Source organism: Roseomonas aerilata DSM 19363 (assembly GCF_000711725.1).
Taxonomy (GTDB): domain Bacteria; phylum Pseudomonadota; class Alphaproteobacteria; order Acetobacterales; family Acetobacteraceae; genus Roseomonas; species Roseomonas aerilata.
The window spans coordinates 1-56,508 of the sequence record NZ_JONP01000021.1; the positions used below are offsets into that span (position 1 = coordinate 1).

The window sequence follows — 56,508 nt, forward strand, 5'->3', positions numbered from 1 at the left end:
GAGACGGGCTGAATGTGCGGACTGACCGGCTTCTGGTCGCCGGCACACTTCGGCAGCGAGGCCGTGGCCCGCGGGATCGTCGAAGCGATGCGCGACCGCCTCACGCATCGCGGGCCCGACGATCACGGCACCTGGATCGATGCGGAGAGCGGCATTGCCTTCGGCTTCCGCCGCCTCTCCATCATCGACCTCTCTCCCGCCGGCCATCAGCCGATGGCCTCCGCGGACGGGCGCTTCGTCGCTATGATGAACGGCGAGATCTACAACTTCGCCGAACTTCGCGCCGAGATCGACGCGGCGCGCGGCGGGCATCCCTGGCGCGGGCACTCCGACACCGAGGTGCTGGTCGAGGCCATCGACGAATGGGGACTCGAGCGCGCGCTGGGGCGCGCCAACGGCATGTTCGCGATCGCCGTCTGGGACCGGCGGGAGAACTCCCTCCTCCTCGCGCGCGACCGGATCGGCAAGAAGCCCATGTATTACGGCTGGATGGGCGGCCATTTCCTCTTCGGCTCCGAGTTGAAGGCCCTGCGGGCCCATCCCGCCTTCGACGGCCGCCTCTCGACCGAGGCGCTCTCGGGCTTCCTCCAGATCGGCTACGTCGTCGGGCGTCAGACGATCTTCGCGGGCCTCTCCAAGCTGCCCGGTGGCCATATCCTGCGCCTCGACGCCCGGGCGGCGGGGCGCCGGGAATCCCCTGAGCCCAGCCCCTACTGGGATCTCCGGGGCGTGGCGGAGGCCGGGCTGGACGCCCAGGCCGCCGGACGCCTGGCCCGGCAGGAGGAGTTCGAGGCGCTGCTGCGGGACTCGGTCGCGCTCCGCATGGTCGCCGACGTGCCCGTGGGCTCCTTCCTCTCGGGCGGCATCGACTCGAGCCTTGTCACGGCGCTCATGGCCAAGGGCTCGGCCGGCGCGGTCCACAGCTTCGCCATCGGCTTCAACGTGCGCGAGTGGGACGAGGCGCCGCACGCGCGCGCCGTGGCCGAGCATCTCGGGACGCAGCACGAGGAGGCCTATCTCGGCGCCGCCGACATCCAGGACATGATCCGCGACATCGCCGAGGTCTGCGACGAGCCCCTGGCCGACGACTCGATCGTGCCCACGACCCTGCTGTGCCGGCTGGCGCGCCGCCAGGTGACCGTCGCGCTCTCGGGCGATGGCGGCGACGAGCTGCTGGGCGGCTATGCCCGCTACGCCGCGGTGAACGAGTGGCTGGAGCGGCGGCGTGGCCTGCCGCGGCCCGTGCGGGCCCTGGCCGGTCTCGTCTCGGGAGGGCTGGCGCCGGCGGCCGAGCGGCTGGGGCAGATGCGCATGGCGCGCCGGCTGCGGCTGCTCGACTGCCTGATGGGTTCGGGCGACCCGGACGAGGTCCACCGGATGCTCGTCTCGCAGACGCTCGAGGCGGATTCGCTTCTCGCCAGCCCCGCCGGGCTGCCGAACCCGCTGGAGGATCCGCGCTACCTCCTCGGCCGCTCGACCCCGATCGACCGCATGGGCTTCACCGACCTCGCGACCTACCTCACGGACGATATCCTGGCGAAGGTGGACCGGGCGAGCATGTCCACCTCGCTCGAGGTGCGCTGCCCCCTGCTCGACTACCGCGTGATCGAGATGTCCTGGCGCTTCCCGACGGCCGAGAAATACGCAGCCGGGGAGGGCAAGCTTCCGCTTCGGCAATTACTCTACCGGCACGTGCCGCGCGCGTTGGTGGACCGGCCGAAGCGCGGCTTCGGGGCGCCTGTGGAGGTCTGGTTGCGGTCCGAGTTGCGCGACTGGGCGGAGGCGCTGATGAGCCCGGCGGCCCTGGCCCGCCACGGCCTGCTCGACGTGCGCGCCTGCCGCAAGCTCTGGGAGGATTTCCTCTACCGGAACCACTCCTTCAACCGCGTCATCTGGAACCTGCTCATGTTCCAGGCCTGGCACGCATCGCTCGACCACGCGCGGCCGGAGCCCTTCAGCGGGCAGGACCCGTGGCGGCCAGATGCGCCAGATGCTCGTGCAGCTGCCGACCGTTTCGTTCCCAACTGAAGCGTTCCGCGCTCTCCCGCACAGCGGCCTGGGGCGGCGGGTCGGTCAGGATGTCCCGGATGGCGGCGGCGATGGCGGCCGGCGTCCGCTCGCGCAGCAGGCGCCCGGCCGCCGGGCGGTCGATGGCCTCCGCGGCCCCGTCCACGTCCGGCGTCACCACCGGGGTGCCGCAGGCCAGCGCCTCCACCCAGGCATTGGCCAGCCCCTCGCTCTCGGAGGCGAGGGCCATGACATCGGCAGCAACCAGGATTCCCGGCAGCTCGGCGTGGGGGCGGTTGCCGAGGAGCCGCACCCGGTCCCCGAGTCCGCGCTGGCGGACGAGGCGTTCCAGCCGTTCGCGCTCAGGCCCTTCGCCGACAACGAGGAGAGTGGCGCCCTCGACGCCCGCCATGGCCTCGATCACCAGCTCGTGCCCCTTGCGTGGGATGAGCGACCCGAGGCTGACAACCAGCGGCCCTGTCACGCCGAGATCGCGCTTCGCCGCCGCGCGATCGTTAGGGCGGAAGCGCTCAAGGTCGCAGCCGGTGTAGTGCACGGCGATCTTGGCGGCATCCATGCCCATGCCCGCCATGTCCCGCGCGAGGGACTGCGAGACCGCGAGGAGGCGGCCAGCCCGGGCGGCAGCCCTCATGATCCCCTCCCGGCAGCCGCGGCGCGCGCCCCAGTAGTGGATGTCCGCACCCCGCGCCTTGACCAGCAGCGGCACCCCGAACTCGGAGGCCAGCCGCTCGGCGGCGGGGCCGTCGGGATAGAAGAACTGGGCGTCGATCACGTCGAAGGCGAAGCCCTCGTCCCGCCAGCGCGCGATCACGGGGCGGGCCGCCCGGGCGAGCAGGGCCGGGTTGAAGCGGCCGCTGAGGCCCGGGATCGTCAGCATGCGCGGCCGTGCGACGCGGATGCCCTTCCAGCTCTCTTCGGCCGGCAGGTCGCGCAGCGGCCGGTAATGCGGGTGCAGATCGAGCGGAAAGGGGGGCAGGCCGATCGGGTTGACCACGCGGACCTCCACCCCCTGCCGGGCGGCGAGGGCGCGGGTCTGGTGCTCCACGAAGACGCCGAAGGTCGGCCGCACCACGTTCGGGAACAGCGTGGAGATGGTGAGCACGCGCAGCATTCGGGCCCCCAAACCTCTCCGTCCCAAGTCGCGACTCGCGACGGGGCGCAACCTGACGGCCCTCGGGCCCGGCGTCTAGTAGCCGAGGGACGGCCGCCGGCTCGGGGCGGGGACGATACGCGGCCGTGCGCCCTTGCAACGAGCCCGCCCGCATGCGTTCTGCCTCCCTGGCCGAGAGGGCGCGTCGCCTCGCCGGCCCCGGATCGGGGGGCCGGCTCCAACCCCGGCACGGGAGTCCTGGTTTGAGCAGAGTGAGACCGATTCACGCGCTCACCTCGCTGCGCGGCGTCGCGGCCTGGTGGGTGGTGCTCTACCACTTCCGGGAGTTCTTCCCCGCGGGCACGCCCTGGGCCATCCAGGCCTTCACCGCCAAGGGCTACCTTGCGGTGGACCTGTTCTTCGAGCTGAGCGGCTTCGTCATCGCCCTCAACTATGCCAGCCGGATGGAGACCTTCCGCCTCGGGGACAGCATCCGCTTCCTCCTGCTGCGGCTCGCGCGGATCTATCCGCTGCACCTCTTCATGATGCTCGTCTTTCTCGCGAACCCCATCGCGCTGAAGTTCTTCTCGACCCAGGGCACGATCGACCACCGCTACGACCCCGCCTACTACGTGATGAGCCTCTTCCTCGTGCAGAACTGGGGCCTGACCGACGACATTCGGTGGAACATCCCGGCCTGGTCGATCAGCACCGAGTGGGCCTCCTACCTCGTCTTCCCGATCCTCACCCCCCTGCTCGTCCCGGCCTACCGAAGGCGGATTCTCGTGGTCGGCGGGGCGATCCTGCTGCTCGTGCTCCTCGCGGTGCTGACGGCGGCGAATGGCGGGGAACTCGGCGGCGAAATCCCGCGTCTCGGGCTGATGCGCTGCCTGATCGAATTCCAGACGGGCGTGCTTCTCTGCCACTTCACCACCCTCTGCCCCGCGCGCGGCCCGTGGCGGAGCGGGATCGCGGCGGGCCTCGCTCTCGCCCTCTTCGCGGCCTATGCCCTGCTGCCGGTGCCGGATTACGCCGTCATGCCCGCGGGCTTCCTGTGCCTGATCTACGCCCTGACCGACGAGAACAACCCGCTGGCGCGCGCGCTCCGGGTTCCAGTGCTGGAGTGGCTCGGCGACATCTCCTACTCGACCTATCTGGTCCATTACTTCGTCAAGGACTGGGTCAAGTTCCTCATCGTGGGGCCCGACACGCCGGTGCTGGCGATCCTCGGCACCTATGTGCTCGTCACCGGGGCTCTGTCGGTCGTTCTCTACCGCCTCATCGAGCGGCCGGGGCAGCAGGCCGTGCAGACCCTACTACGGAGCCGCCCCCTGCCCGGCTCGGGTGCCTCGACGCAGCCCGGCCCCCGCTGAGGGAGGGCCGGGCTCTCATCCCTTGACCGGGAGGTCGCCTTCCATTCTCGCCGGCGCGGCCCGTCTGCGCCAGCCAGCATCCCGGGGCCCCGCCAGGGCGGGGGCGGCGGCGAGCGTCGCGCTTCCCGTCGCGGGGCGGTTGCGCCAGCCCGGCTGGCGGGTGGGCACGGGCGGCTTGTAGGCGGGTCCGCCCGCCAACCCCTTGGCCGCGGGCGCCGCGCGCCAGCCGCCGCCCGCGGCCACCGCCGGCTCGGGCAGCGCAGGGCCTGCGGGCTTCGGCAGGGTGAGCCGATCCCGCCAGCTGCGCTGCTGCTTCGCCGCGTCCGCCGCCCCCTTCTTCAACCGTTGGACATGGTGGGCGAGGCAGGCCGAAAGGGCGAACATGTAATAAAGCATCGGCTGGAAGGCGACGCCGATGAAGGAACCGCAGGCGAGCAGCGTGATCAGGGAAACCTGCAAGGCGTAGGCGAGTTCCCGCAGCCACTCCATCCCCGGCGTCTTCTTCGCCCATCGCGAGGTCCGCTGGAGCGAGAGGAAGGCGGTGACGATCAGCGCGCCAAACAGGGCAAGGCCCGGCCAACCATGCTCTCCCAGCACCTCGAAGTAGATGCTGTGGAAGGCCTTGCCCCTGAAGACATCGTCCTCCAACCCGCCATCCGCGGCGGGGAAGCGGATCTCGTTCACTTCAAAGGAGTTGAACCCGCCGCCCAGCGGGTTGTGGGCGACGAAGTCGAGAGTCCACTTCCAGACGAGAATGCGCCCGAGGGCCGAGCCCTCGGTCTGGTAGGTGTTGATTGTGGAAATTCGTTCGTTCCAGGCGCTCGAGGTGAAGAAGACGAGCGCCGCCCCCGCCACCGCGCCCATCAGGCCGTAGGTCACCTTATGCCGCGTGCGGAGCCACAGCCCGGTGCCGACGACGAGCATGCCAATGAGCCCGGTGCGGGCGTAGGTGCCAACCGCGCAGGTAATGGTCGCGACCGCGAGGCCGATATACATCAGGTTCGTGATCGGATGCTTCGGCACGATAATGGTGTGGTTGCGCAGGTAGAGGACGATCGGCAGCAGCATCAGGGCGACGGCTGCGAGGGTGCTTCCCTCCGCGAAGCCGGAATTGCCGCTCACCACGCCGAGGGCCATGCCGTAGCCGCCGCCGTTGATGATGGTTTTCAACCCAGTGGGTAGGACGTGGATCGCTAGCGAGAAGAGGTAGATCTGGAGGAAGGCTTCGATCTGCACGCGCGAGCGGAAGACGTAGGGGATAAAAGCGGAGAAGAGGATCGTCTTCACCGCCCAGTTCCACTTCGTCCAGGCTGACCAGGGCGAAACGGCGAGCACGGCGGTCGTGAAGGTCACCCAGCCCGCAAAGAGCACGGTGAGCACGAGGATGAGAGAGATGCCCGGCGGATCGCGGCGGTCCATCATCACGTAGCCGCCGATCGCCAGCAGCGCCATGATCAGCGAGACCGGAATCGAGGGAAGGATCGAGTAGGCGACGTTCTGCGGCGTGAAGGTATCGACCCAGACATAGCCGAGGCTGAACACGAAGGGCGCGGCCACCCCGAGCGTGACGAAGGCAATATAGATGAGGGTCAGGTAGACACTGCGCAGCATGGCGCCTTATCTCTCCCCACGCGCGGCGCTGGCCGTGCGCGCGTGCTTCCGGCGCCAGCCCTCATCCACTTCCTGCGGCTTCCCGGGTGCCTCCTCGGGTTGCGGCTGGCTGAACCAGGGAATTTTGCTGTCCAGAATCACGGCACGGACAGCAATGAAGACACAAAGAATTGTAGTAAACAAAATGGCACTAAGATCAAGCATGCCGCTCCCGCTCCACTCGTCCGCCACTGTATTCCTGGCGAAAACCCGGGCCGAATGAAATAGCCCAGGGAACGCAAGTTCATGATTGAACGCAACGTGATCCCGTTACGGTTGCATTGAGAAGGCCTTGCCAGCCAGATTTTCGTGGGATGGAAGGCTTGCAAGGACGACCTTGCTCAGCCGAGGCTGGATACTCCGTTGCCCTGAGGGCAGACTGAACAGTCCGCTGCCGACGCTTACGACGCTAATACCTCGCGAAGATCGGCGGCGGCAGAACCCACCTCACCAACCGGCACAATACGGGCGGCTAAGACAATGGCGGCGCAGGCTCAGCCGTGCCCAAGCCCACGAGGGAGCCTTCGTCAAACTGCCGCCGAACGGCAATCCTGGCCTTGCTCAGAGATGAAACTGGCGGACCCGACACGATTCGAACGTGCGACCTTTGCCTTCGGAGGGCAACGCTCTATCCAGCTGAGCTACGGGTCCCCGTGGGTTCAATAGCCCAGCCGCCCGCCGGGGGGAACCCCCGACGGGCGACCGCCTCACCGGCAGCCCGGCTCAGGCTGCAAGGCTCTCCGTCGCCCCTGTGCCCATCGCGATCGCGGAGGTTCCCCCCGCCGACATCCCCAAGGCCGCCTGGCGAGTGCCCTCCACCCGACGCGTCCAGCCCCGGCCGAAGGTCTGGAACCCGTCCAGGCCGCGGTAGTAGGCCATCCGTCCTGCTGCGAGCCGGCCGATGAGCTCCGCCCCGCGGCAGGCCCGGGCCGCGGCGAGGGTTATGGGCCCGATCGACCCGTCCGCTTTCACCCCAACACTGCCCTGAAGGAGACGAAGGCTCCGGCCTGGCCCGGCATTCACCCCGAAGTCGAAGACCATCAGGTCCACTCCGGGGGGCAGCTCGGCGCAGCGCATCGGGATCCAGTACCGAGCCCGATAGATCTCGCGCGCCTCGGCCCGGGTCAGGGCGCGAACATCCGCCTCGGTCGCCTCGACGTCACGGAAGTCAGAAAGGGTGCGGCGGGTAATGCCGAGGTTGGTGGCGCCACCGGGATCGGCCGGGTTGTTTACGAACCCACCTTCCGCTGCCAGCACATGGTCGAGACAGGCATCGAAGCGGTCCTCGGCCGGCCGCTGCGCGACGCGCGACACGAGGGAGAGCGCCGGCGCCGGCGGATCGGCGGAGATGGCCGCGCCCTGCGGGGCCTGTGGCGGGCCCTGCAACCGCGCCTGTAGCTGCACCTCCTGCAGCCGCCCCACCAGGGCATCCTTGTTGCGGGAGGATTGGGAGGAGCCGATCCAGAAATTCACCACCGCGGCGAAGGCGGCGCCGAGCGTGCCCACGGTGATGTTGATCACGCTGGCCACCTGGGGGTCGAAGCGGGGGCCGCCCTCGGCCGGCGGATTGATGCTCACCAGCAGCGCCAGCACCGAGAAGAAGCCCAGCACCACGAGGGTGGAGACCGTGACCGGCCCCCAGGCCGATGCGCCGCCCCGTGCCGCGCGGGCCGTCCCTCCTCCCGCAGAAAGACCCGCGAGGGAGGCCGCGCCCCGTCGTCCCTCACCCACCGGGCGGGTTTCCGCCGCAAGGCGGGCGCCCTGCAGGGCAATCTCCGTCAGCCGGGCGCGAAGGGCGGCCGCCCGCCCTGGATCGGCGGCCAGGGCTGCGCGGGCGGCTACGGGATCGGCGGTGCCGAGCACCTGATGGACGGCTTCGGCGGCTGCGGCCGCGACGAGGCCGGCGGGATCGGCGGCCACCAGCCGCAGGATGTCGGGCACCAGGGCGGCCGCGACGGGAATGAGCGATAGCGCCATGTGGGGGGGCTCCTACGGTGAACGGGACATCGGATCGCCAAGGGAATGTATACCTTCCTAACATAGGAAATCAAGCATTTTCCCGTTACCCGCCTTGTTTCCCCTGGCCCAGCCGGGCCATCCTGCGGCCACGCCCAAAGGTGCCCCATGAATAACATGTCCCCGCCGCGCCCGAACGATCTCGACTCGTTCTGGATGCCCTATTCCGACAACCGCTACTTCAAGACGAACCCGCGCATGCTCGCCCGCGCCGAGGGCATGTCCTACTTCACGCCCGAGGGGCGGGAGGTACTGGACGGCACGGCCGGGCTCTGGTGCTGCAACGCGGGCCACGGCCGGCGCGAGATCGTGGAGGCGATCCAGAAGCAGGCGGCGATCATGGATTTCGCGCCTACCTTCCAGCTCGGCCACCCCATCGCCTTCGAGGCCGCGGCACGGGTCGCGGAGATGACGCCCGCCGGCATCGACCGCGTCTTCTTCACCAATTCCGGTAGCGAGAGCGCGGACACGGCCCTCAAGATCGCCCTCGCCTACCAGAAGGCCCGTGGCCAGTCCCAGCGCGTGCGCCTCATCGGGCGGGAGCGCGGCTATCATGGTGTCGGCTTCGGCGGCATGTCGGTCGGCGGCATCGGCGGCAACCGCAAGCAGTTCGGCGCCATGCTCCCCTATGTGGACCACCTGCCCCACACGCATGACCCCGCGCGCAACGCCTTCACCAAGGGCATGCCGGAGCACGGCGCGGAACTGGCGAACAAGCTCGAGGACCTCGTCGCGCTGCACGGCGACACCATCGCGGCGGTCATGGTCGAGCCCGTCGCCGGCTCCACCGGCGTGCTGGTGCCGCCAAAGGGCTACCTGAAGCGCCTGCGCGAGATCTGCGACAAGAACGGCATCCTCCTCATCTACGACGAGGTCATCACCGGCTTCGGGCGCCTCGGCACCGATTTCGGGGCGGAGCGGCTGGAGGTGGTGCCGGACATCATGACTATGGCCAAGGGCCTGACCAACGCCGCCGTGCCCATGGGCGCCGTCGCCTGCTCCAACGCCGTCTACGAGGCGGTGGTGGAGGGCTCGCCCGCGGGGATCGAGCTGTTCCACGGCTATACCTATTCCGGCCACCCCCTCGCGTCAGCGGCCGCCATCGCGACGCTGGCCCTGCACCGGGAGGAGGACCTGCCCGGCCGGGCGCGAGCCATCGAGCCCTACTGGGAGGAGGCGGCGCACTCCCTCCGCTCCGCCCCCGGCGTGATCGACATCCGCAATCTCGGCCTCATCGCCGGGATCGAGCTCGCACCGCGCGAGGGCAAGCCGGGCGCGCGCGCCATGGACGTGTTCCGCCGCTGCTTCGACGACGGCGTGCTGGTGCGCGTGACCGGCGACATCGTCGCCCTCTCGCCGCCGCTGATCATCGAGAAGCCGCATGTGGACCGGCTGATCGGCACCCTCTCCGACGCGATCCACGCGATCGCCTGAGGAGGATCGGGGGATGCGCTGGGCTCGCCGGCTGGCAATCGCCCTGGGTCTCGCGCTCGCGGCCACCGCGCCGCGCGCGCAGACCCTCACCTTCGGCAACAACGCCACCGTCACCAGCATCGACCCCCATTTCTACACCGCGACGCCCATCATCGAGGTGACGCGGGAGATCTTCGACGGTCTTACCGCCATGCGGGCCGACGGCAGCACCGGCCCCGCCCTCGCCGAGTCCTGGACCACCGTCGCGCCCGATATCTGGGAGTTCCGCCTTCGCCCAGGCGTCACCTTCCAGGACGGCACGCCCTTCACCGCCGACGACGTGGCCTTCACCATCGACCGCGTTCCGAACGTGCCGAACTCCCCGGGCTCGCTGGTGATCTTCACCGCCAGCATCGCCCGGGTGGAGGTAGTCAGCCCCCTTGTCGTGCGGCTGCACACCAAGGGACCGGACCCGCTGGTGCCCGCGAACCTCGCCTGGGTCGGCATGCTCAGCCGCCGCATCCACGAGGGCGCGACAACCGCGGGCTTCAACGAGGGCCGCCTCGCCATCGGCACTGGCCCCTACCGCCTCGTCTCCTTCACGCCGGGGGAGCGGGTGGAGTTGGCGCGAAACGAGACCTACTGGGGCCCGCGCCCGCACTGGGAGCGGGCGGTGAACCGCACGATCCGCAACGCCGCCGCGCGCACCGCCGCCCTCCTCTCGGGCGACGTGGACGTGATCAACGGCGTGCCGACCGCCGACCTCGCCCGGCTGCGCGCCGACCCGCGCCTCTCCTTGGAGGAGACCGTCGGGCTACGCATCGTCTTCCTCCACCTGGACAGCCTGCGCGACGAGACGCCCTTCGCCACCGGGCTCAACGGCGAGAAGCTCGCGGCCAACCCCCTCCGCGACCTCCGCGTCCGCCGCGCGCTCTCGATGGCGATCGACCGCAACGCCCTCACCGAGCGCGTGATGGAGGGATCGGCCGTTCCCTCCGCCCAGGTCGTCCGGGAAGGCCTGAGCGGCTACGTGCCAGGCCTGCTGCCCGTCTACGACCCCGCCGCCGCCCGCCGCCTGCTGGCCGAGGCCGGCTTCCCGCAGGGCTTCCGCCTGACCCTGCACGGGCCGAACGACCGCTACCCCAACGACGCCCGCGTGCTGCAGGCCATCGGCCAGATGTGGCAGCGCATCGGCGTGCAGACGGTCGTCGATGCCCAGCCCTGGACCACCTACTCCGCGCGCCAGGGGCGGCAGGAGTTCACGGCCTCGCTGATGGGCGGCACCGCCGTGACCAGCGAGGCCTCCTACCCGTTGCGCTCCATCCTCAACCTGCGGGACGAGGCGCGGACCAACCGCCGCTACGCCAACCCCGCCTTCGAGGCGGTGCTGGACGAGGCCGGCCGCACGCCCGACCCCGCGGCGCGGGAGCCGCTGCTGCAGCGCGCGGTACGGATGGCGATGGAAGATGTCGCCATCGCGCCGCTCTACATCCAGAAGGCCACCTTCGCCTCCCGGCGCGGGCTGACCTTCGAGCCGCGGGTGGACGAGATGCTCAGCATCTCCGCCGTGCGGCCCGCGCCATAAGCGCAAACCCAGGGGAACGGACGTGACGGGAACGAGGGACGGCGCCATCGCGCGCGCGCAGCAGGAATACGACGACGGCACCTTCCTCGACCGGCTGGCCAGCCTGGTCGCGGTGCAGACCGAGAGCCACCCACCCGAGCGGAAGTCGGAGCTGGAGCGCTACTGCCACCAGGTGCTCGGCCCCATGGTCTCGGTGCTGGGCTTCGAGACGCGGGTGATCGAGAACCCCGAGCCCATCCACGGCCCCGTGCTGGTCGCGACGCGCATCGAGGACCCAGCCCTTCCCACCGTGCTGTTCTACGGCCACGGCGACGTGGTGCGCGCCATGCCCGAGCGCTGGCGGCCCGGCCTCGATCCTTGGAAGCTCACCGTGGAGGGCGACCGCATCTACGGCCGCGGCACCGTGGACAACAAGGGCCAGCACCTGCTGGGCATCGACGCCATGGGCGCCGTGATGGACGAGCGCGGCGGCCGCCTCGGCTTCAACGCCAAGATCATGGTCGAGACGGGCGAGGAGGCGGGATCGCCGGGCCTGCTGCCCTTCATCCGCGCCCATCGCGACCTGCTGGCGGCGGATGTGTTCATCGCCCTCGACGGCCCCCGCGTCTCCCGCGTGGTGCCGGACATCATGCTCGGCACGCGCGGCGGGATCGCGATGGACCTCGTGATCTCGCTCCGCGAGGGCGGGCACCATTCCGGGCACTGGGGCGGGCTGCTGAAGGACCCTGGCGTCATCATGGCGCACGCCATCGCCTCCATCATCTCGCGCGACGGCCGCATCCTCGTGCCGGGCTGGACGCCCGCCCACGTGCCGGAAGCCGTGACAGCCGCCGCGCGCGCCGTCATCAGCGAGCCCCAGCCCGGCGCCCCCGTGCCCGAACCCGACTGGGGCGAGCCCGGCCTCTCCAACGCGGAACGCATCTATGCCTGGAGCAGCGCCATCGTCCTCGCCAGCATCTCCGGCCAGCCGGAGGGCCCGGTGAACGCCGTCGGCGGCACTGCCCGCGCCCGCATCCAGCTCCGCCACACCGTGGACGTGGACGGCGCCCAGGTTGTGCCCGCCCTCCGCGCCCATCTCGACGCCCAGGGCTTCCCCGAGGTGGAGGTGGTGCCGGTGACCGAGCGGGACATGTTCCTCGCCTCCCGCACCGACCCGAACGACCCCTGGGTGCGGACGGTGGAGGCCTCCTTCGCCCGCACGGTGGGCCGCCAGCCCAACGTCATCCCGACCATCGGCGCCTCCGGCCCCTCCGAGTTCTTCAAGCAGGAACTCGGCGTGCCGGTGATCTGGATTCCCCACTCCTACGGCGGCTGCGGCCAGCACGGGCCGGACGAGCACGGGCTGGGCACGCTTTTCCGCGAAGGCCTCGGCCTCATGGCCGGTCTCTGGTGGGACATCGGAGAGGGCCGGCAGTAGCCGCTTCCGCAAGGCGCCTCAGCAGAAAGAAGAAGATGGGTAGGCCCCTGGGGGAGAACTCCTTCTCTCCCCCGGGGCCGCCAGCGCCGCCTCTACCTCGGCAGCGAATCGTGCGCCGCGAGGCAGGCCATATCCAGAATGCCGTTCACCCCGGACGCGATGGACAGGATCTGCGCCGGCTTGGACAGCCCCATGAGCAGCGGCCCGATGGTAGTCGCGCTGGTCAGGCGCGGCGCGGCCTTGCTGAGGATATTGGCCGCGTGCAGGCCGGGCATGATGAGCACGTTGGCCGCGCCGGTCAGGCGGCAGAAGGGATAGAGCGCGCGCAGCGAGGGATCGAGCGCGACGTCCGCCGCCAGTTCGCCCTCGTATTCGAAGCCGACATCGCCGCGGGCATCGAGCAGTTCCACCGCGTGGCGCACGGTCTCCGGAATGACGCTGCCACGCGGGTCGCCGAAGGTCGAGAAGGAGAGGAAGGCGACGCGCGGCTCCAGCCCGAGGCGCCGGGCCTGGGCGGCGGACTGCACGGCGATCTCGGCCAGGGTCTCGGAATCCGGCCGCTCGTGGATGGTGGTGTCGGCGATCAGCACGGTGCCGGCGCGGCGCGTCAGCATCAGCGTGAGGCCAAACAGCACGCCCTCCCCGCCCTGGGAGGAGGGTGCGGGGTCGATCGCGAGCGTGATCTGCTTCAGCGCCGCGGAGTAGGAGCGGGTCGTGCCCGTCACCATGGCATCAGCGTCGCCGAGCGCCACCATGCAGGCGGCGAAGACGTTGCGATCGAGGTTCACGGCGCGCTGGGCGTCGCGGAACAGGAAGCCACGCCGCTGCATGCGGCCGTAGATGTACTCGGCGTAGCGGTGGTTGCTGTCCGAGAGCGCGGCATTGTGGATCTCGATCCCCTCGGGCAGCGGAATGCCCAGCGCCGCGACGGTCGCCGTCACGCGCTCCTCTCGGCCGACGAGCACGGGCGTGCCGTAGCCCGCGTTGCGGAAGGCGATGGCGGCGCGGATCGTCTTCTCCTCCTCGCCCTCGGCGAAGACGACGCGGCGGGGGCTGTGGCGAACGCGCTCGGTGATCGCCTCCAGTGCCCCGCCGGCGGCATCCAGCTTCTGCGCGAGGTCGCGCGCGTAGCGCTGCATGTCCAGGATGGGCTTGCGCGCGACGCCGCTCTCCATCGCGGCCTTCGCCACGGCCGGCGAGACGCGGGAGATCAGGCGCGGGTCGAAGGCGTGCGGGATGATGTAGTCGGGACCGAAGCGAAGCCCGAGCCCGCCGCCGGCGCCCGCCACCTCCTCCGGCACGTCCTCGCGCGCGAGCATCGCCAGCGCGTGGGCGGCCGCGATCTTCATCGGCTCGTTGATCGTGGTGGCGCGCACGTCCAGCGCGCCGCGGAAGATAAAGGGAAAGCCGAGGACGTTGTTCACCTGGTTCGGGTAGTCCGAGCGCCCGGTGGCCACGATGCAATCGGGGCGAACGGCCTTCGCCTCGTCCGGCGTGATCTCCGGGTCCGGGTTGGCCATGGCGAAGATGATGGGCTTGTCCGCCATGGCGCGGACCATGTCGGGCGTCACCGCACCCTTCTTGGAAAGGCCGAAGAAGGCGTCCGCGCCGGAAAGCGCCTCGGTCAGGGTGCGCGCGCCCGTGTCGACGGCATGCGCCGACTTCCACTGGTTCATGCCCTCGGTGCGGCCGCGGTAGAGCACGCCCTTCGTGTCGCACATGACGATGTTCTGCGGCCGCATCCCCATCGCGCGCAGCAGTTCCGCGCAGGCGATGGCGGCGGAGCCCGCGCCGTTGATGACAAGGCTCGTGTCGCGGAGGTCACGGCCCGTCAGGTGGCAGGCGTTGATCAGCCCGGCGGCAGCGACGATGGCGGTGCCGTGCTGGTCGTCGTGGAAGACCGGGATGTCCATGATCTCGCGCAGGCGCTGCTCGATCACGAAGCACTCGGGGGCCTTGATGTCCTCGAGGTTGATGCCGCCGAAGGAGGGCGCGAGAAAGCGGACGCAGTTGACGAACTCGTCCACGTCGGAGGTATCGACGCAGAGGTCGATGGAATCCACCTCGGCGAAGCGCTTGAACAGCGCCGCCTTGCCCTCCATCACCGGCTTGCTGGCCACCGCCCCGAGATCGCCGAGGCCGAGCACCGCCGTGCCGTTGGAGATGACGGCAACCATGTTGCCCTTGGCCGTGTAGTCATAGGCCAGCGACTTGTCCCGGTGGATCTCGAGGCAGGGCTCGGCCACGCCTGGCGAATAAGCAAGAGAGAGGTCGCGCGCGGTCGAGAGAGGCTTGGTGAGGCGGATCTCAAGCTTGCCGGGCTTGCCCTCGGCATGCATCGCCAGGGCCTCCTCCCGGGTGATGCGGGCGGTCCGGGAATCCCCGTTTCCGGTGCGGCGCGCGTCGTCCATGGTCATTTCTCCCGCTCTGGCGGCCTTATGCCCCGCCGGGTGCGAAGCGTGAAGCGCATCAGACCCGCCGGATGTTCCAGGGATAGGGCGTGCTGCCCTCCAGGAAATCCGTCAGGTTGCGGCGGAAGGCGGTGCGGATGGTGAACTGGCCGAGCGGGATGGTCGCAACCTCGTCCAGCGCGAGCCGCCCGAGGGCTTCCGCGGTGCGCGCGCGGGCCGCGTCGTCCGGAGCGTCCATCCATTCCGCCGTCAGCGCCTCCGCGCGGTCGCTCTTCCACCACCCGAACCACCCCGCCTCGCCCTGGCCGCGGATGAGCGGGGACATGGCGGGGCTGCCATAGGTGTTGGAGGAGCCGGTGGTGTGGAAGATGCTCCAGCCGCCGCGCTCCACCGGCTCGCGCGAGTTGCGGCGCTGGATCACCGTGCCCCAGTCGCTCTCGTCCAGCTGCACGTTCATGCCGATGCGGCGCAGCGCATCGTTAGTCACCTGCCCGAGCGGCCCGATATCCGGAAAGTCCGTGGGGTTGATGATGACAAGCTTGCCGTTGCTGTAGCCGGCCTCCTTCAGCGCGGCGCGCGCGGCGTCGAGGCTACCGGGCATGAGGTCGGGGTTGTCGCGGTAATAGGGCGTGCGGCGGGGATAAAGGCTGCGCGTCTCACTCCAGAGGGAGGTGTCGTCCCCCTGGGCGGCGCGCATGTAGCTGTCCTGGATGACGGAAAGCCGCACCGCCCGGCGCAGGCGCACGTCGTCGAAGGGCGGCTGGAGGCAGTTCAGCCGCATGAGCGCGAGCCGCCCCTCCACGTCCAGGATCTCCTGCCGGATCTCGCGGTTGCGGGTCAGCACCGGGCGCAGGTCCGACAGCGGGCGCTCCCACCAGTCGATCTCGCCGTTCGTCAGGGCCGCCGCCGCGGTGGAGGCGTCGGGGATGACGCTCCACTCGATCCGCCGCATCCGCGCGATCTTCCCGCCCGAGGCGCGCTCGGGCGGCTCCTGGCGGGGCACGTAGCCGTCGAACTTCTCATAAACCACGCGCGAGCCCGAGTTGTACTCGCCCGCCACGAAACGATAGGGGCCGGAGCCGATCATTTCGGTGATGGCGCGCGTCGCCTCGGTATTCGCCAGCCGTTCAGGCATGATGAAGCACACGCTCGCATCCGGCTTGGCCAGGGCATCGAGCATCAGCGGGAAGGGGCGGTTCAGCCGGGCCTCGAAGCTCCGGTCGTCAACCGCGCGCCACTCCGCCACCGCGCGGGCAAGGAGCTGGCCGAAGGGGTCGCGCACGCACCAGCGCTTGATGCTGGCGATGCAGTCGGCCGCGCGAACCGGTTCGCCGTCGTGGAAGCGCAGACCGTCCCGCAGGCGGAAGCGCCAGCGGCGGCCGTCGTCCAGCACCTCGTGCCCCTCGGCCATCTGTGGGCGGGGGCGGTTCGCGGCGTCCACCGCGTAGAGGGTGTCGAAGACGTAGTAGCCATGGTTGCTGGTGACGGTCGCGGTCGTCCAGACGGGGTCGAGGCTCGTCAGATTCGCCTGCGGCACGAAGCGGAGCGTCGCCGCGCGCATGTCCTGGCCCAGGGCTGGGGAGGCAAGCAGCGGGGCCGACGCGCCAGCGACCAAGGCCGCGCCGCTGCGAAGAAGGCTTCGACGATCCATCCGGTTCTCTCCCTCGGGGTCCTTGGCCGGCCCCTTGCCGAAAACCTGCGCCCGCCTCGCGGGGCTTTGCAAGCGCTGGACCGAACCCCGCGCCGCACTTAGGACTGAGGCCCATGAACGCCGTCCCGCCGTCGCCGAACGACATTCCCCGTGCCGAGGGCGCCACCCCCGCCATGGCGCAGTGGTTCGCCGCCAAGGCCGCGCATCCGGACGCGCTGATCTTCTTCCGCATGGGCGACTTTTTCGAGCTGTTCTTCGCCGACGCCGTCACGGCCGGGGAGGCGCTGGGCCTCGCCGTCTCCCATCGGGGGGAGCACGCGGGGCGGCCCGTGCCCATGGCGGGCGTGCCCGTGCACGCGATGGAGGCCTATCTCGCCCGCCTCATCCGCCGCGGCTACCGCGTCGCGATCTGCGAGCAGATGGAGACGCCCGAGGCCGCCAAGGCCAGGAAGGCCCCGGCCGTGCGGCGGGAGGTGGTGCGCGTCGTCACCCCCGCGACGGTAACGGAGGAGGCGCTGCTGGAGGGCGCCCACCCCTCCTGGCTGCTGGCCCTGGCACCCGAGGGCGGGGAACGGGTGGGCGCCGCTTGGCTGGATGTCTCGACGGGCCAGGTCTGCACGGAAAGCCTGGCAGCGGCCGAGCTGGGCGCCCTGCTGGCCCGCCTGGAGCCGGCGGAGGTGCTGGCCCCCGAATCCCTCACAGCCGGCGACCTCCTCACCCCGCTCGGCGGCGCGGTGCGCGAGACGGCCCCGCCCCGGGACGGCGGACGCGTCGCGGCAGAGGCCTGGGGGGTGGCCAGCCTCGCTGCCTTCGGGAGCTTTACCGAGGGCGAGACGGCGGCCCTGGCCATGGCGCTCGACTACGTGCGCGCGACCTCCGGCGGCACCCTCCCCCGCCTCGCCCCGCCGGAGTGCCGGGGCGGCGAGGGCACGCTGCGGATGGACGCGGCCACCCGGCGGAGCCTGGAAATCCTGCGCGCCGAGCGCGGAGGCAAGGACTGCCTTCTCGGCGCGGTGGACCGCACCCTGACCGCCGCCGGGGCGCGGGAGCTGGCGGCCCGGCTCTCGACGCCACTCGCCGAGGAGGCGCCTATCGCCGCGCGGCACGATGCCGTCTCCTTTCTCCTCGCGGCCGGCGCGGTGCGAACGGGGCTGAGGGAGGCGCTGCGCGGCGCACCGGACATGGCCCGCGCCCTCGGTCGCCTCTCGGTGGAGCGCTTCTTCCCGCGCGACCTCGCGGCGCTGCGCGACGGGCTGGCGCGGGCGGAGGCGATGCGCGCCGCGATCGCCGAAGCTGCGGGCGTGCCCCCTGTCCCGCCCCTGCTGCTCTCGGCCCTCGGGGCGCTGGTGCCGGAGGGATCGCCGCGCGAAGAACTCGCCCGCGCCCTGGCGGCCGAACTGCCGGCCCGGCTGGAGGACGGCGGCGTGGTCGGCCCCGGCTATGACGGGGAGCTGGACGCGCTGCGACGCCTCAGGGACGACGCGCGCGGGGCCATCCTCGCGCTGCAGATGGACCTCGCCCAGGCCTGGGGCGTCGCCAGCCTTAAGATCCGCCACCACCAGCAGCTCGGCTTCCTGGCGGAGGTGCCGGCGGCAGCGGGCGAGACCCTGCTCCGGGCCAAGCCCGCGCCGGGCCCCATGGCGCCGGTCCACCGGCAGAGCATGGCCAATGCCCACCGCTTCACCTGCGGGGCACTCTCGGACCTCGACCGCAAGCTCTCCCAGGCGCGGGACGAGGCGGCGCGGCGGGAAGGGATGGTGGTGCGCCACCTCCGCAAGCTCTGCCTCGATGCCGCCCCGGGCATCGCCGCCGCGGCGCGCGCCGTGGCGGAGTTGGACGTGCACGCGGCCTCGGCCGAGCTCGCGGCGGGTGGCGGCTGGTGCCGGCCGGAGATCCCCTCCCGCCCGGACTTCTGCATCACCCAGGGCCGGCACCCCGTGGTGGAGGCCGCGCTCCGCCGCAACCGTGGCCCCGCCTTCGTGCCGAACGACGCCGACCTCTCCCCCGGCCGCCGTCTCTGCTTGCTGACGGGGCCGAACATGGCGGGCAAGTCCACCTATCTCCGCCAGAACGCGCTGATGGTGGTGCTCGCCCAGGCCGGGCTCTTCGTGCCGGCGGAATCCGCCCGGATCGGGCTGGTAGACCGCCTCTTCTCCCGCGTCGGCACGGCGGACGACATCGCCGGCGGCCGCTCCACCTTCATGGTGGAGATGAGCGAGACGGCGGCGGTGCTGAACCAGGCCGGACCCCGCTCCTTCGTGGTGCTGGACGAGGTCGGGCGCGGCACGGCCACCTGGGACGGCCTCGCCATCGCCTGGGCAGTGCTGGAGGCGCTGCACGACCGCCTCCGCTCCCGCACCCTCTTTGCCACCCATTTCCACGAGCTGACGGCGCTGGCCGGCAAGCTGCCGGAACTGGCGCCGGCCGCGATGAAGGTGCGGGAGCACCGCGGGCAGGTTGTGTTCCAGCATCTGGTGGGGCCGGGCGCCTCGGAACGGTCCTGGGGCCTGCACGTTGCCCGCCTGGCAGGCGTCCCGCGGGAGGTGGTGGGCCGGGCCGAGACGGTGCTTGCCTCGCTTGAGGAAAGGGCGCGGGGGCTGGACCCCCTCTCCGGCGAGTTGCCCCTCTTCGCAGGCACACCGCCCCGGCCGCAACCAGGGGTAGAGCCGGACCCGCTCATTGCAGCGTTGAAAGAGCTGGACCCTGATGCGATGGCGCCACGAGAGGCGCTGGAGGCGCTCTACCGGCTGAAATCGCTCCTGCCCGGCCACGGGATGGCTGTTGCGCCGCAGAAGGACTCCTTATCTTCCGTCGGATGAACACCGCTGCCCTCGGCACCGCCGAAGCACCCTACGTGCCGCAGTTCGGGTTTGACGGAGCGGGTCTAGAAGGGCTTTGGTCCTCGCCGCCGCCGTCCCGGGACCTGGCGCTGGCCTCCCTGCGCCGTCACCTCAGCCGCATTCAGGGCGGCATGCAGGAGCGTTTTGAGCGTGAGAACCTCGCGGGGCTGGTCGCCGCGCGGGCACTCGCCAGCGAGATGGACGGACTGATCGCGGCCATCATGCGCTACAGCCTCGTCGCCACCGGGGTGCCGGCGGAGGCACCGCCCTTCGCGCTGGCCGCCACGGGTGGCTACGGGCGCGGCACCCTCGCCCCCTATTCCGACATCGATCTCCTCTTCGTCTCGGAGGCGCCATTGGAGGTGCCGGGGCGGCGGGCGGTGGAGTTCATGCTCTATCTCCTCTGGGACCTCGGGGTGAAGGTCGGCCATGCCACGCGCTCCATCGCCGAGTGCCTGGTGGACGCGAAGGCCGACACCACCGTGCAGACGGCGCTGCTCGACGCCCGCTTCCTGGAGGGCGACCGTGCCGTCTACGACCGCTTCCACGCGGCCTACGCGAAGGCGCGGGCGGAATGGGGCCTCGGGCAGTTCCTGCACTCCAAGCAGATCGAGCGCGGGCTGCGGCACGCGCGCTACGGCGACAGTCCCTATCTCGTGGAGCCTCACATCAAGGAGGGCCGCGGGGGCCTGCGCGACCTCCAGACGATGTACTGGCTTGCCCGCTACGCGTTCGACGTCGAAAAGATGTGGCAGCTCGTCGGGCCCGACAGCCCCGGTGGCGGCCTGCTGACGGCGCAGGAGGCGCGGGCCTTCCGCCGCGCCTGGTCCTTCCTCTGGACCGTTCGCTTTCACCTCCACTACGTCACGGGTCGTGCCGAGGAGCGGCTGACCTTCGACCTGCAGCCGGTGGTGGGCGCCCGCATGGGCTACACCCGCCACGGCAAGCAGGACGGGGTGGAGCGCTTCATGAAGCACCTCTTCCTCACCGCGAGGGAGGTGGTGCGGCTCAAGCGGCTGCTGGAGCCCGCGATCGAACGCGCGGCGCTCGGCATGCCCGCGCTCCAGCCCGCGCCCGATGACGCCATGAAGCGTGACGGGCTGACGCTGGCCGATGGCAAGGTCCTCTTTGCCCCCGACCACGACATCGCCGCTGATCCGGCGGTGATGCTGCGCCTGGTGCGCGCGGCGCGCGACCGGGGCATGGAGATCCACCCGCTCGGCCTCCGGGCGCTCATCCGCAATGCGCGCTACGCGACGCGGCTGCGCGGGCAGGCGGCGGCGAATACCCTCTTCCTCGACCTCCTCACGGGCAAGCAGAGCGCTCGCTGGCTGCGGGCGCTGAACGAGGCCGGGGTGCTGTCCAGCCTCGTGCCCGAATGGGCGCGCATCGTCGGGCTGATGCAGTTCGACACCTATCATGTCTTCACCGTCGAGGAGCACACGATCGAGGCGGTGGGCGTGATGAACGCCCTTGAGCGCGGGGAGCTGGACACGATCGCGCCGGTGGCCTCCGAGCTCGTGGGCCAGTTGCAGTCCCGCCGCGCGCTCTACGCCGCGATCCTGCTGCACGACATCGCCAAGGGCCGCGGCGGCGACCACTCCGAGATCGGCGCCGGCATCGCGCAGGAACTCTGCCCGCGCCTCGGCCTCTCGCCCGAGGAGACGGAGACGGTCTCCTGGCTCGTGCTGAACCACCTTCTCGTCAGCCAGACCGCCTTCAAGCGCGACATCGACGACCCCAAGACCATCCTCGACCTCGCGGAGGTCGTGCAGTCGCCCGAGCGGCTGCGGCTGCTGCTCGTGCTCACGGTCTGCGACATGCGCGCCGTCGGGCCGAAGGTCTGGAACGGCTGGAAGGCGACGCTGCTGCGGGAGCTCTACTGGCGCGTGGCCGAGGTACTGGCGGGCGGGCTCTCCGTGCCCGAGCGCGACGTGCGCGTGGCCCGCGCGCGCGAGGCCGCCGCCGCCGCCCTCTCCTTCCGGCCGCAGGCGGAGGTCGAGCACTTCCTCTCGCTCGGCTACCCCGGCTACTGGCTCTCCTTCGATCCCGATACGCATGCCCGGCACGCCGCGCTGATCCGCGAGGCCGAGGCCACGGGCGCGCCCCTGACCGTGCGGACCGAGGTGCTGGAGGACCGTGCCGTGACGGAGGTGACGGTCTACACCGCCGACCATCCCGGCCTGTTCAGCCAGATCGCAGGGGCGCTCGCGGTGGGCGGGGCCTCCATCGTCGATGCCCGCATCCACACGATGACGAACGGCATGGCGCTCGACACCTTCTGGGTGCAGGACGCGGCCGGCGGCGCGCTGGACGCGCCGCACCGTCTCGCGCGGCTCTCGGTGATGATCGAGCAGGCGCTCTCGGGCCGGATGCGGATCAACGACGAGATCCTCAAGGTCAAGCGCGAGCCCGCGCGGCTGCGGGCCGTGACGGTTCCGCCGCGCGTGGTGATCGACAACCACGCGAGCAACACCCACACCGTCATCGAGGTGAACGGCCGCGACCGCCCGGGGCTGCTGCACGACGTGACCGCCGCGATCTCCGACCAGGGCGTGCAGATCGCCTCCGCCCATGTCACGACCTATGGCGTGCGGGCGGTGGACGTCTTCTACGTGAAGGACCTCTTCGGCCTGAAGATCGAGAACGAGCGGAAGCTCGAGGGGCTACGGCGGGTGGTGCTGGCAGCGCTCGGAACGGAGTCGGCCCTGGCCGGCTGACGCCTACCGGCGCGCGCGCGCGGCGCGGACGAGCGCCGCGGTGGACAGCAGGATGGCGGAGACGAGGATGCCGACCGCGACGAGGCCCGCGGGGGTCGCGCGCGCCGTGGCCCGGAGCGTGCCAGCCGGGCCGAGGCGGACCTCCACCTCGGCGCGCATCTCCTCGGGATGGGGGGCCGAGTTGGTGGGCGGCGTGTCGCTCATCGGGTTGTTCTCCATGGCTGCGCGTCACCTCGCGCTTCCGGCGCCGGCAGCATCATCACGGAAGGGGACCATCCCCGCTTGCGACCGGAGACAAGGCGGGGCGGTCAGCCCAGCATCCGCCCGATCACCTGGGCCGTGTAGTCCACCACCGGGATCACCCGCCCGTAGTTGATGCGCGTCGGCCCGATGACGCCGATGGCGCCAACGATCTTTTCCTGCCCGTTGCGGAAGGGGGCGACGACCATGGAGAGGCCGGCGGTGTCGAACACGCCGCTCTCGGCGCCGATGAAGATCTGCACGCCTTGCCCGCGCTGGGCGAGCTCCAGCAGGCGCAGCATCGTCTCCTGCGCTTCCAGCCGGTCGAAAAGGGACTGGATCTCGGCCACGCGCGCCGCCTGGTCGATGTTCTGCAGCAGGCGCGACTGGCCGCGGAGGATGAGCGAGCCCCCTCCCCCACCCGCCCAGGTCGCGAGGCCGGACTGCACCACCTGGTTCGTCAGGGCATCCAGCGCCGTGCGGTTCGCCGCGATCTCGTCCGAGACGAGGTGCCGGGCATCCTCCAGCGTGCGGCCATTGAGGCGGGCGTTGAGGTAGTTCCCGGCCTGGGCCAGCGCGCCGGCGGGGAGCCCGGGCGGAACCTCGATGATGCGGTTCTCCACCTGGCCGCGCTCGCCCACGAGCACCACCAGGGCGCGGCCGGGGCCGAGGGCGACGAACTCGATGTGGCGAACGGCCGATTCGGCGCTCGGCGCCACGACAAGGCCGGCGGCGCCGGCCAGGCCCGAGAGCATCTGCCCGGCCTCGGCCAGCGTGTCCTGCATCGACCGGCCTGAGGCGGCACAGCGGGCGGAGATGGCCTCGCGCTCGTCATCCGTCAGGTCGCCGAACTCGAGCAGCCCGTCCACGAAGAGGCGCAGCCCGCGCTCGGTCGGGAGGCGGCCGGCGGAAGTATGGGGCGCGTAGAGCAGCCCGGCCTCCTCGAGGTCCGCCATGGCGTTGCGGATGGTGGCCGGGGAGAGCGAGAGCGGCAGGCGGCGGGAGAGGGTCCGGCTTCCGACGGGCTCGCCGGTCTCGACGTAGAGCTCCACCACCTGGCGGAGGATGGAGGCGCTGCGCATGTCGAGGCCCGGCAGGCTGCCCCCTGCGGAGATGCTGCGCGATGCCGTGATGCCGGGGCGTTGGTTGGGCTGGGCGCCCATTCGGTGGCGGGTCTCCGTGAAAATCGGCGAACCTCCAACCTAGGTAGCGGGAGGTGGGGCGTCAACGCGGTGCGCCCGCCAGGCAGCGCCCTCCCGCCGATTTGTTCCGATGAGGCCACGTTCCATTTACAGGATCGCAAGCGTGGCGCTGCCACATTCCGTCACGCGGGCGACATTCTTCCGTCGCGCGAGGCCTTGCTCAATGCGGTCGTGATGCGGGGGCCGACATGGGCGACGCGGGGGATGGATCGGGACGCAAGCGAGGACTGCCCTCGGCAGGGGCCTGGGCGGCGATGCTCGCCCTCTGGCTCCCGCCCGCGGAGCCGGGGGCAGCCGAGGCCCTGGCGGCGGAAGTGACCCTGCCGTGCCCGCCCCTTACGAAGGCAGCGCCGGGCCTGGCGTTGACAGGGGCGGGGCCGGGCGTGTTCCTCCCGCCTCCGTCGCGAGAGAGGGCCGCCGCATGTCATCCGCACCGCCAGGCCGGAGCCCCGGCAAGCCCGCCGGCACCGCCTTCGGCGCCGCCCTCGGGCAGGCGCTCGGCATCGACCCCACCGCCCGTCCCACCGACCGTCCCACCGGCCGACCCTCCGGGCGCGCCCCCGACCAGCTTCGCCAGCTAAGGCTCGAACCCGGCTTCGCCCGCCACGCGGAGGGCTCCTGCCTCGTCCGGATGGGCGTGACCGAGGTGCTCTGCACCGCCAGCGTCGAGGGGCGCGTGCCCGGCTTCATGCGCGGCAAGGGCCAGGGCTGGGTCACGGCCGAGTACGGCATGCTGCCCCGCGCCACCCATACCCGCGGAGAGCGCGAGGCGGCGCGCGGCAAGCAGTCCGGCCGCACCCAGGAGATCCAGCGCCTCATCGGGCGCAGCCTGCGCGCCGTGACCGACCGCGCGGCCATGGGGGAGATGACGATCACCCTCGACTGCGACGTGCTGACGGCCGATGGCGGCACGCGCTGCGCGGCGATCACCGGCGCCTGGGTGGCGCTCCACCTCGCTTTCCAGCACCTCCGCCGCAACAACATCATCGCGCGCGACCCCCTGCTGGACCAGGTGGCCGCCGTCTCCTGCGGGATCCATGGCGGCGAGCCGGTACTCGACCTCGACTACGCCGAGGACAGCGGGGCGGGCACGGACGGGAACTTCGTGCTGACCGCCAAGGGCGGCATCGTGGAGGTGCAGGCCACCGCCGAGTCCGCCCCCTTCTCCGAGGCGGAGCTGACGGCCTTGCTCGGGCTCGCGCGGAAGGGAACGGCGGAGCTCTTCGCGGCCCAGCGCGCGGCGGTGGGGCTGTGAGCGGCGCGCACCGGCCGCTGACGGAGAAGCGGCTCGTCCTCGCCACCCACAATGCCGGCAAGGCGCGCGAGGTCGCGGCCCTTCTCGCCGGGCACGGCATCGCGGTGGTCACGGCCGGGGAGTTAGGCCTGCCCGTCCCCGAGGAGACCGAGACGACCTTCATCGGCAACGCCTCGCTGAAGGCGCTGGCGGCGGCGCGGGCGAGCGGCACCGTCGCCCTGGCCGACGATTCCGGCTTCTCCGCCGCCGCGCTCGACGGCGCGCCCGGCGTCTACACCGCCGACTGGGCCGAGCAGCCCGACGGCACGCGCGACTATGCCGGGGCCATGGCGAAGGTGGAGCGGCTGGCCCGTCACTCGCCCGACCGTGCGGCCTGGTTCTCCTGCGCCCTCGTCCTCGCCTGGCCGGACGGCCATGTGGAGGCCTTCCTCGGCGAGGCGCATGGCCGCTGGGTCTGGCCGCCCCGCGGCGACCACGGCTTCGGCTACGACCCGATGTTCGTGCCGGAGGGCGAGACACAGACCTTCGCGGAGATGGACCCGGCGAGGAAGCACGCGATCAGCCACCGCGCCGCCGCCTTCCGCATGCTTGAGGAGGCCTGCCTGCCGAAGGGCTAGCCCCACCCGCCCGCAAGGCGCCGGCGGTTAACCGGGCCTTGAGGGTGCTTCGGCGATGCTACCCGCGGTTAGGGGTGCAGAGCCGTGGCAAAAGGCAAGGGCGAAGGCGTCACCATCGTCATCAGGAAGGAGGAGGGGGGCGAGGGCGGCCACCATGGCGGCGCGTGGAAAGTCGCCTACGCCGACTTCGTCACCGCCATGATGGCCTTCTTCCTCCTCATGTGGCTGCTCAACGCCACGACGGAGGAGCAGCGGCGGGGACTGGCCGACTACTTCAACCCGACGAACGTGATGGGCCAGCGGCCCAGCGGCTCCGGCCAGCCCTTCGGCGGCCGCACGCCGAGCGAATCGGGGCCGATGGCCTCCAACGCCTCCTCCATGCGGGTGGAGACAGGCCCGCGCCCGGTCGTTTTCGACCTCGAGGAGGACGACAGCGACACGCCCGCCACCCCCGTGGAGCGCCGCGAGGGCCCGAAGGGCGACGACGAGACGGCGACCCCCGCCCGCCTCCGGACCGAGCAGGCTGCCGAGCGCCGCGCCGCTGAGGGAACCGGCACGCCCGGCAACCGGGAGGCCGGGACCGGCCCCGCCGATGTCGCCAAGGCGGGCACCGAGGCCCTGCGGGAGGAATTGGAGAAGCGCGAGCGCGAGGGCCTGGACCGCCTGGCCGAGCAGGTGCGCGCGGCCGTGCGCGACGACCCCGCCCTGGCCGACCTAGCCCGCCAGCTTCAGGTGGAGCAGGTGCCGGAAGGGCTGCGAATCCAGCTGCTGGACGCCGAGCGCCAGCCGATGTTCGCCCTCGGCGGCAGCGCGCCGGCGGATAAGGCAAAGGCGCTGCTGGCAAAGGTGGCGGCGGTGATCAACCGGGTGCCGAACGCCGTTTCGATCACCGGCCACACGGACGCGACGCCCTTCCGCCCCGGCGCGCGCTCGAACTGGGACCTTTCGGCCGAGCGCGCCAACGCCACCCGGCGGCTGCTGGTGGAGGGCGGGGTGGCGGAGTCGCGCATCCGCAGCGTCGCCGGCCTAGCCGAGCGTGAGCCACTTCTGCCCAACGATCCCGGCAATGCCGCCAACCGCCGGGTCTCCGTCCTGCTCCTGCGCGAGAACACGAGGAACGCTGCGCCATGACGACAATCATCGGCTTCGTCGTGATGATGATCACCGTCTTCGGCGGCTACACGCTGTCGGGCGGCAAGTTCGACATCATCCTGCACGCCCTGCCGCTGGAGGGCATGATGATCGGCGGCGCGGCGGTCGGCGCCTTCGTCATGTCGAACTCGATGCACGACGTGAAGCACACGCTCGCCGGCTTCGGGAAGATCTTCAAGGGCGCGCGCTTCCACAAGAGCGACTACGTGGAAATGCTCTCGTTGCTCTACTGGTTCGTGCGCCTCGTGCAGACCAAGGGCGCCATGGCGCTGGAAGCGCATATCGAGAAGCCCGACGAGAGCCCCGCCTTCGCGAAGTTCCCCAAGATCAAGGCGAACCACCACGCCGTCGCGATCATCTGCGACTATCTCCGCATGGTCGGCATGAACGCCGACGACCCGCACCAGATCGAGGACGTGATGGCGCGGGAGCTGAAGAAGCTGAAGGAGGAGGAGCTGCACCCCTCCCACGCGATGCAGAGCATGGCGGACGCGCTTCCGGCCCTCGGGATCGTCGCGGCGGTGCTCGGTGTCATCAAGACCATGGCCTCGATTGACCAGCCGCCGACGGTGCTCGGCAGCATGATCGGCGGCGCGCTGGTCGGCACCTTCCTCGGCGTGCTGCTGGCCTATGGCGTGATGGGTCCCATGGCCGCGCGCCTGAAGGGTGTGGTGGACGAGGAGACAAAGTATTTCGAGGTGATCCGCGCGGTGCTCGTGGCGCACCTGCACGGCAACGCGCCTCAGGTCTCGGTGGAAACCGGGCGCAAGATGGCACCCACCGCCTACATGCCCTCCTTCCAGGAATTGGAAGCGGTGCTGCAGGATTTGCAGATCGCCTGAGGGCCGCGCTACGCCAGCGGCCATGGACGACACAGCCCCCTTCCACGACCTCATCGGCATCACCCTGGAGGAATGGCGCGACGGCTATGCCCGCCTCGCCCTCGAGGTGGAGCGGAAGCACCACAACCGCAGCGGCGTGCTCCACGGCGGCGTGCTGCTCGCGATGATCGACCAGGCCGGCGGCTATTCGGGGCTGTTCTGCACTGTCCCTGGCAACGTGCGCCGAGCGGTGACGGTGGACATGGACTGCCGCTTCACCGGGCAGGTGACCACCGGCCGCATCGTGGCCGAGGGCCGGATCGTCACCGCCGGGCGCAACATCTTCTTCACCCGCACCGAGGTGCTGGGGCCGGACGGCAAGCTCGTGGCCTACGGCGCCGGCACTCATCGCTGGCGTTCCGGCAGCCAGGTGCCGGAGGGCGTGCCGGCCGATTCGCCCTTGCGCTGAGCCGGCTCAGACCCGGAAGCGGTATTCCCGCCCCGGCACGCGCTCGATGTCGGGCGGGCGATCCTGGCGGCCTCGGCGGCAGAGAAGGAGCTGCGGGCGGCGAACCAGCCTGCGCGCTCGTCATAGGCCAGGTTCTCGCGCCGGGCACATGTCATTGGTGCGGGAAGAGGATCAGGCCCCGCCCCAGTTCATGGTCAGCCCGCCATCCATCACAATCGTCTGTCCCGTGATGTAGTCGGCATCGGGGCTGGCAAGGAAAAGCGCGAGCTTCGCGATCTCCTCGGGCTGCCCGGCACGGTGCCAGGGAATCTCCTTGAAGGAGGCCTCCCGCTTGGCGGGATCGTCCAACCGTTCCTGCGTCATCGGCGTCTGGATCAACCCGGGCGCGATGCCGACGACGTTGATCTTATGGGGCGCGAGTTCCACCGAGAGGCTCCGGATGAAGGAGCCGACCCCCGCCTTGGACATGCCGTAGGGGGCACTGCCATCGGTCGGCAGGTGCTGGGCGACGGAAGAGACGTTGATGATCTTGCCCCCTCCCCCCTCCTTGCCATGGGGCGGCAGGCGGTAGCGGAGGAAGGCGCGGGCGCACCAGAGCGGCCCCATGAGGTTGGTGCGGATCACCACCTCCACGTCCTCGTCCGCGATCTCGGCAACGGGCTTCTTGCCACCCATGCCCTTGCCGGCGTTGTTCACGAGGATGTCGGGAATGCCCAGCGCGTTCCGGGCCGCCTCGAAGGCGGCATCGACGGATTTTGACTCCATCACCTCAAGCTGCGTGACGAAGGCGCGGCGGCCCGCGGCCTCGACGCGCTGGGCCGTCTCGCGTGCCCCCGCCTCGTCGGTATGCCAGGTGACGGCAATATCCGCCCCGGCACGGGCGAGGGTGACCGCGATCTCCGCGCCGATGCCGGAATCCGATCCGGTGACGAAGGCCACCTTGCCCTGAAGAACCATGCCCCCGCCTCCGTTCACCTGCGCCGTTTCAAGCGCGGGAACGGAGGCGCAGTTGCCCCTCAGCCCTTGCGAAGGGTGCGGAGATTGGCGCTAACGCGCCGGCGGGCCGGGCTGGCGGCGGCGGCCATGACGGCGGCCGGGTTCTCGCCCCGCATCGCCGCGCGGCCGGCGGCGAACCAGCCGTCGGCGAAGGCGCGCTGCTTCTCCAGCGCCATGCGCGTCAGTTCCGAGCTGGCGCTGGCCGGACTGGCCATCAGGTCGGCGCTGCGCAGCGCGAAGACCCAGCCGGCCTGCCAGGCGAAGAGGGGCCAGTTAGCCCCGGCCCCCTTCCGGCCGCTCACAGCTTGGCCATTACGGCTTCGGCGCTGCTCACGTCGAACGCGCCGGGCTCCTCCACGCCGACATAGGTGACCTTTCCGTCCTTCAGGATGAGGGCGAAGCGCTGGGCGCGGACGCCGAGGCCGCGGGCAGTCAGGTCCTGCTCCAGGCCGAGGGCCTTGGTGAAGGCGGCGGCGCCGTCGGCGAGCATGGCCACCTTGTCCTCCACGCCCTGATCCTTCGCCCAGGCCTGCATCACGAAGGCGTCGTTGACGGCCACGCAGGCCACGGTGCCCACGCCCTTGCCCTTCAGGGCCGCGGCCTGCTGCACGAAGCCGGGCAGGTGCTTGGCGGAGCAGGTGGGGGTGAAGGCGCCGGGCACGCCGAAGAGCACGGCGGTGCCGGTGCCGAGGAGAGCGGCGGTATCGACCTCCTTCGGGCCCTCCGCGCTCGCCTGCATGATCTTGACGGAGGGGATGGCGTCGCCGGTCTTGATGGTCATGGGGGGTCCCTGCAGCGGATGGAGCCGGCAGTTTCGGCGCCGGTTCCGCCGCCCTGTCAACGCCCGTCCACCGCCGGACGCGAAGCTGCACAGCGGAGGCAGCGGGCGGGTTGCACCACTCGGGGGGCACCGCCATCTTCGCGGGATGACGAGGCGCCCGAAGGACAAGGCTCCCCTTCCCCCCTCCTTCGACGAGGAGATGGAAGAGGCGGAAGCCGAGAGCCCACCGATCCAGCTCTCCCGCATGAAGCAGCCCCCGGCAGAGGAGGGCTGGCTCGGCGGACAGCTGCTCATTGCCATGCCGAGCATGGAGGACCCGCGCTTCGCGCGCTCCGTGATCTGCCTCTGCGCCCACTCGGCCGAGGGGGCGATGGGGATCGTGCTGAACCGCGCCATCGAGAACCTCACCTTCGACGACCTGCTGAAGCAGCTCGACGTGACCCCTGTGCCCCCGGCGCGGCGCATCCGCCTGCATGCCGGCGGTCCGGTGGAGGGCGGGCGCGGCTTCGTGCTGCACACCGGGGATTGGTCGAGCGACAGCAGCCTGACCATGGATGGCGGCTTCGCGCTGACCGCCAGCGTGGACATCCTCAAGGCGATCGCGGGCGGCGGCGGGCCACGCCAGGGCCTGCTTGCCCTCGGCTATGCCGGCTGGGGCCCGGGCCAGCTCGAGAGCGAGATCCAGCACAACGCCTGGCTGAACGTCACGCCGGACGAGGCGATCCTCTTCACCGAGGAGGACCAGGACGCGAAATGGCGCCGGGCGCTGGCGAAGCTGAAGGTGGACCCGCTGCTGCTGGTGGGCACCGCCGGGCGGGCCTGAAGGCCGGGCGCCCGGGCGCCGGGGTTGACACCCGCCCCGCCCTGCCGCTCTTGCGGGCCCCTACACGACCAGCATCAGGCCCCTCCACCATGCACGCCTATCGCACTCACACCTGCGGCGCGCTCCGCGCGTCGGACGCCGGCAGCACCGTCCGGCTCTCCGGCTGGGTGCACCGCAAGCGCGACCATGGCGGACTGCTGTTCATCGACCTGCGTGACCATTACGGCCTGACGCAGTGCGTGGTGCCCGCCGGCTCCCCAGTCTTCGAGGCCGCCGACAACCTGCGCCCCGAGAGCGTGATCACCGTTACCGGCGCGGTTGTCGCGCGCGAGGCAGGCACGGTGAACCCGAAGCTGCCGACGGGCGAGGTGGAGCTGAGGGTGGCCGAGCTCACCGTGCAGTCCCCGGCCGATGTCCTGCCGATCCAGGTGGCCGGCGACCAGGAATTCCCGGAGGAGCTGCGCCTCCGCTACCGCTTCCTCGACCTTCGGCGGGAGAAGCAGCACCGGAACCTCATGCTCCGCTCGGGCGTGATCGCCTCCATCCGCCGCCGGATGATCGAGCAGGGCTTCACCGAGTTCCAGACGCCGCTCCTGACGGCCAGCAGTCCGGAGGGCGCGCGCGACTTCCTCGTGCCCTCTCGCCTGCACCCCGGCAAGTTCTACGCGCTGCCCCAGGCGCCGCAGATGTTCAAGCAGCTGGCGATGGTCGCCGGCTTCGACCGCTACTTCCAGATCGCCCCCTGCTTCCGCGACGAGGCGGCGCGCGCGGACCGCTCCCCCGGCGAGTTCTACCAGCTCGACTTCGAGATGAGCTTTGTCACGCAGGAGGATGTTTTCGCGGCCATCGAGCCGGTCATGCACGGCGTCTTCGTCGAGTTCGGCGGCGGCCGCACCGTGACGCCCGCGCCCTTCCCGCGCATCGCCTACGACACCGCGATGCTCGAGTACGGCTCGGACAAGCCGGACCTGCGCAACCCGCTGAAGATCACCGACGTCACCCAGCACTTCGCGGGCTCAGGCTTCGGGCTCTTCTCGAAGATCGCGGCCTCGGGCGGGATTATCCGCGCCATCCCGGCGCCCGGCGCGGCCGACAAGCCCCGCGGCTTCTTCGACAAGCTGAACGAGTGGGCGCGCGCTGAGGGCGCGGGCGGCCTCGGCTACATCCAGTTCGCCGCCGACGGCGCGAAGGGCCCCATCGCCAAGAACCTCGAGGCGGACCGCGTGGAGGCGATCCGCGCCGCCTGCGGGCTGAACCCCGGCGACGCCGTCTTCTTCGCCGCCGGGGTGAAGGAGGACGCCCAGAAGTTCGCGGGCGCCGTCCGCACGCGCCTCGGCAACGAGCTCGGCCTGATCGAGGAAGGCGCCTTCCGCTTCTGCTGGATCGTCGATTTCCCGATGTACGAGGCGAGCGAGGAGAAGCCGGGCGGCATCGACTTCAGCCACAACCCCTTCTCCATGCCGCAGGGCGGGCTGGAGGCGCTGAACTCCATGAATCCGCTCGATATTAAGGCTTATCAGTACGACATCGTCTGCAATGGCATCGAGCTCTCCTCGGGCGCCATCCGCAACCACCGGCCGGACATCATGATCCGCGCCTTCGAGATCGCCGGCTACACCGCCGACGAGGTGGAGGAGCGCTTCGGCGGCATGCTGAACGCCTTCCGCTACGGCGCCCCCCCGCATGGCGGCTCCGCGCCGGGCATCGACCGCATGGTGATGCTGCTGGCCGACGAGCCGAACATCCGCGAGATCACCCTCTTCCCGCTCAACCAGCAGGCGGAGGACCTGATGATGGGAGCCCCGGCGCCGATCGAGCCCTCCCGCTGGAAGGAACTGTTCCTGAAGCCGGACATCCCCCCGGCGAAGGCCGCCACTAAGCCCGCGGGCGCGGTTCGCGAGGAAGCCGCTGGCACGCAGGGTGCAACACCGGGGAAGAGCACCTAAGTCAGGCCCGAACCGGAAAGGCACCTCGATGCGCCTGCGCTCTCTTCTCGCCACCACCGCCGCCCTGGGCATGACGCTCGCCCTGGCCGGGCCTGCGCCCGCCCAGCAGCCCGCCCCTGCGGCGGCGCCTGGGGCGGCGCAGGCCGCCGTCCTGCCGGGCTCGGAGGAGATGGTGGCCCATCGCGGCGCCTATCGCCTCAGCTTCGACAAGGCGCGCGACAGCTCCGACATCTCGCGGGCGGAGGGCGTGATGCTGTTCGAGGTGCTGGACGCCTGCGACGGCTGGGCCAGCCGCCAGCGCCTCACGATGCGCCTGCAGGACCGCGACGGCCAGACGATCGAGACCGCCTCCGACTACGCGACCTGGGAGAGCAAGGACGGTCGTCGCCTCCGCTTCTCGATGACGCAGATGACGGGCGGCGCCGTCAGCAACCGCATCACCGGCGAGGCGGTGCTTCAGTCCGACGGCTCCGGCAGCGCCAACTACGACCAGCCGAGTGCGCGGCAGGAGGCGCTGCCGCCCGGCACGCTCCTGCCCATGGCGCACACCATCCGCGCGATCGCGGCGGCGCGCTCGGGCCAGCGCATCCTCAACGTGCCCCTCATGGACGGCACGAGCGAGGACGGGGCGCAGGAGAGCACCACCATCGTCTCCCCCTGGAAGCGCGAGGCGGACGCGCAGCCGCGCTTCCCGCTATTGGGCGGGCAGGAGAGCGGGCGCATGCGGATCGCCTTCTTCGGCAAGGACAACAGCGGCGGCGGAGCCTCCTCGCCCGATTACGAGGTGGGGCTGCGCTACTACGCGAACGGCGTCGCCGATGACCTGAACATGGATTTCGGCGAGTTCTCGGTGAACGGGAAGCTGGAGACGCTGGAGGCGGTGCCGGGCGGCTGCTGAGGCCGCCCAGACCCGGAAGCACCCTTAGAGGTTGAAGGCGGCGCGCAGGCCGACCGCTTGGAAGTCCCGCCCGGGGCCGTCCAGCACCGTGGTGCCGTTCTCGTAATGGGCGGCAAGGCGGAGGCGGTCGGTCGGGTACCAGTTCAGCCCGAGGGTCAGGACGGATTGCCGCGCGCCGCGTGAGCCCTGCCTGAGGTCGACGGTGCTGTACCGGCCGGCGAGTTCGAGGGCACCGGGAAAGCCGCCCGCCTCGGGCCGCTTCCAGGTGCCGCTCTCCGCCGCTCGCTGGCGGGGCGGGCCGACCAGGGGCATCAGGGCCTGGACGTACCAGCCCTCGAAGCGGGCATCGGGACCCGAGACGGCGTCCACGGCGACCCGCTGCCACACGCCCTCGAGATAGACCGGGCCGAGGCGGACCGAAGCCTCCGGTCCCGCGGCCCATGCGCCGTCCGCGCGGATGCTGCCGCTGTCGAGGAAGCGGCGGCTGTCCACGCGAAGCTCGGGATAGTCGCGCAGGCGGATGGACTCCGGCCCGGGGCTCGTGCCCGGGTGAAGCTGCACCGCGGCGTCCAGGCCGAACTGGACCTGCAACCCCGGGCGGTCCACCGCCAGCAGCACGGCGCGTCCTGCCAGGCCGCGCTGCCGCTCGTCATGGGGCGTGGAGGCGACGCCGCCGGTGACATAGGCGCTGGCGTTCCAGCGGGCGCCCTCCCCGCCGATCGCGCCGTTCCCCTCGGCGCCGATAGCTGTCCGTGTGCTGCCGGAGGCGAGGGAGCCGACGACGTTGCTGATCGCTGCCCTCTCCAGGAAGGGAAGATCGAAGGATGAGCCGGCAAAATCGGGCAGGTGCTGGAGGGTGAAGGCCCCGGCGCGGATGGTGGTGCCCCGCAGGCCGGTATAGGCGACCTGCGCCTCGAAGAGGTTGCCGTAGTCGTTCGGCGAGGCGCCCCCGAACTCCCAGGTGAAGGCGTAGGAGAAGTCTCTCAGCACCGTGCCGCGCACGCCCAGCCGGCCGCGCCGGAGGTTCACGCCGCTGCGGTAGCCGCCCGGCTCCTCCTGGCCGAAGAAGGAGCCGGCATCGGCGTCCAGGCGAAGCGTGGGGCGAAGGGTGAAGTCGCCGCCCCCGAGTTGCAGCGTGGGCGCCGGGCCGTTCCAGCGGAGGCCGTCGGGGGATGGCACGGCATTCCCCTCCTCTGCCATGGCCGGGCCGGCCACCAGAAACGCCATGATCAGGGCGCGGCGGAGAAGGCGTGGAAAAAGCGGCCTCGGACGAGCAGGCATGGCGTACCCCCGCCGCGCTGATCGCGGCCTGGGGCTCGTAGCCGCCTTCGCGACCGCGCGCGCTCGTCCCTGAGCAGGCTGGAGGGGTTGTGATCGCCAGGCCGGCCAGGAACGGGCGCGAAAGGCCCGCCCCCGCTACGGGCTAGCGCGTCGGAAGCGCGCCGAGCTTGTCCAGCAGGACGGACGCGGCATCCACGCAGGCGCGGGTGGATTCACCCTCGGCGCACTGGATATGGATCTCGTCATCGTTGCGCTGAAAGTAGAAGCTCGCCGCGCGGGAGGGCGGCGGGGGCCGGTGCCAGCCGCGCACGGGGCCGTAGGCCTCCATCATCATCGGCCCGTGCATGCCGGGGCCTCCGTCCGGGCCCGCCATGCCGGGCCCGCGCGGCCCAGGCCCAGGCCCGGGCGGCGGAGGCGGCACCGGGGCCTGCACCTGGGGCGGTGGCGGCGGTGCGGCCGGCGGGGGCGCGGGCTGGGCCAGGGCGAGCCCTGCGGCGCCCATCAGGCCCAAGGCCGCGGCGAGGAACAGGGGCTTTTGCATGGCAGGAATCCTCTTCGCCGGTCCTTCGGGTGAAGCATCCTGGCGCGAGCGGGGTTTCCGGTGCGCGGCGGCAGGATACGGATGGTAACGACGCCCCTCCCCTAGTCCGGCACCACGGCGCAGGTGATGCGGGAGATGCAGGCCAGGCGCCCGTCCGGCCGGCGGATCTCGGTCTGCCAGACCTGGGTGGAGCGGCCGGTATGGATCGGGCGGCACTCCGCCGTGATCTCCTGGCCCTCCGGCACGGGGGCGATGTGGTTCGCGTTGATCTCGATGCCCACGCAGTGGAAGCCCTCCGGCACCGCGAGGAAGGAGGCGACGCTGCCTAGCGTCTCCGAGACCACGACGGAGATGCCGCCATGCAGCACCCGCCAGGGCTGGACGTGGCGATGGTCGATCACCATCGCGGCACGGAGGTAGTCCGGGCCGATCTCCGTGAAGCGAAGGCCGAGATGGCCGGGCGCGCCGGCCCCCAGGCGGTCGGTCAGCTCCTCCAGCGTCGTCTGCTTCTTCCAGATGGCCGGGGCTGTGTCGGGCGGGGTGCTCATGGGGCGATGGGGGCAAGCTGGCGGCGGGCCGTCAAGCCGCCCCGGCGGGAGAGGCGCGCCCAGCGCCAGCTCATCGCCGCAGCGACGCCGAGCAGGCCAATGACGAGCCCGGCCCAGATGCCCGCGGGCCCGAGCCCGGCCGGGAAGGCGAGGGCCAGGGCGGCGGTGAAGCCCAACGCCCAGTAGCCTGCGGCCGCGATCAGCATCGGCGCGCGCGTGTCGTGCAGGCCCCGCAGCGCCCCGGCGCCGACGACCTGCACCCCGTCGCTGAGCTGGAACAGCCCCGCGAGGAAGAGAAGGGTCGCGGCCAGGGCGGCGGTCTCCGCCGAGCCTGGCGCGGCAGGATCGAGGAACAGGCCGACGAGCGCCCCCGGCGCCAGCAGCATCAGGGCGGCCATGGGCCCCATGAAGGCGGTGGAGAGAAGGATAGCCGTCCAGCCGGCCCGCCAGGCCGCACGGGGCCGGGCGGCGCCGATCGCCAGCCCCACCCGCGTGGTTGCCGCCTGCGCCAGGCCGAGGGGGATGGCGAAGGTGGTGCTGGCGATCTGCAACGCGATGGCATGGGCCGCGACCGCCCCGGCGCCGAAGGCCCCCATGACGAGGCCGACCGCGCTGAACAGCCCGATCTCGAGCAGCATCTGCGCGGAGATCGGCAGGCCGAGCCGCAGCACCTTGCCGAGCCGGGAGGGGTCGAGGCGCCAGAAGCGGCCGAAGAAGCGGTAGCGCCGCAGGCGCCGGTCGCGCGCGACGACGAGGGCGAGGGCGGCGAACATGAAGATGTCGGCGCTGGCGCTCGCGATCCCGGCACCGCGGACGCCGAGCGCGGGGGCGCCAAGATGCCCGAAGATGAAAGCCCAGCCGACGAGCGCATTGAGCGGCACCGCGAGCACGCCGATCACGAGCGGCGCCCAGGGCCGCTCCATCGCGGCCATCAGGCCACGCAGCGTCAGGAACAGGCCGAACGCCGGAATGCCCCAGAGCACGGCGCGCATGAAGTCCTGTGCCGGCCCGGCCAGGGCGGGATCCTGCCCGAGGGCCCGCAGCACCGCGCCCCCGTTCCACAGGATGAGCATGCCTGGGATGGAAGCGAGCACGGCACCCCAGAAGCCTGCGCGCAGCGTGCGGCGCATGGCGCGCACATGCCCGACGCGGCGCCCCTTCTCCTGCGCCAGCATGGCGGCGCTGGCGAAGGAGAGGCCGAAGCCGGGCGAGAGCACGGTCCAGAGGATGGTGCCCGAAAGGGTGACCGCCGCCAGCGCCTCCGTGGAGAGATGGCCAAGGAAGGCGGCGTCGGTGGCCAGCAGGGCCATTTGGGAAAGATTGGTCAGCGCCATCGGCCAGGCGAGGAGAAGGGTGGCGCGCGCTTCCTCCCACCAGCCGGCGCGGCCGGGTATTGCCTTGTTCATCCCGGCTATGTGGGGCCTCCACCCCGGCGATGGCAGGCGGGCGGGCGCGGTTACCGCCGAGGCATGCTTCGGTTCGAATTTGCCACGATCTGCTGCGGCGTTGGCACGGGCGGGCGCGAGTGGCAGGTTCGTCCCATGCGCGGTGCCCGTCCGTTCGGGCCTCCGATCCGCAAGAGGAAACACCCCCATGCAGCGTCGAACCGCCCTCACAGCCCCCCTGATCGGGGGCACCGCCCTGGCGCTCTCCACCGTGGCTGACAGGGCCGAGGCGCAGCCGGCCGGCGTGGCCTTCGACGAGATGCTGATCCCCGGCAGTCAGGCCGGCACGCAGATCTACCTCCGGAACAAGCGGCCTGAGGGAGGCGCGGCCCCGCGGCCGGACCGGGTGATCCTCTGCGTTCATGGTGCGACCTACCCCGCCAGCACGGCCTTCGACCTTGCCCTCTCCGGCGTGTCCTGGATGGACTACATGGCCGGTCGCGGCTTCGACGTGTGGAGCCTCGACCTCGTGGGCTATGGCCGCTCTACCCGGCCGCCGGCCGACACCACCCCGCCGCCGACGCAGGGGGAGCAGGCCGTGGCCGATATCGGGGCCGCGCTCAAGCACATCCGCGAGGCGCGCGGCGTCCAGAAGACCGGGCTGATCGGCTGGTCCTGGGGCACGGCCCTCGTGGCCCGCTTCGCCGCCGATAATCCGGGGCTGGTGGACCGGCTGGTGCTCAACGCGCCGCTCTGGCTGCGGGACGCCTCCAACCGCGGGGCGGTGCCGGTGCCCGACGGGCCGCTCGCGGCCTATCGCACGGTGACGCGGGCCCAGGCGCGGGAGCGCTGGATGAACGGGGTGCCCGACAACAAGCGGGCCGGGCTGATCCCGCCGGGCTGGTTCGAGCACTGGGCGGACACGACCTTTGCGACCGACCCGGAAGGGGCCCGCCAGGTTCCCTCCGTGCTGCGCGCGCCCAACGGCGTGCTGCAGGACATCCGGGACTACTGGGATGCCGGCAAACCCTTCTACGACCCGGCGAAGGTGACGGTGCCGGCGCTGCTCGTGCTCGGCGAATGGGACCGGGACACGCCGCCCTCCATGGCCAACACGCTCTTCCCGCTGATGGTGAACTCCCCGGGCAAGCGGCTGACCATCCTGGCGGAGGGAACCCACACGATGATGCTGGAGCGCAACCGGGGCGCCCTGTTCCAGGCGGTGCAGGTCTTCCTGGAGGAAGCCTTCGCCTGAGGGCCCGGTCGGGCGCCCGGTGCGGGGGTGAGCGACGGATAAGCCGCCGTGCTATGAGGCCGGCATGACACGGGGGAAGTCTGGACGATGAAGCTGCTGCGATACGGGCCCGCGGGCGCCGAAAAACCGGGGATGCTGGACGCGGGCGGGGTGATCCGCGACCTCTCCGACGTGGTGCCGGATCTCGGGGGCGCGACCCTCTCGCCGGAAGGCCTGGCGCGGCTCGCGGCGCTGGACCCGGCCTCCCTCCCCGCCGTGGAGGCGGGCGTGCGGCTCGGCGCGCCCGTGGCCGGCACGCGGAACTTCGTGGCGATCGGCCTCAACTACGCCGACCACGCCGCGGAGAGCGGGGCGGCGGTTCCGAAGGAGCCGATCATCTTCCTCAAGTCGCTCAACTCCCTCGCCGGGCCCGACGACGACATCGCCATCCCGCCGGATAGCCAGAAGAGCGACTGGGAGGTGGAGCTGGCGATCGTCATCGGCACCACCGCCCGCCGCGTCTCCGCCGAGGCGGCGCTGGACCACGTGGCAGGCTATGCGATCTGCAACGACGTGTCCGAGCGGGAATGGCAGCTCGAGCGCGGGGGAACCTGGGACAAGGGCAAGAGCGTGGACGGCTACGGCCCCGTCGGCCCCTGGCTGGTCACGGCCGACGAGGTGGCGGACCCACAGGACCTCTCGATGTGGCTGGAACTCGACGGCAGGCGGATGCAGGACGGCTCCACGCGGACGATGATCTTCGACGTGCGGACGCTCGTCTCCTACACCTCGCGCTTCATCACGCTGCACCCCGGGGACATCATCACCACAGGCACGCCCCCGGGCGTCGGGCTGGGCATGAAGCCACCGGTCTACCTGCGGCCGGGCCAGGTGATGCGGGTAGGAATCGACGGGCTTGGGGTGCAAACCCAGCGGACCATCGCGGGGTAGGACAGGTTTGCGGCGCCTAGGGTCGGACTGCCGCGGCTGAAGTTCCCGCCTACGGCCGCCAGAGAGGGCTCCGCCCTCTCCGGACCTCACCCGCCAAGGGCCTGAGGCCCTTGGATCCCCATCTGGCTGGCACGGATGCGGTGATTGAGGGCCGGTTCCCTCTCGGCGCCCTTCCTTTGATGGCAGTCGCCTCGGGTCCACGACCCGAGGCGCACCGGCCGCATGGCCTTTCAAACAGACCGAAAAAGATGATGGTGAGGGGTCCGGGGAGAGGAAGAATTCCTTCTTCCTCTCCCCGGAGTCACTCGCGCGCCGCGTTCAGAACCGAAACCTGCCGTCACTCCTCGACGATGACGCTCACATGGGCCGAGACCACGCGCCACCCCTCCGGGAACCGCGCCCAGGCTTGGCTCTGGCGCCCGACCTTTCCCATCATGGTGTCACGGTGGAACATCGTGTTGGCCGTCGCGAAGTCGCGGCCATAGGTGGTGATGACGGTGCGCGACAGGGTGCGCATGAGGCCCACCGAAGGGCGGGCACGGCGGAAGGCGCGGATCTCATCCATGCCGTAGAGGTTCTCGGCCGCGCCGTAGCGGATGGTCTGGGGGGCGTCGCGGAACAGTTCCTCCAGCACCGGCACGTCATTGGTGATGAGCGCCTGTTCGTAGCGGGCGAAGGCGGCCTCGACCTCGGCGCGAACCTCGGGGATGTCGATCTCCACGCAGGGGTATCCTTTCAGGGATTGGGGTCAGCGTCTGCGGGCGAACCAGAAGCCGATGATCCCCGCCGCGGCCAACCAGGCCTTGGTGGGAATCCGGATGGCCGCCTCCTTCCGGAAGCCGCCATAGACGGCATGATCCGCGGGCGCCGTGAAGAGGTTGCCGTCGGAGGGCGCGGCTCTGGGCGCGTTGCCGAGCCCGCGGCGCATCACCTTGCCCATCGCCCAGCGCAGCGGGCCGGGTGCGATGGTGGAGGCCAGGCGCATGGCCCAGGCGGCGGGCCCCACGGGCGTGGCATCGCGCGGCTCCTCGATGAGGGCGGCGATGGCCTCCGCCACCTTGAAGGGCGAGGTCATGGGGCCGCCGACCTCGATGCGGTGACCCGAATGGTTTGCGCCGTGGCGCAGGCCGGGCGTGTCCACGACGGCGGGGAAGACGTCGCAGATGCTGATGCCCGGCCATTCCTGCAGCTCTGCCCGCAGCGATTCCGTAAAGGCCCGCGCCCCCGCCTTGGAGGCGGCGTAGGAGGCTGCGAAGGGCGTCGGCACCCAGGAACCGATGGAGAGGGTGTTGATGAGCACCCCCCGCCGCCGCCCCTTGAAGAGGGGCAGCACCGCGTGGGCGCCGTTGACGATGCCCAGCAGGTTGGTGCGGATGGTCTGGGCATGGGCCTCGGCCGGCGTCTCGTCGAAGGGGCCGATGGCGCCGATGCCGGCATTGTTGATCCAGGCGTCGATCCGTCCGAAGCGGATGCGTGCGGCCTCGGCCAGCTGCTGAACGGCGGTGGCGTCGGTGACATCGGTGGGGAAAGCGATGGCCTCCGCGCCCAGACGCTCGCACTCCTCGCGCACCGTCTCCAGCGTGTCCGCCCGGCGGGAGGCGAGGACGAGCTGCGCGCCGCGGCGGGCCAGGAACTGCGCGGTCGCCCGGCCGATGCCGCTGGAGGCGCCGGCGATGACGACCACGGCTCCCGCGACCGGAAAACCCGGGGCCTGGGCGCGGGCGGGCTCGGGGGCGAGAGGCATGGGCGGGCTCCTGCAAGGTTCGATAGGCCGGTCGATGGGCCGATAACCGGGCGCCGCGGCACGGGTTCCCTCGGAACGTTGCGGCAAGCGCCACGGGCCTGTTCTGCCCACCGTTCACGAGTAGCGATTCATCCCTCAAGGCGGCGTGACTTGACGAGTTCGCGCGCGTTCTCAGCTGACAACCGAAATCGGCGTTCACGTGCCGTGTTCAGAGCAGGCGCATCGGGTTGATCAAGCACTCCTTCGGTTTCGCCCTGAGCGACGAGAACGGCCGCCTCACGCAGGTGGACCGGACCGTATGCGAGTTGCTGGGCTACGAGGCGGCCGCGCTTCTCGGCCGCACGCTGAAGGCGCTGACGCATCCCGACGACTGGGCGGCCTGCCAGGGGCTGATGGAGCGCCTTTACGCGCACGACGAGCCCTTCAGCATCGCCAACCGCTACCTTCGCCGGGACGGCACGACCGTCTGGGCCCAGGCCTATCTGACGCGCCTGACCGATGCGGAGGGGCGCGCCACCGTCTCCGCCATGATCCGCCCGGTCCTTCCCTCCCCGCCGCCGATGCTGACGCCCCCGCAGATGATCAGACCCACCATGGACCGCACGCTGCTGGCCGAGCCGGTACGGCCGGTGTTCCGGCCGGTGCCCGGGCGGACCATCAACTAGGAGCAGCCCCCGTTCGGCCGGAAGGCTGTCTTAATACGAATGCCTCATGCTGGCCGCCCAACCATCCAGGGCCGCCCCCATGCGATCCGCTCCCCTCCCTCCTCTCCTGCTGCCCCTCCTTCTCGCCCTCTGCGGCTGCGCGCAGTGGGAAAGGCCGGGCGCCACCCCGCAGCTGCGGGACGCCACACTCGCCCGCTGTGAGGCCGCCGCCTACAACCGCGCTCGCCCGGAAAACATCCGCGTGATGACCGACCGTGGCGGCTGGGTGCCGGGCTCCCGCGAGTGCCGGGGAGAAGGCGAGCGGCGCCGCTGCACGGAGACGCAGGGCTACCGGCGCTCCCCGAGCTACAGCACGCGGGACGCGAACGAGCCGGTGCGGGAGGCCATGGTCTCGGACTGCATGCGGCGGGACGGCTGGGTGCTGCGCTGAGGTCCGGCCCCTTGCACCGCGCCGGGCCTGACCGCATACCGCCGAAGGACACCGGGGGGAGCCCATTCCGGGCTGAGAGGCGGGGAAACCCGCGACCCCTGGAACCTGACCCGGTTCGGACCGGCGTAGGGATCGGTGCACCATGACGGCCCAGCACCCGCCCATGGCGGAATCGCCCCCTCTCCCGCCCCGGCGGGACATGGCGCATGCTGCGCTGCCCTGCCCCTCCTCCCCGCCCGCTCTCTCCGGGATGGAGAGGACAGGATGCACCGCCGCTCGCTTCTGAAAGGGGGCGCCCTCTCGGCGCTCCCGCTTCCCGCGCTGAATCAACCCGCCTTGGCCCAGCCCGCGCGCGCCAGGACGCTCCGCTTCGTGCCGCAGGCGGCGCTGACCGCGCTGGACCCGATCGTACAGAACGCGACGATCAGCACGACGCACGGCTTCTGCGTCTTCGACACCCTTTTCGCGACCGACGCGCGGCTGAATATCCACCCGCAGATGGCCGCGGGCCACGAGGTGAGCGCGGACGGGCTGCTCTGGACCATCCGCTTGCGCGATGGCCTGCGCTTCCACGACGGCGCGCCCGTTCTGTCGCGAGACTGCGTGGCGAGCCTGAAACGCTGGTGCGCGCGGGACCTCTTCGGGCAAATCCTGGCGAAATCAGTGGTCGAATGGGGCGCGCCCGACGACCGGACGCTGACCATCCGCCTAGGCCGGCCCTTCCCGGCGATGCTTTACGCGCTGGGCAAGCCCGCCAGCGTGCCGCCCTTCATCATGCCGGAGCGCCTCGCGGCCACCGCGCCCGACCGGCCCGTGCCGGAGATGATCGGCAGCGGCCCCTGGAAGTTCCTGGCCGGCGAGTTCAACCCCGGCAGCTTCGTCGCCTATGCCCGCAACGAGGCCTATGTTCCGCGCGACGAGCCGGCCGAGGGCGCCTCGGGCGGCAAGCGCGTGAACTTCGACCGGCTGGAGTGGCACATCATCCCCGACGGCGCGACGGCGGGGGCGGCGTTGCAGCGGGGCGAGGTGGACTGGGTGGAATACCCTCTGCCCGACCTGCTGCCGCTGATGGCGCGGGACCGCAACATCCGCACGCAGATCTACGATCCCACCGGCTTCCTCGGCGTCATCCGCTTCAACCACCTGCACGCGCCCTTCGACAAGGTGGAGGTCCGCCGCGCGGTGCGGGACTGCATCAGCCAGCCCGACCACATGGCGGCGGTCGCCGCGCCCGGGGACTGGCGGGAGTGCCACGCCCTTTTCCCCTGCACCCTGCCGGGCGTGGTGGAATTCCCGAGCCCGCCACGGGACATCGCGAAGGCGCGCGCCGCCATCCGCGCCGCGGGGGCGGAGGGCGCCAAGGTGGTGGTGATCAACCCCACCGATTTTGCGGCCGTCGCGCCCCAGGGCCGGCTGGCAGCGGATGTCTGCCGCCAGCTCGGCTTCGAGGTGGACCTGCAGGAGATGGACTGGGCCGCGATGCTCTCCCGCCGCAGTTCGCGCGAGGATGCCGCCCATGGCGGGTGGAGCATCTACCCCACTAACTTCCCCGCGGCCTCCATCGCCAACCCCGCGGTAAATTCCGGCATCCGGGGCGACGGGCCGACGGCCTGGTTCGGCTGGCCGACCGACCCGGCGACCGAGGCAGGCATCGAGCGCTGGCTCTACGCCCCGGGCGCTGCGGCCCAGGCTGAGGCCTTCGCCGAGGTGCAGCGCACGGCCTGGGAGCATGTGGGCTTCGCGCCCAGCGGCCTCTTCGTGCTCAAGACCGCCTTCCGCTCGGATCTGTCGGGCGTACTGCAAGGGCCGAACCCCTATCTGTGGAACCTCCGGCGCGGGTAAGCCGGACGCCGGACGCGAAAAAGGCCGCCGGGGTTGCCGGCGGCCTCTTCATCGTCGTCGGTGGCGCGGGCGTTGTGCCCGCGCCGTGGCTCAGGAGTGCTGGCCGCCGCCGCCGGTCGCGCCGCTGCGCTCCAGGAAGCTCTGGGCCGGCGTCTGGGCCGGGCTGGACAACGGGGTGCGGCTGCGCTGGATGGTCGCCTCGGGCACCTCGATCGGGCCGTCAACGGTGGCGAGGGTGCGGGCGCTCACGTCCTGCGCGACGAAGGAACCCACGACCGCGGCGGCGAGGCCAAGCGCGCGGAGGGTCTTGGTCATGCTGGTAGTCGACATCATACATATCCTAGGTGAATGGCGCCAAAGCATATCGGCGCCTCGTCACCTCATATGCGCCACCCTTTGCCCTTTACCACGTGGCAGCGCGGATAGCTGCCATTCGTCCGGTGGATGGAACTTTGCCCAGGAGAGACACTGATGCAACGAAGGCCGGACGAAGTGGGGCTGCGGCAGTTCGACCTGAACCTGCTGCCCGTCTTCGCGGCCCTGATGCGGGAGCGGAGCGTAACGCGGGCGGGGGAGACGCTGTTCCTCTCCCAGCCCGCCACCTCCTCCGCGCTCGCGCGGCTGCGCGCCTATTTCCACGACGAGCTCTTCGTGCGCAACGGCCGGGTGTTGGAGCCGACCCCGCGCGCCGAGGCGCTGATGGAGCAGTTGGCGCCCGCGCTGACGGGCATGGCCGGCGCCGTGGCCGGCGCGGTCCCCTTCGACCCCGCGACCGACAGCCGCACCTTCCGCCTGGGGATGAGCGCGGATATCGGCATGGCGATGATTCCGGTGCTGCCGCAGCTGCGCCGGGCGGCGCCGCACTGCCAGTTCATCATCCGCACTGCCAACTACCGCAACATCCCGCATCTGCTGGACTCGCGGGAGGTGAACACGGCGATCGGCCTGGCGATCGACCTGCCGGCGGCGACGAAGCAGCGGGTGCTCCGGCGGGACGGGTGGCGGGTGGTGCGGGACGCGGCCTCGCCGGGGCCGGTGGACCTCGACAGCTACTGCGAGCGGCCGCACCTGCTGGTGACGCCGCGGGGCGATCTGATCGGCTTCGCGGACGAGGCGCTCGCGAAGCTCGGCCGCAAGCGGCACGTGGTCATGGGCATCCCGGATTACGCCCTCATGCCGCGCACCCTGCCGGGCTCGGACATGCTCTGCCTCATCCCGGAGGGGGCGCTGGCGGCCATGGACGCGCTGGGGATGCTCGCAGGCCTCGCGCACGATCCGCCGCCCTTCCCCTGCCCGGAGGCGCTGACGCACATGGTCTGGCGCGCCGCCGTGGACCAGGACCCGAGCGAGGTCTGGCTGCGGGGCAAGCTGGTGGAGTGGCTGTCCCGCCGGTGACGGGTTCGCAGCGGTGGTGCCACCTGCAGGGAGGCCTGTTAGAGGGACGCATGCCCGACGCCCCCGCCCTGCTGGACGCCGCCCGCGCGCATTTCGCCGATGGCGTCACCCTGCCCCTTCCCGCCCGTCGCGCCGCGCTCGAAGCCCTGCGGGCCGGGTTGGAAGCGATAGAGGGGGAGCTTCTGGCCGCGCTAGCCGAGGACCTCGGCAAGTCGGAGTTCGAGGCCTGGACCTCCGAGATCATGCTCGTGCGGCAGGAGATCGCGCTGGCGCTGAAGCGCCTCCCCCGCTGGGCCGGCGAGCGCCGGGTGGGCGGGCGCTGGTTCCACCTGCCGGGGCGGGCGGCGCTACGGATGGAGCCGAAGGGGGCGGTGCTCATCCTCGGCCCCTGGAACTACCCCGTGCAGCTCTGCCTCGTGCCGCTGGTGAGTGCCCTCGCGGCGGGGAACGCGGTGGTGCTGAAGCCCTCCGAGGTCGCGCCGGCGACGGCGGCGGCGCTGGGCCGGCTGGCCGCGCGCTGCTTCGCGCCCGGGCATGTGCAGGTTGTGGAGGGCGGGCCGGAGGTGGCGGCAGGCCTGACCGCGCAGCCCTTCGACCACATCTTCTTCACGGGCGGCACGGAGACCGGGCGGAAGGTGGCGGAAGCCGCGGCGCGCAACCTGGCGACGGTGACGCTGGAGCTGGGCGGCGCCAATCCCTGCGTGGTCGATGGCGGCACCGACATCGCGCTGACGGCGCGGCGGATCGCCTGGGCGAAGTTCCTCAACGCGGGGCAGACCTGCCTCGCCCCCAACCACCTGCTGGTGCGGGAGGACGTGGCGGAGGCGCTGGTCGCCGCCTTGCGGGAGACCCTGGCACGCTTCTACGGCGCCGACGGGCGCGGGATGCAGCGCGTCGTGAATGCGCGTCACCTCGCGAGGATGCGGGCGGTGGCGGCGCGCGGGCGCGTGGCCCTGGGCGGCGGCGTGGACGAGGGCGCGCTGCACATGCAGCCGACCCTGCTCCTCGACCCCGACCCCGCGCTGCTGGAGGAGGAGATCTTCGGCCCCGTGCTGCCCATCGTGACCTGGCGGGACCGGGCGGCGATGCTCACGGATCTCTCCCGCCGCCCACGGCCGCTCGCGCTTTATGCCCACACGCGGGACACGGACTTCGCCGAGGCGGTAGCGCGCGCCCTGCCCTCCGGCGGGTTCTGCGTGAACGAGGCGATCGTGCACTGCACCGTGCCGGACCTCCCCTTCGGCGGCGTAGGCCCGAGCGGCCAGGGACGCTACCACGGGGAGGCGGGGTTCGAAGCCTTCTCCAACGCGCGCGCGATCTTCCGCCAGCCCGCCGGGATCGATCCGCCCGTGCGGTATCCGCCGTACAAGACACCGCTCTCGATTATCCGGCGGATCATGGGATGAATGATTTCGATGCGATCGTGCTCGGCGCGGGCGCGGCGGGGCTGATGTGCGCCATGGCAGCGGGGCAGCGCGGGAAGCGCGTGCTCGTGCTCGACCACGCGGAGGGGCCGGGGGCGAAGATCCTCATCTCCGGCGGCGGGCGCTGCAACTTCACAAACACGGGCACGGAGCCCTCGCGCTTCTTCTCGGCCAATCCGCAATTCGCGCGCTCCGCGCTCAGCCGCTACACGGCCGGGGATTTCATCGCGCTCGTCGAGAAGCACCGCATCGCCTATCACGAGAAGACGCTCGGCCAGCTCTTCTGCGACGGCTCGGCGCGCGCGATCCTGGACATGCTGCTTGCGGAATGCGCGGCGGCGGGCGTGGAAATCCGGCTGCGGCACCGTGTCACCGACGTCTCCCGCGCGGACGGCTTCCGGGTGGAGACGGACCGCGGCGCCTTCACCGCGCCGGCGCTGGTGCTGGCAACCGGCGGGCTCTCCATTCCGAAGATGGGCGCGACCGGGCTCTCGCTCGACATCGCGCGCCGCTTCGGGCTGCCGGTGGTGGAGCCGCGACCGGGCCTCGTTCCGCTGACCTTCGGGGAGGAGGCGCTGTCCCTGATGCGGCCGATCTCCGGCGTGTCCCTGCCCGTCGAGGCGCGGGCGGGCGCATCGACCTTCCGGGAGGCGATGCTCTTCACCCATCGTGGCCTGTCGGGGCCCGCGATCCTCCAGGTCTCCACGCCCTGGCGGCCGGGCCAGCCGATGACGGTGGACCTGCTGCCGGACGTGGATGCGGGCGCCTGGCTGCGGGCTCGGCGGGACGAACGCCCACGGGCGGCGCTGCACACCGTGCTGGCGGAGCGGCTGCCGCAGCGCCTGGCCTCGGCGCTGGGCACGACGCGGCTGGCCGAGCACACGCGCCCCGTGGGCGAACTCGGCAACAAGGCGCTGAACGGCGTCGCGGCGATGTTGAAGTCGATGGTGCTGACGCCCACCGGCACCGAGGGCTACGCCAAGGCCGAGGTGATGGCAGGCGGGGTGGACACCGCCGCGCTTTCCTCGCGCAGCCTCGCGGCGAAGGAGGTGCCGGGGCTGCACGTGGTCGGCGAGGCGGTGGACGTCACGGGCTGGCTCGGAGGCTACAACTTCCAGTGGGCCTGGGCCTCCGGCTGGTGCGCGGGGCTTTCGGTCTGAACCACGCCGGGTCGGGAGCCTACCACTCGACCCCGATCTTACCGAAGTGGCCTGCGCCCTCCTGGTGGCGGAAGGCCTCGGACAGTTCCTCCAGCGCGAAGACGCGGTCGATCACCGGGCGCAGACCGCCGCCATCCAGCGCGCGCACGAAGTCCCGTTGCTGGCGGCGGCTACCGACGATCAGCCCTTGCAGCCGCGCCTGCTTTGCCATGAGCAGCGCCGTCGGCACCTCGCCGCCCCGCCCGGTCAGCACGCCGATGAGATGGATATGACCGCCGACGCGCACGGCCCCGATGGATTGCGGCAGGGTGCCAGGCCCGCCGACCTCCACCACGTGGTCCACGCCGCGGCCGCCGGTCAGCTCGCGCACGCGGGCGCCCCATTCGGGGGTCTCGCGGTAGTTGATCGTCTCGTCCGCGCCGAGGTCGCGCGCCCGCTCCAGCTTCTCGCCGGAGGAGGAGGTGATGATGACGCGCGCCCCGGCCAGTTTCGCCAGTTGCAGCGCGAAGATGGAAACGCCGCCGGTGCCCAGTGCCAGCACCGTGTCCCCGGGCTTGAGGCCGCCATCCTCCACCAGGGCGCGCCAGGCGGTGAGCCCCGCGGTGGTCAGCGTCGCCGCCTCCAGGTGGGTGAAGCCGCGGGGGGCATGGGTGAAGGCGGTGGCGGGCAGGGTGACAAATTCCTGCGCGAAACCGTCGATGCCGTCACCGGGCGTGCGGGAGAAGTCGGGGATGGTGGGGGCGCCGTCCTGCCAGTCCGGGAAGAAGCAGGAGACGACGTTGTCGCCGGGGGCGAACTCGGTCACGCCCTCGCCCACCGCCTCCACGACGCCGGCGCCGTCGGCCATCAGCACGCGCCCGTCCGCGGCGCGCATCCCTCCGGTGGCGACGCCGAGGTCGTGGAAGTTGAGGGAGGAGGCGTGCAGCGCGACGCGGATCGCGCCGGGGCCGGGCGGCCCGGGATCGGGACGCTCCGCGCACTCGATCCGATCGAGCCCTCCGGGGGCACGCACCACCATCGCCTTCATCGCCGTCTCCATCCGGGTTCCCCCGCCCTAACGCGGGGCGGCAGGCGGCGACTACGGCGCGCGGGCGAGGATGCGGCCGAAATCGCCGTCGAGGGAGTTCAGCGCCGCATCGATCCGCCCGCGGCGCTCGGCAGACCAGCGCGCATCCTCGTCCAGGCGGGCCTTCGCCGCCGCCAGCATCCGCGCCATCTCGGCGGGCTGCGGGCCGCCCGCCGTCGCGCGGTTGCGCACGATGGCGACGGGATCGAGCGTCTCGCGGAACTCCGCCTCGCTCATCGGCAACTCGGCCTCCGGCAGGCTCATCTCGCGCAGCGTGGTCGCGTAGATGCGCTGCGCTTCCGCATAGGGGAAGTCGGTGGGCCGGATGTCGTGCTCCTTGGCGTAGTCCACGACCTCGGAGGCGAAATGGTGGCCGACGCGGAAGGGCAGGCGGTACTTCCGCATCAGCACGTCCGCGACCTCCTGCGAGGCCGTCCAGTCGAGGTTCAGCTCCTCCAGCGCGCGCTCGGGGCTGATGACGAGAGCCTTCAGCACCCGATCCCAACCCTCCAGCAGGGTCACGGCACCGGCGGTGACGGCGGTGTTGTCGGCCACGGCCTTCGTGTCGCTCATGCCCGGCGGGATGTTGTGGCCCTGGATGGCGCGGCCGATGCCGAGCGTCACCACGCGGGAGGCCTGGGCGCGCGTGTCGTTCAGCAGGCCCGGGTTGCGCTTCTGCGGCATGGCCGAGGAGACATAGGTGTTGCCGCCGCCCTCCTGCAGCAGGATCCAGGGGCGCGGCTGCGCGTACTGCGTCATCACGTCCTCGACGAAGGCGCCGGCATGCAGCGCGATGCCGGTGGCGATGGCGCCGATCTCGACGGGCATCTCGGCGGCCGCGATCTGGGCCGCGTCGTAGGCGTTCTCGACGGTCGCCGGGAAGCCGAGATAGGCCGCCATGCGATCCCGGTTCAGCGGCCAGCTCGTGCCGTTCAGCACGGTGGTGCCCATGGGCGAGCGGTCGAGGCGCGCGAAGGCCTCGCGCAGGCGCTGCGCGTCGCGCTCCAGCCCCGCGATATGGCCGAGGAGGTAGTGCCCGTAGCTGTTCGGCTGGGCGGCCACGCCGTTGGTGTAGTTCGGCACGACCGTGCCGGCATGGGCCTCGGCCAGGCGCAGCATCGTCTCGGTGGTGCGGCGCAATTGGTCGGAAAGGCGCAGCAGCTCGTCGCGCTGGATGGCCGCGCGGACGGTCGAGAGCATGTCCTGGCTGGAGCGCCCGGCATGCAGCAGCGTCGCCTCGACGCCCGCGGCCTCGATCAGCAGGGGCTCGAAGGTGATCACCAGGCTCGGGCGGCGGCCGTTGGGCCCGTTGCCCGCCGTGATGACCCGGTTCAGCCCCGCGGCGATGCGCGGTGCCAGGGCGGGGTCGAGCAGCCCCTCCTCCGAGTTGATGACGGTGCTCGCCTTGTTGATCTCGCCGAGCCAGAAGAAGGGGTCCCGCCGGGACGCGGTCTGGCTACCGGTCTGGGCCAGGGCGGCGCTGGAACACATCGCGGCCACTCCGATCAGCAACATCCAACGGCGCATGGCCTGCTCCCTCCACGGCCGGCTGGACCGGCCCTTCGGCGCGCATCCTACGGGGCGGGGGCGGGGGCGGCCAAGCCGGGGCGCCCGCGTGTATCATTCCGCCCCTCCCCACCCTATATCCCCGGCCACCATGCTGCGCCTGACCGAGATCAAGCTTCCCCTGGACCACGCCGAGGATGCCCTGCGCGACGCCGCGGCCGCGCGCCTGGGCGTGCCGCCCGGGGAGGTGCTGGACATCACCATTTTCCGCCGCGGCTACGACGCGCGCAGACGGGGCGCCATCGCGCTCATCTACACGCTCGACGTCGCGCTGCGCGACGAGGCGGCGGCGATGGCGCGGCTGGGGGCGCACCGGCACGTCTCGCCCACGCCCGACACCCACTACCGCCTGCCCTCCGCCCCCCCTGCCCCGCCCCGGCTGCGGCCGGTGGTGGTCGGCGCCGGGCCCTGCGGCCTCTTCGCCATGCTCATCCTCGCGCAGATGGGCCTGCGCCCGATCCTGCTCGAGCGCGGCAAGGTCGTCCGGCAGCGAACGCAGGATACCTGGGGCCTCTGGCGGCGCTCCGTGCTGACGCCGGAATCCAACGTGCAGTTCGGCGAGGGCGGCGCGGGCACCTTCTCGGACGGCAAGCTCTGGAGCGGGATCGGCGACAACGCGAACCGTATCCGCAAGGTGCTGGAGGAGTTCGTGGAGGCGGGCGCGCCGGAGGAGATCCTCTACGTTTCAAAACCTCATATCGGCACCTTCCGCCTCGTCTCCATGGTCGAGCACATGCGGGCGGGAATCGAGGCGCTGGGCGGCGAGTACCGCTTCGGGACGCGGGTGGAGGATGTGGTGCTCGGCCCTGACCGGCGGGTGCGGGGCCTCGGCCTCTCGAACGGCGAGTTCCTGGAGGCGGACCACGTGGTCCTCGCCGTCGGCCACTCCGCGCGCGACACCTTCACCATGCTGCACGAGCGCGGCGTCTACATGGAGGCAAAGCCCTTCTCCATCGGCGTGCGGATCGAGCACCCGCAGGGCATGATCGACCGCTGCCGCTTCGGGCCGCAGGCGGGCCATCCGGTGCTCGGCGCGGCCGACTACAAGCTCGTGCATCACTGCACCACGCCGGCGGCGGAAGGCCGCGCCGTCTACTCCTTCTGCATGTGCCCGGGCGGCACGGTGGTCGCGGCCACCTCCGAGCCCGGCCGCGTCGTGACCAACGGGATGAGCCAGTATTCCCGCAACGAGCGCAACGCGAATGCGGGGATCGTGGTGAGCATCACGCCCGAGCGCGACTATCCCGGCTCCCCCATCGCCGGCATCGACTTCCAGCGGCACTGGGAGGAGCGCGCCTTCGTCGCAGGCGGGAGCGATTACCGCGCGCCGGCGCAGCTCGTCGGGGATTTCCTGGCCGGGCGCCCCTCCACGAAGCTCGGGGAGGTCGTGCCCTCCTACAAGCCGGGCGTGACGCCGACGGATCTCTCCCAGTGCCTGCCGGACTTCGCCGTCGCCGCCATCCGCGAGGCGCTGCCGGCCTTCGAGCGGCAGATCCGCGGCTTCGCCATGGCGGACGCGGTGCTGACGGGGGTGGAGACGCGCACCTCCTCCCCGCTGCGCATCAAGCGGGATGAAACGGGACAGAGCCTGAACACGCCCGGGCTTTTCCCGGCCGGCGAGGGCGCGGGCTATGCGGGGGGCATTCTCTCCGCCGGCGTGGACGGGATCAGAGCGGCGGAGGCGGTGGCGGCGAGCCTTTCCTCGCTCGTGCCCGCGGAGAACAGGGACTGAATGGTGGAATTCGCGCTCGATACCTTCGGGGACGTGACCCGGGGGCCGGATGGAGCCTTGCTGCCGCAGGCCCAGGTGATCCGCAACCTCGTGGAGGAGGCGGTGCTGGCCGATGAGCTGGGCATCGACTTCTTCGGCGTGGGCGAGCACCACCGGGAGGACTTCGCGATCTCCGCGCCCGAGGTGGTGCTGGCGGCGATCGCGGCGCGCACCACCCGCATCCGGCTGGGATCGGCGGTGACGGTGCTCAGTTCCGACGACCCGATCCGCGTCTTCCAGCGCTTCTCCACCCTCGACGCCGTATCGTCAGGGCGGGCGGAGGTGATCCTCGGGCGCGGGTCCTTCACGGAATCCTTCCCCCTCTTCGGCTTCGAACTCGACCAGTACGAGACGCTGTTCGAGGAAAAGCTCGACCTCTTCGCCGCCGTCCGCAGCGGCGAGCCCGTGACCTGGGAGGGCACGACGCGCGCGCCGCTTGCCGACCAGCGCGTCTTCCCGCCGGTGGAGCACGGGCTGCTCCGCAGCTGGATCGGGGTGGGCGGCAGTCCGAAGTCGGTGATCCGCGCGGCGCGCTATGGACTGCCAATGATGCTCGCGATCATCGGCGGCGATCCCCAGCGCTTCCGGCCCTATGTCGATCTCTACCACCAGGCGCTCGCGCAGTTCGGGGTCGAGACGCAGCCGGTGGGCGTGCACTCCCACGGCTACGTCGCCGAGACCGACGCGCAGGCGCGGGAGGAGCTCTGGCCGCACTGGAAGGCCTCGCGCGACCGGATCGGCGCCGAGCGCGGCTGGCCGGCCGCGCGGGCAGAGGACTTCGAGCGGGAGATCGCGGGCGGCTCGCTCTATCTCGGCGCGCCGGAGACGGTGGCGCGGCGGATCGCCTCCACCGTGGGCGCGCTGGGCCTCTCCCGCTTCGAGATGAAGTACAGCGCCGGCACCCTGCCGCATGAGCGCATGATGCGGAGCATCGAGCTCTACGGCCGCGAGGTCGTGCCGATGGTCAAGGACATGCTCGCCTGAACCGGACCGGCGGGATCGGCGTTTCGTTCCCGCCATGAGCGATGATCCCCTCGCCCCCTACCGCGCCAAGCGCGACTTCAGCCGCACGCCGGAACCCGAGGGCACGGCGCCGAAGCGACGCAAGCAGAAGGCGCTGCGCTTCGTCGTGCAGAAGCACGAGGCCACCCGCCTGCACTACGACTTCCGGCTGGAACTGGGCGGGGTGCTGAAATCCTGGGCGGTGACGCGCGGCCCGAGCCTCGATCCCGCCGAGAAGCGCCTGGCCGTGGAAGTGGAGGACCACCCACTGGAATACGGCGGCTTCGAGGGGGTGATCGCCGAGGGCTACGGCGCCGGCACGGTCATGCTCTGGGACCGCGGCACTTGGATACCGGCCTCCGACGACCCGGCGGCCGACCTCGCAGCGGGCCGGCTGCGCTTCACGCTGGAGGGCGAGCGGCTGCGAGGCGGCTGGCACCTCGTGCGAATGCGCCCGCGCGGGGAGGCGAAGCACAACTGGCTGCTGGTGAAGGATGAGGACGAGGAAGCCCGCCCCGGCGACGCGGACGCGCTGCTGAAGGAGGCTGCCGTCTCGGTCAGCACGGGGCGGAGCATGGCGGAGATCGCGGGCCGCCCGGCGGAGGCGCCGCGGAAGGCTGCGCGGGCTAAACCGGCTGCCGTGAAAGCCGAACCCGCGAAGGCCCCGCGCAAGCGCCTCCCATCCTCTGCGGAGGCGATGGTGGCCGGCGTCTCCCTCACGCATCCGGACCGCGTCTATTGGCCGGCGGAGGCGATCACCAAGCGCGACCTCGCGGAATACCTGGAGGCGGTCGCGCCCCGCCTTCTGCCCTGGATCGCCGGGCGGCCACTCTCGCTGCTGCGCGCGCCGGACGGCATTACCGGCGAAACCTTCTTCCAGCGGCACGCTGGGCGGGGCACATCCAAGCTCATCACCCAGGTAAAGCCGCGCGGGGAGTCGGCGCCACTGCTGCAAGTGGACACGCCGGAAGGGCTGATTGCGCTGGCCCAGTTCGGCGCGCTGGAGATCCACCCCTGGCCCGCGCGCAGCGCCACGGTCACGCGCCCGGACCGGATGATCCTCGACCTCGATCCGGCGGAGGATCTGGGCTTCGACGCGGTGGTGGCGGCCGCGCTGGCCCTGCGGGAGCGGGTGGAGGCGCTGGGCCTCGTTCCCTTCTGCAAGACCACGGGCGGCAAGGGGCTGCACGTCGTGGTGCCGGTCACCGGGGCGACGTGGAAGGCGCTGCACGACGCCGCCGGGCGCATCTGCAAGGCGCTGGAGGCGGAGGAACCCTCGCGCTTCACAACGGAAAGCGCGAAAGCCGTCAGGTCCGGCCGGATCTTCCTCGACTTCCAGCGCAACGCGCGTGGCGCCTCGGCGGTGGCGGCGTGGTCACCTCGGGCTCGCCCGGGCGCGACGGTGTCGATGCCGCTGGACTGGGCAGAAGTGGCGCCGGGCCTCGACCCGCGCGCCTTCACCATCCGGACCTCCCCGGCACGGCTCGCTGCGCCCGACCCCTGGGCAGGGTTCGAGGCGGCGGCGCGCGACCTACCGAAGGGGTGAACGGGAGGCCCTGCGGCCTCCCGTTCAGGGCTTACTGCTTGCCGCTGCCGGGCTCGGCCATGCCGCGGTGGAGCGCCGCGGTCACGCCGGCCGGAAGCACGTTGGCGACGGCGGACTGGATCTTGTTCTTCCAACCGCTGACCACGTCGCCCTCACCCTTCATCATCGCCTCGAAGCCAACGCGCGCGACCATGCCGGCATCGTCCTTCTTGCCCTGGCCAACGGAGGTATCCATCAGGTCCGCGCGCTCGAAGAACTCGGTCTCGGTCGGGCCGGGCATGAGGCAGGTGACGGTCACGCCCGTGTCCTTCAGCTCGTCGCGGATGGCGAAGGAGAAGGAGTTCAGGAAGGACTTCGTGCCGTTGTAGATCGCCTGGAAGCTGCCGGGCATGAAGCCCGCGATCGAGCCGGTGATGAGGATCTTGCCGGCGCGCCGCGCCCGCATCGACTGCCCCACCTTGTGGATGAGGTAGATCGTGCCAGTGATGTTGGTGTCCACCACCTTGCGGGCCTCGTTGAAGTCCTCGTCGAGGAATCCCTTCCCGAGGCCGCGCCCGGCATTGGCGAGAAGCGCCTCCACCTCGCGGCCGCGGGTTGCCGCGAGAAGCTTGTCCACGCCCTCGGTGGTGGAGAGATCAGCCTGCACGGCGTCCACGTTCACGCCGAGCGCGCGCAGCTCGGTGGCCGCGGTCTCGATCGCCGGCTCGTCGGCGGCGATCAGCAGGTCATAGCCGTGGTTCGCGGCTTCCTTCGCAAGTTCGAGCCCGATGCCCGTGGAGGCACCGGTGACGATGGCGAGCGGTCGGATGGCTTGGGCCATGATGGTTCCTCGGATTCGTGGGATCAGGGCTTCAGGACGACCTTGATGCAGCCGTCCTTCTTGTCCCTGAAGGTCTTGTAGAGATCCGGCCCCTGCTCAAGCGACGCGGTGTGCGTGATGACGAAGGACGGATCGATCTCGCCCTTCTGGATGCGCTCCAGCAGGATCGGCATGTAGTGCTGCACGGGGGTCTGGGCCATGCGGAAGGTCAGGCCGCGGTTGATGGCGGAACCGAAGGGGATCTTGTCCAGCAGGCCGCCATAGATGCCGATGATGGAGACTGTGCCGAAGTTGCGGCAGCAATGGATCGCCTGGCGGAGAACGTGCGGGCGGTCCGTGCCCATGAAGGTCGCGACCTTGATGCGGTCGATGACGGAATCGAAGCTTGCGGTGCCATCGGCCTCGGTGCCGACGGCGTCGATGCAGGCGTCGGCACCGCGGCCGTGGGTGCGCTCCTGGATCGCGTCGTAGACATCGACGTCATGGAAATCGAGCGTCTCGGCGCCAGCCGCGCGCGCCATGGCCAGTCGCTCGGGCACCGTGTCGATGGCGATCACGCGCTCGGCGCCGAGCAGGAAGGCGCTGCGGATAGCCATCTGACCGACGGGCCCGCAGCCCCAGATCGCGATCGTCTCGCCGCCCTGGATGTTGCAGAATTCCGCGCCCATGTAGCCGGTGGGGAAGATGTCGGACAGGAACAGCGCCTGCTCGTCCGTCATGCCATCCGGCACCTTGATGTGGCC

The 56,508-nt window shown here is 71.2% G+C and carries 47 protein-coding genes, 1 tRNA gene and 1 riboswitch (1 of these 49 only partly in view); of the genes, 26 read left to right on the forward strand and 22 right to left on the reverse strand.

What is annotated here, in order from left to right:
- Window positions 1–12: 12 nt before the first annotated feature.
- Complete coding sequence (asnB, locus tag BO39_RS20215) at window positions 13–2,028, forward strand: asparagine synthase (glutamine-hydrolyzing) (RefSeq protein WP_084698297.1); 2,016 nt, start codon at window positions 13–15, stop codon at window positions 2,026–2,028.
- On the opposite strand, the gene BO39_RS20220 is transcribed toward asnB, so the two are convergent.
- A complete protein-coding gene (locus BO39_RS20220) occupies window positions 1,955–3,139 on the reverse strand; it encodes a glycosyltransferase (protein ID WP_043836868.1) in 1,185 nt (394 codons plus the stop codon). The genes asnB and BO39_RS20220 overlap by 74 nt on opposite strands.
- Window positions 3,140–3,390: 251 nt before the next feature.
- Between BO39_RS20220 and BO39_RS20225 the strand changes: the two genes are divergently transcribed.
- The gene (locus tag BO39_RS20225) at window positions 3,391–4,491 is read left to right on the forward strand and encodes an acyltransferase family protein (protein WP_043836869.1); all 1,101 of its coding nucleotides are present in this window, start codon (window positions 3,391–3,393) and stop codon (window positions 4,489–4,491) included.
- 15 nt (window positions 4,492–4,506) lie between these two features.
- On the opposite strand, the gene BO39_RS20230 is transcribed toward BO39_RS20225, so the two are convergent.
- The 3 genes from BO39_RS20230 to BO39_RS31305 all read right to left on the reverse strand — a co-directional run bounded on the left by BO39_RS20230 (window position 4,507) and on the right by BO39_RS31305 (window position 8,118).
- Window positions 4,507–6,102 carry a putative O-glycosylation ligase, exosortase A system-associated gene (locus tag BO39_RS20230; RefSeq protein ID WP_043836870.1) on the reverse strand — a complete coding sequence of 532 codons (1,596 nt, stop codon included), beginning with the start codon at window positions 6,100–6,102 and terminating at the stop codon, window positions 4,507–4,509.
- Between the two features lie 613 nt (window positions 6,103–6,715).
- Window positions 6,716–6,792: transfer RNA gene (locus tag BO39_RS20240), tRNA-Arg, on the reverse strand.
- Window positions 6,793–6,864: 72 nt separating this feature from the next.
- Window positions 6,865–8,118 (reverse strand): glycoside hydrolase family 108 protein, encoded by a 1,254-nt coding sequence (locus tag BO39_RS31305; RefSeq protein WP_084698299.1) that lies wholly within the window; start codon window positions 8,116–8,118, stop codon window positions 6,865–6,867.
- 147 nt (window positions 8,119–8,265) lie between these two features.
- On the opposite strand from BO39_RS31305, the gene aptA reads away from it, so the two are divergent.
- Genes aptA through BO39_RS20260 form a run of 3 tightly spaced genes read left to right on the forward strand, consistent with a single transcriptional unit; the run spans window position 8,266 to window position 12,572 of the window.
- Complete coding sequence (gene aptA, locus BO39_RS20250) at window positions 8,266–9,591, forward strand: omega-aminotransferase AptA (protein ID WP_245615292.1); 1,326 nt, start codon at window positions 8,266–8,268, stop codon at window positions 9,589–9,591.
- Window positions 9,592–9,604: 13 nt separating this feature from the next.
- On the forward strand, window positions 9,605–11,155 hold the full coding sequence (locus tag BO39_RS20255) for an ABC transporter substrate-binding protein (RefSeq protein ID WP_043836873.1): 1,551 nt from the start codon (window positions 9,605–9,607) through the stop codon (window positions 11,153–11,155).
- 22 nt (window positions 11,156–11,177) lie between these two features.
- The gene (locus tag BO39_RS20260; protein ID WP_043836874.1) at window positions 11,178–12,572 is read left to right on the forward strand and encodes a M20/M25/M40 family metallo-hydrolase; all 1,395 of its coding nucleotides are present in this window, start codon (window positions 11,178–11,180) and stop codon (window positions 12,570–12,572) included.
- Between the two features lie 92 nt (window positions 12,573–12,664).
- Here BO39_RS20260 and BO39_RS20265 read toward each other — a convergent pair whose 3' ends face one another.
- Window positions 12,665–14,983, reverse strand: a complete 2,319-nt coding sequence (locus BO39_RS20265) for an NADP-dependent malic enzyme (RefSeq protein WP_043836954.1) — start codon at window positions 14,981–14,983, stop codon at window positions 12,665–12,667.
- Window positions 14,984–15,041: 58 nt separating this feature from the next.
- Window positions 15,042–16,634: an ABC transporter substrate-binding protein gene (locus BO39_RS20270; protein ID WP_043836875.1), complete on the reverse strand. Its 1,593-nt coding sequence runs from the start codon at window positions 16,632–16,634 to the stop codon at window positions 15,042–15,044.
- A 113-nt stretch (window positions 16,635–16,747) separates the two neighbouring features.
- Between BO39_RS20270 and mutS the strand changes: the two genes are divergently transcribed.
- On the forward strand, window positions 16,748–19,453 hold the full coding sequence (gene mutS, locus BO39_RS20275) for a DNA mismatch repair protein MutS (protein ID WP_052402352.1): 2,706 nt from the start codon (window positions 16,748–16,750) through the stop codon (window positions 19,451–19,453).
- Window positions 19,450–22,194: a [protein-PII] uridylyltransferase gene (locus tag BO39_RS20280; protein WP_052402353.1), complete on the forward strand. Its 2,745-nt coding sequence runs from the start codon at window positions 19,450–19,452 to the stop codon at window positions 22,192–22,194. The genes mutS and BO39_RS20280 overlap by 4 nt, the downstream gene beginning before the upstream one ends.
- Window positions 22,195–22,197: 3 nt before the next feature.
- On the opposite strand, the gene BO39_RS20285 is transcribed toward BO39_RS20280, so the two are convergent.
- The gene (locus tag BO39_RS20285; protein ID WP_156963792.1) at window positions 22,198–22,398 is read right to left on the reverse strand and encodes a hypothetical protein; all 201 of its coding nucleotides are present in this window, start codon (window positions 22,396–22,398) and stop codon (window positions 22,198–22,200) included.
- A 104-nt stretch (window positions 22,399–22,502) separates the two neighbouring features.
- Window positions 22,503–23,597 (reverse strand): heat-inducible transcriptional repressor HrcA, encoded by a 1,095-nt coding sequence (hrcA, locus tag BO39_RS20290; RefSeq protein WP_052402355.1) that lies wholly within the window; start codon window positions 23,595–23,597, stop codon window positions 22,503–22,505.
- Between the two features lie 460 nt (window positions 23,598–24,057).
- Between hrcA and rph the strand changes: the two genes are divergently transcribed.
- From rph to BO39_RS20315, 5 genes are all read left to right on the forward strand, one after another.
- Entirely contained in the window at window positions 24,058–24,891 is an 834-nt protein-coding gene (rph, locus tag BO39_RS20295; protein ID WP_084698300.1) for a ribonuclease PH, read from the forward strand.
- Complete coding sequence (rdgB, locus tag BO39_RS20300; protein ID WP_043836876.1) at window positions 24,888–25,508, forward strand: RdgB/HAM1 family non-canonical purine NTP pyrophosphatase; 621 nt, start codon at window positions 24,888–24,890, stop codon at window positions 25,506–25,508. Before rph ends, rdgB begins: the two co-directional genes overlap by 4 nt.
- 84 nt (window positions 25,509–25,592) lie before the next feature.
- Window positions 25,593–26,639, forward strand: coding sequence for a flagellar motor protein MotB (locus tag BO39_RS20305; protein ID WP_043836877.1), 1,047 nt, complete (start codon window positions 25,593–25,595; stop codon window positions 26,637–26,639).
- Complete coding sequence (motA, locus tag BO39_RS20310) at window positions 26,636–27,502, forward strand: flagellar motor stator protein MotA (protein WP_043836878.1); 867 nt, start codon at window positions 26,636–26,638, stop codon at window positions 27,500–27,502. The genes BO39_RS20305 and motA overlap by 4 nt, the downstream gene beginning before the upstream one ends.
- 22 nt (window positions 27,503–27,524) lie before the next feature.
- The gene (locus tag BO39_RS20315; protein ID WP_043836879.1) at window positions 27,525–27,950 is read left to right on the forward strand and encodes a PaaI family thioesterase; all 426 of its coding nucleotides are present in this window, start codon (window positions 27,525–27,527) and stop codon (window positions 27,948–27,950) included.
- A gap of 171 nt (window positions 27,951–28,121) precedes the next feature.
- Here the strand turns inward: BO39_RS20315 and BO39_RS20320 are convergent, their stop codons facing one another.
- Genes BO39_RS20320 through BO39_RS20330 form a run of 3 tightly spaced genes read right to left on the reverse strand, consistent with a single transcriptional unit; the run spans window position 28,122 to window position 29,727 of the window.
- A complete protein-coding gene (locus BO39_RS20320) occupies window positions 28,122–28,907 on the reverse strand; it encodes an SDR family NAD(P)-dependent oxidoreductase (RefSeq protein ID WP_043836880.1) in 786 nt (261 codons plus the stop codon).
- A gap of 59 nt (window positions 28,908–28,966) precedes the next feature.
- Window positions 28,967–29,248: a hypothetical protein gene (locus BO39_RS20325; RefSeq protein WP_043836881.1), complete on the reverse strand. Its 282-nt coding sequence runs from the start codon at window positions 29,246–29,248 to the stop codon at window positions 28,967–28,969.
- A complete protein-coding gene (locus BO39_RS20330) occupies window positions 29,245–29,727 on the reverse strand; it encodes a peroxiredoxin (protein ID WP_043836882.1) in 483 nt (160 codons plus the stop codon). Before BO39_RS20330 ends, BO39_RS20325 begins: the two co-directional genes overlap by 4 nt.
- A 145-nt stretch (window positions 29,728–29,872) precedes the next feature.
- On the opposite strand from BO39_RS20330, the gene BO39_RS20335 reads away from it, so the two are divergent.
- The 3 genes from BO39_RS20335 to BO39_RS20345 all read left to right on the forward strand — a co-directional run bounded on the left by BO39_RS20335 (window position 29,873) and on the right by BO39_RS20345 (window position 33,394).
- On the forward strand, window positions 29,873–30,550 hold the full coding sequence (locus BO39_RS20335; RefSeq protein ID WP_084698301.1) for a YqgE/AlgH family protein: 678 nt from the start codon (window positions 29,873–29,875) through the stop codon (window positions 30,548–30,550).
- Between the two features lie 89 nt (window positions 30,551–30,639).
- Complete coding sequence (gene aspS, locus BO39_RS20340; protein ID WP_043836883.1) at window positions 30,640–32,496, forward strand: aspartate--tRNA ligase; 1,857 nt, start codon at window positions 30,640–30,642, stop codon at window positions 32,494–32,496.
- 28 nt (window positions 32,497–32,524) lie between these two features.
- Window positions 32,525–33,394 (forward strand): cell envelope integrity EipB family protein, encoded by an 870-nt coding sequence (locus BO39_RS20345; RefSeq protein ID WP_043836884.1) that lies wholly within the window; start codon window positions 32,525–32,527, stop codon window positions 33,392–33,394.
- 24 nt (window positions 33,395–33,418) lie between these two features.
- On the opposite strand, the gene BO39_RS20350 is transcribed toward BO39_RS20345, so the two are convergent.
- The 4 genes from BO39_RS20350 to BO39_RS20365 form a co-directional block, all read right to left on the reverse strand.
- Entirely contained in the window at window positions 33,419–34,573 is a 1,155-nt protein-coding gene (locus tag BO39_RS20350; protein ID WP_169742795.1) for an OprO/OprP family phosphate-selective porin, read from the reverse strand.
- Window positions 34,574–34,817: 244 nt separating this feature from the next.
- Window positions 34,818–35,216: a hypothetical protein gene (locus BO39_RS20355; RefSeq protein WP_043836886.1), complete on the reverse strand. Its 399-nt coding sequence runs from the start codon at window positions 35,214–35,216 to the stop codon at window positions 34,818–34,820.
- Between the two features lie 101 nt (window positions 35,217–35,317).
- Window positions 35,318–35,764 carry a PaaI family thioesterase gene (locus BO39_RS20360; RefSeq protein ID WP_043836887.1) on the reverse strand — a complete coding sequence of 149 codons (447 nt, stop codon included), beginning with the start codon at window positions 35,762–35,764 and terminating at the stop codon, window positions 35,318–35,320.
- The gene (locus BO39_RS20365; protein WP_043836888.1) at window positions 35,761–37,170 is read right to left on the reverse strand and encodes an MATE family efflux transporter; all 1,410 of its coding nucleotides are present in this window, start codon (window positions 37,168–37,170) and stop codon (window positions 35,761–35,763) included. Before BO39_RS20365 ends, BO39_RS20360 begins: the two co-directional genes overlap by 4 nt.
- Before the next feature lie 187 nt (window positions 37,171–37,357).
- On the opposite strand from BO39_RS20365, the gene BO39_RS20370 reads away from it, so the two are divergent.
- Window positions 37,358–38,404: an alpha/beta hydrolase gene (locus tag BO39_RS20370; RefSeq protein ID WP_043836889.1), complete on the forward strand. Its 1,047-nt coding sequence runs from the start codon at window positions 37,358–37,360 to the stop codon at window positions 38,402–38,404.
- An 87-nt stretch (window positions 38,405–38,491) separates the two neighbouring features.
- Window positions 38,492–39,334 (forward strand): fumarylacetoacetate hydrolase family protein, encoded by an 843-nt coding sequence (locus BO39_RS20375; protein ID WP_043836890.1) that lies wholly within the window; start codon window positions 38,492–38,494, stop codon window positions 39,332–39,334.
- Between the two features lie 337 nt (window positions 39,335–39,671).
- Here the strand turns inward: BO39_RS20375 and hpxZ are convergent, their stop codons facing one another.
- A complete protein-coding gene (gene hpxZ, locus BO39_RS20380) occupies window positions 39,672–40,055 on the reverse strand; it encodes an oxalurate catabolism protein HpxZ (protein WP_043836891.1) in 384 nt (127 codons plus the stop codon).
- Window positions 40,056–40,082: 27 nt separating this feature from the next.
- Complete coding sequence (locus tag BO39_RS20385) at window positions 40,083–41,078, reverse strand: SDR family oxidoreductase (RefSeq protein WP_052402356.1); 996 nt, start codon at window positions 41,076–41,078, stop codon at window positions 40,083–40,085.
- 227 nt (window positions 41,079–41,305) lie between these two features.
- Here BO39_RS20385 and BO39_RS20390 point away from each other — a divergent pair, with 227 nt between their 5' ends.
- The 3 genes from BO39_RS20390 to BO39_RS20400 all read left to right on the forward strand — a co-directional run bounded on the left by BO39_RS20390 (window position 41,306) and on the right by BO39_RS20400 (window position 44,015).
- Window positions 41,306–41,743 (forward strand): PAS domain S-box protein, encoded by a 438-nt coding sequence (locus BO39_RS20390; RefSeq protein ID WP_043836892.1) that lies wholly within the window; start codon window positions 41,306–41,308, stop codon window positions 41,741–41,743.
- A 79-nt stretch (window positions 41,744–41,822) separates the two neighbouring features.
- Window positions 41,823–42,173, forward strand: coding sequence for a hypothetical protein (locus BO39_RS20395; RefSeq protein WP_156963793.1), 351 nt, complete (start codon window positions 41,823–41,825; stop codon window positions 42,171–42,173).
- A 44-nt stretch (window positions 42,174–42,217) separates the two neighbouring features.
- Window positions 42,218–42,323, forward strand: a riboswitch (TPP riboswitch).
- Between the two features lie 114 nt (window positions 42,324–42,437).
- Window positions 42,438–44,015: an ABC transporter substrate-binding protein gene (locus BO39_RS20400; protein ID WP_043836894.1), complete on the forward strand. Its 1,578-nt coding sequence runs from the start codon at window positions 42,438–42,440 to the stop codon at window positions 44,013–44,015.
- 90 nt (window positions 44,016–44,105) lie between these two features.
- On the opposite strand, the gene BO39_RS20405 is transcribed toward BO39_RS20400, so the two are convergent.
- A complete protein-coding gene (locus BO39_RS20405; RefSeq protein ID WP_156963794.1) occupies window positions 44,106–44,330 on the reverse strand; it encodes a hypothetical protein in 225 nt (74 codons plus the stop codon).
- Window positions 44,331–44,486: 156 nt separating this feature from the next.
- Between BO39_RS20405 and BO39_RS20410 the strand changes: the two genes are divergently transcribed.
- Genes BO39_RS20410 through BO39_RS20420 form a run of 3 tightly spaced genes read left to right on the forward strand, consistent with a single transcriptional unit; the run spans window position 44,487 to window position 47,994 of the window.
- A complete protein-coding gene (locus BO39_RS20410) occupies window positions 44,487–45,410 on the forward strand; it encodes a LysR family transcriptional regulator (protein ID WP_043836896.1) in 924 nt (307 codons plus the stop codon).
- A gap of 50 nt (window positions 45,411–45,460) precedes the next feature.
- On the forward strand, window positions 45,461–46,816 hold the full coding sequence (locus BO39_RS20415) for an aldehyde dehydrogenase family protein (RefSeq protein ID WP_043836898.1): 1,356 nt from the start codon (window positions 45,461–45,463) through the stop codon (window positions 46,814–46,816).
- Window positions 46,813–47,994 (forward strand): BaiN/RdsA family NAD(P)/FAD-dependent oxidoreductase, encoded by a 1,182-nt coding sequence (locus tag BO39_RS20420; protein ID WP_043836901.1) that lies wholly within the window; start codon window positions 46,813–46,815, stop codon window positions 47,992–47,994. The genes BO39_RS20415 and BO39_RS20420 overlap by 4 nt, the downstream gene beginning before the upstream one ends.
- Window positions 47,995–48,013: 19 nt before the next feature.
- Here BO39_RS20420 and BO39_RS20425 read toward each other — a convergent pair whose 3' ends face one another.
- Both BO39_RS20425 and BO39_RS20430 read right to left on the reverse strand, forming a co-directional pair.
- Entirely contained in the window at window positions 48,014–49,033 is a 1,020-nt protein-coding gene (locus tag BO39_RS20425; protein ID WP_245615293.1) for a zinc-dependent alcohol dehydrogenase family protein, read from the reverse strand.
- 39 nt (window positions 49,034–49,072) lie between these two features.
- Window positions 49,073–50,587, reverse strand: a complete 1,515-nt coding sequence (locus BO39_RS20430) for an argininosuccinate lyase (protein ID WP_043836904.1) — start codon at window positions 50,585–50,587, stop codon at window positions 49,073–49,075.
- Between the two features lie 130 nt (window positions 50,588–50,717).
- Here BO39_RS20430 and BO39_RS20435 point away from each other — a divergent pair, with 130 nt between their 5' ends.
- Genes BO39_RS20435 through ligD form a run of 3 tightly spaced genes read left to right on the forward strand, consistent with a single transcriptional unit; the run spans window position 50,718 to window position 54,945 of the window.
- Window positions 50,718–52,358: an NAD(P)/FAD-dependent oxidoreductase gene (locus BO39_RS20435; RefSeq protein ID WP_043836906.1), complete on the forward strand. Its 1,641-nt coding sequence runs from the start codon at window positions 50,718–50,720 to the stop codon at window positions 52,356–52,358.
- Window positions 52,359–53,381: an LLM class flavin-dependent oxidoreductase gene (locus BO39_RS20440; protein ID WP_043836908.1), complete on the forward strand. Its 1,023-nt coding sequence runs from the start codon at window positions 52,359–52,361 to the stop codon at window positions 53,379–53,381. It abuts the gene before it with no gap.
- A 34-nt stretch (window positions 53,382–53,415) separates the two neighbouring features.
- Window positions 53,416–54,945 (forward strand): non-homologous end-joining DNA ligase, encoded by a 1,530-nt coding sequence (gene ligD, locus BO39_RS20445; RefSeq protein ID WP_043836911.1) that lies wholly within the window; start codon window positions 53,416–53,418, stop codon window positions 54,943–54,945.
- Window positions 54,946–54,976: 31 nt separating this feature from the next.
- Here ligD and BO39_RS20450 read toward each other — a convergent pair whose 3' ends face one another.
- The gene (locus tag BO39_RS20450) at window positions 54,977–55,765 is read right to left on the reverse strand and encodes an SDR family NAD(P)-dependent oxidoreductase (RefSeq protein WP_043836913.1); all 789 of its coding nucleotides are present in this window, start codon (window positions 55,763–55,765) and stop codon (window positions 54,977–54,979) included.
- A gap of 23 nt (window positions 55,766–55,788) precedes the next feature.
- A protein-coding gene (locus BO39_RS20455; protein WP_043836915.1) for a zinc-dependent alcohol dehydrogenase crosses the window boundary here: on the reverse strand, window positions 55,789–56,508 show its 3' portion. 450 nt of this gene lie beyond the right edge of the window; only the last 720 of its 1,170 coding nucleotides appear in the window; the start codon falls outside the window, past its right edge; it ends in the stop codon at window positions 55,789–55,791.

Excerpts from the sequence above, each read along its gene's own strand:
- asnB (WP_084698297.1), top strand. The coding sequence starts at position 13 with ATGTGCGGACTGACCGGCTTCTGGTCGCCGGCACACTTCGGCAGCGAG.
- BO39_RS20220 (WP_043836868.1), bottom strand. The coding sequence starts at position 3,139 with ATGCTGCGCGTGCTCACCATCTCCACGCTGTTCCCGAACGTGGTGCGG.
- BO39_RS20230 (WP_043836870.1), bottom strand. The coding sequence starts at position 6,102 with ATGCTGCGCAGTGTCTACCTGACCCTCATCTATATTGCCTTCGTCACG.
- BO39_RS31305 (WP_084698299.1), bottom strand. The coding sequence starts at position 8,118 with ATGGCGCTATCGCTCATTCCCGTCGCGGCCGCCCTGGTGCCCGACATC.
- aptA (WP_245615292.1), top strand. The coding sequence starts at position 8,266 with ATGAATAACATGTCCCCGCCGCGCCCGAACGATCTCGACTCGTTCTGG.
- BO39_RS20255 (WP_043836873.1), top strand. The coding sequence starts at position 9,605 with ATGCGCTGGGCTCGCCGGCTGGCAATCGCCCTGGGTCTCGCGCTCGCG.
- BO39_RS20265 (WP_043836954.1), bottom strand. The coding sequence starts at position 14,983 with ATGGACGACGCGCGCCGCACCGGAAACGGGGATTCCCGGACCGCCCGC.
- BO39_RS20270 (WP_043836875.1), bottom strand. The coding sequence starts at position 16,634 with ATGGATCGTCGAAGCCTTCTTCGCAGCGGCGCGGCCTTGGTCGCTGGC.
- mutS (WP_052402352.1), top strand. The coding sequence starts at position 16,748 with ATGAACGCCGTCCCGCCGTCGCCGAACGACATTCCCCGTGCCGAGGGC.
- BO39_RS20280 (WP_052402353.1), top strand. The coding sequence starts at position 19,450 with ATGAACACCGCTGCCCTCGGCACCGCCGAAGCACCCTACGTGCCGCAG.
- BO39_RS20285 (WP_156963792.1), bottom strand. The coding sequence starts at position 22,398 with ATGAGCGACACGCCGCCCACCAACTCGGCCCCCCATCCCGAGGAGATG.
- hrcA (WP_052402355.1), bottom strand. The coding sequence starts at position 23,597 with ATGGGCGCCCAGCCCAACCAACGCCCCGGCATCACGGCATCGCGCAGC.
- rph (WP_084698300.1), top strand. The coding sequence starts at position 24,058 with ATGTCATCCGCACCGCCAGGCCGGAGCCCCGGCAAGCCCGCCGGCACC.
- motA (WP_043836878.1), top strand. The coding sequence starts at position 26,636 with ATGACGACAATCATCGGCTTCGTCGTGATGATGATCACCGTCTTCGGC.
- BO39_RS20315 (WP_043836879.1), top strand. The coding sequence starts at position 27,525 with ATGGACGACACAGCCCCCTTCCACGACCTCATCGGCATCACCCTGGAG.
- BO39_RS20320 (WP_043836880.1), bottom strand. The coding sequence starts at position 28,907 with ATGGTTCTTCAGGGCAAGGTGGCCTTCGTCACCGGATCGGATTCCGGC.
- BO39_RS20330 (WP_043836882.1), bottom strand. The coding sequence starts at position 29,727 with ATGACCATCAAGACCGGCGACGCCATCCCCTCCGTCAAGATCATGCAG.
- BO39_RS20335 (WP_084698301.1), top strand. The coding sequence starts at position 29,873 with ATGACGAGGCGCCCGAAGGACAAGGCTCCCCTTCCCCCCTCCTTCGAC.
- aspS (WP_043836883.1), top strand. The coding sequence starts at position 30,640 with ATGCACGCCTATCGCACTCACACCTGCGGCGCGCTCCGCGCGTCGGAC.
- BO39_RS20345 (WP_043836884.1), top strand. The coding sequence starts at position 32,525 with ATGCGCCTGCGCTCTCTTCTCGCCACCACCGCCGCCCTGGGCATGACG.
- BO39_RS20355 (WP_043836886.1), bottom strand. The coding sequence starts at position 35,216 with ATGCAAAAGCCCCTGTTCCTCGCCGCGGCCTTGGGCCTGATGGGCGCC.
- BO39_RS20360 (WP_043836887.1), bottom strand. The coding sequence starts at position 35,764 with ATGAGCACCCCGCCCGACACAGCCCCGGCCATCTGGAAGAAGCAGACG.
- BO39_RS20365 (WP_043836888.1), bottom strand. The coding sequence starts at position 37,170 with ATGAACAAGGCAATACCCGGCCGCGCCGGCTGGTGGGAGGAAGCGCGC.
- BO39_RS20370 (WP_043836889.1), top strand. The coding sequence starts at position 37,358 with ATGCAGCGTCGAACCGCCCTCACAGCCCCCCTGATCGGGGGCACCGCC.
- BO39_RS20375 (WP_043836890.1), top strand. The coding sequence starts at position 38,492 with ATGAAGCTGCTGCGATACGGGCCCGCGGGCGCCGAAAAACCGGGGATG.
- BO39_RS20385 (WP_052402356.1), bottom strand. The coding sequence starts at position 41,078 with ATGCCTCTCGCCCCCGAGCCCGCCCGCGCCCAGGCCCCGGGTTTTCCG.
- BO39_RS20395 (WP_156963793.1), top strand. The coding sequence starts at position 41,823 with ATGCGATCCGCTCCCCTCCCTCCTCTCCTGCTGCCCCTCCTTCTCGCC.
- BO39_RS20400 (WP_043836894.1), top strand. The coding sequence starts at position 42,438 with ATGCACCGCCGCTCGCTTCTGAAAGGGGGCGCCCTCTCGGCGCTCCCG.
- BO39_RS20405 (WP_156963794.1), bottom strand. The coding sequence starts at position 44,330 with ATGACCAAGACCCTCCGCGCGCTTGGCCTCGCCGCCGCGGTCGTGGGT.
- BO39_RS20410 (WP_043836896.1), top strand. The coding sequence starts at position 44,487 with ATGCAACGAAGGCCGGACGAAGTGGGGCTGCGGCAGTTCGACCTGAAC.
- BO39_RS20415 (WP_043836898.1), top strand. The coding sequence starts at position 45,461 with ATGCCCGACGCCCCCGCCCTGCTGGACGCCGCCCGCGCGCATTTCGCC.
- BO39_RS20420 (WP_043836901.1), top strand. The coding sequence starts at position 46,813 with ATGAATGATTTCGATGCGATCGTGCTCGGCGCGGGCGCGGCGGGGCTG.
- BO39_RS20425 (WP_245615293.1), bottom strand. The coding sequence starts at position 49,033 with ATGGAGACGGCGATGAAGGCGATGGTGGTGCGTGCCCCCGGAGGGCTC.
- BO39_RS20430 (WP_043836904.1), bottom strand. The coding sequence starts at position 50,587 with ATGCGCCGTTGGATGTTGCTGATCGGAGTGGCCGCGATGTGTTCCAGC.
- BO39_RS20435 (WP_043836906.1), top strand. The coding sequence starts at position 50,718 with ATGCTGCGCCTGACCGAGATCAAGCTTCCCCTGGACCACGCCGAGGAT.
- BO39_RS20440 (WP_043836908.1), top strand. The coding sequence starts at position 52,359 with ATGGTGGAATTCGCGCTCGATACCTTCGGGGACGTGACCCGGGGGCCG.
- ligD (WP_043836911.1), top strand. The coding sequence starts at position 53,416 with ATGAGCGATGATCCCCTCGCCCCCTACCGCGCCAAGCGCGACTTCAGC.
- BO39_RS20450 (WP_043836913.1), bottom strand. The coding sequence starts at position 55,765 with ATGGCCCAAGCCATCCGACCGCTCGCCATCGTCACCGGTGCCTCCACG.